This is a genomic window from Polynucleobacter sp. MWH-UH25E (genome assembly GCF_018687095.1).
GTDB lineage: Bacteria > Pseudomonadota > Gammaproteobacteria > Burkholderiales > Burkholderiaceae > Polynucleobacter.
This window is the reverse complement of sequence record NZ_CP061286.1, coordinates 1,917,906-1,971,864: the sequence shown is the minus strand read 5'-3', so window position 1 is coordinate 1,971,864 and position 53,959 is coordinate 1,917,906. Positions and strand designations below refer to the sequence as shown.

The 53,959-nt window shown below is 44.4% G+C and carries 48 protein-coding genes, 2 tRNA genes and 1 pseudogene (1 of these 51 running past the window's edge); 36 read left to right on the top strand and 15 right to left on the bottom strand.

Going from position 1 to position 53,959, the window contains the following annotated elements; translation table 11 throughout:
- The first annotated feature begins 185 nt into the window (after positions 1 to 185).
- From rpmH to mnmC, 7 genes and pseudogenes are all read left to right on the top strand, one after another.
- Positions 186 to 320, top strand: coding sequence for a 50S ribosomal protein L34 (rpmH, locus tag ICV39_RS10030; RefSeq protein WP_082784010.1), 135 nt, complete (start codon positions 186 to 188; stop codon positions 318 to 320).
- A gap of 7 nt (positions 321 to 327) precedes the next feature.
- Complete coding sequence (gene rnpA, locus ICV39_RS10025) at positions 328 to 645, top strand: ribonuclease P protein component (protein ID WP_215389926.1); 318 nt, start codon at positions 328 to 330, stop codon at positions 643 to 645.
- Positions 646 to 882 (top strand): membrane protein insertion efficiency factor YidD, encoded by a 237-nt coding sequence (gene yidD, locus ICV39_RS10020; RefSeq protein ID WP_215389925.1) that lies wholly within the window; start codon positions 646 to 648, stop codon positions 880 to 882.
- Between the two features lie 28 nt (positions 883 to 910).
- Entirely contained in the window at positions 911 to 2,581 is a 1,671-nt protein-coding gene (gene yidC / locus ICV39_RS10015) for a membrane protein insertase YidC (RefSeq protein WP_215389924.1), read from the top strand.
- A gap of 31 nt (positions 2,582 to 2,612) precedes the next feature.
- On the top strand, positions 2,613 to 3,977 hold the full coding sequence (gene mnmE, locus ICV39_RS10010) for a tRNA uridine-5-carboxymethylaminomethyl(34) synthesis GTPase MnmE (protein WP_215389923.1): 1,365 nt from the start codon (positions 2,613 to 2,615) through the stop codon (positions 3,975 to 3,977).
- 101 nt (positions 3,978 to 4,078) lie between these two features.
- A complete protein-coding gene (locus tag ICV39_RS10005) occupies positions 4,079 to 5,944 on the top strand; it encodes a phosphoenolpyruvate carboxykinase (GTP) (RefSeq protein WP_215389922.1) in 1,866 nt (621 codons plus the stop codon).
- A 40-nt stretch (positions 5,945 to 5,984) separates the two neighbouring features.
- Positions 5,985 to 6,986 (top strand): annotated as a pseudogene (mnmC, locus tag ICV39_RS10085) (FAD-dependent 5-carboxymethylaminomethyl-2-thiouridine(34) oxidoreductase MnmC); the annotation flags it as partial.
- Between the two features lie 59 nt (positions 6,987 to 7,045).
- Here the strand turns inward: mnmC and ICV39_RS10000 are convergent.
- Both ICV39_RS10000 and dprA read right to left on the bottom strand, forming a co-directional pair.
- A complete protein-coding gene (locus ICV39_RS10000) occupies positions 7,046 to 9,709 on the bottom strand; it encodes a DNA topoisomerase III (RefSeq protein ID WP_215389921.1) in 2,664 nt (887 codons plus the stop codon).
- A gap of 183 nt (positions 9,710 to 9,892) precedes the next feature.
- On the bottom strand, positions 9,893 to 10,555 hold the full coding sequence (dprA, locus tag ICV39_RS09995) for a DNA-processing protein DprA (protein ID WP_215389920.1): 663 nt from the start codon (positions 10,553 to 10,555) through the stop codon (positions 9,893 to 9,895).
- 96 nt (positions 10,556 to 10,651) lie between these two features.
- On the opposite strand from dprA, the gene def reads away from it, so the two are divergent.
- The 11 genes from def to ICV39_RS09940 all read left to right on the top strand — a co-directional run bounded on the left by def (position 10,652) and on the right by ICV39_RS09940 (position 21,325).
- The gene (gene def / locus ICV39_RS09990; protein WP_215389919.1) at positions 10,652 to 11,167 is read left to right on the top strand and encodes a peptide deformylase; all 516 of its coding nucleotides are present in this window, start codon (positions 10,652 to 10,654) and stop codon (positions 11,165 to 11,167) included.
- Between the two features lie 7 nt (positions 11,168 to 11,174).
- Positions 11,175 to 12,185 carry a methionyl-tRNA formyltransferase gene (fmt, locus tag ICV39_RS09985; RefSeq protein ID WP_215389918.1) on the top strand — a complete coding sequence of 337 codons (1,011 nt, stop codon included), beginning with the start codon at positions 11,175 to 11,177 and terminating at the stop codon, positions 12,183 to 12,185.
- A gap of 11 nt (positions 12,186 to 12,196) precedes the next feature.
- The gene (rsmB, locus tag ICV39_RS09980) at positions 12,197 to 13,501 is read left to right on the top strand and encodes a 16S rRNA (cytosine(967)-C(5))-methyltransferase RsmB (RefSeq protein WP_251372680.1); all 1,305 of its coding nucleotides are present in this window, start codon (positions 12,197 to 12,199) and stop codon (positions 13,499 to 13,501) included.
- On the top strand, positions 13,498 to 14,079 hold the full coding sequence (locus tag ICV39_RS09975) for a DUF4390 domain-containing protein (protein ID WP_251372679.1): 582 nt from the start codon (positions 13,498 to 13,500) through the stop codon (positions 14,077 to 14,079). Before rsmB ends, ICV39_RS09975 begins: the two co-directional genes overlap by 4 nt.
- On the top strand, positions 14,076 to 16,355 hold the full coding sequence (locus ICV39_RS09970; protein WP_215389917.1) for an ATP-binding protein: 2,280 nt from the start codon (positions 14,076 to 14,078) through the stop codon (positions 16,353 to 16,355). The genes ICV39_RS09975 and ICV39_RS09970 overlap by 4 nt, the downstream gene beginning before the upstream one ends.
- Before the next feature lie 2 nt (positions 16,356 to 16,357).
- The gene (locus ICV39_RS09965) at positions 16,358 to 17,041 is read left to right on the top strand and encodes a response regulator (RefSeq protein WP_215389916.1); all 684 of its coding nucleotides are present in this window, start codon (positions 16,358 to 16,360) and stop codon (positions 17,039 to 17,041) included.
- Between the two features lie 110 nt (positions 17,042 to 17,151).
- Positions 17,152 to 19,356: an OsmC domain/YcaO domain-containing protein gene (locus tag ICV39_RS09960; RefSeq protein ID WP_215389915.1), complete on the top strand. Its 2,205-nt coding sequence runs from the start codon at positions 17,152 to 17,154 to the stop codon at positions 19,354 to 19,356.
- Positions 19,357 to 19,412: 56 nt separating this feature from the next.
- Positions 19,413 to 19,488 (top strand) — tRNA-Phe (locus ICV39_RS09955).
- 74 nt (positions 19,489 to 19,562) lie between these two features.
- On the top strand, positions 19,563 to 19,973 hold the full coding sequence (locus tag ICV39_RS09950; protein WP_215389914.1) for an MAPEG family protein: 411 nt from the start codon (positions 19,563 to 19,565) through the stop codon (positions 19,971 to 19,973).
- Entirely contained in the window at positions 19,970 to 20,896 is a 927-nt protein-coding gene (locus ICV39_RS09945; RefSeq protein ID WP_215389913.1) for an alpha/beta fold hydrolase, read from the top strand. The genes ICV39_RS09950 and ICV39_RS09945 overlap by 4 nt, the downstream gene beginning before the upstream one ends.
- 3 nt (positions 20,897 to 20,899) lie before the next feature.
- Entirely contained in the window at positions 20,900 to 21,325 is a 426-nt protein-coding gene (locus ICV39_RS09940) for a thioesterase family protein (protein ID WP_215389912.1), read from the top strand.
- A gap of 36 nt (positions 21,326 to 21,361) precedes the next feature.
- Here ICV39_RS09940 and ICV39_RS09935 read toward each other — a convergent pair whose 3' ends face one another.
- The gene (locus ICV39_RS09935) at positions 21,362 to 21,697 is read right to left on the bottom strand and encodes a hypothetical protein (protein WP_215389911.1); all 336 of its coding nucleotides are present in this window, start codon (positions 21,695 to 21,697) and stop codon (positions 21,362 to 21,364) included.
- 37 nt (positions 21,698 to 21,734) lie between these two features.
- Between ICV39_RS09935 and ICV39_RS09930 the strand changes: the two genes are divergently transcribed.
- Positions 21,735 to 22,346, top strand: coding sequence for a hypothetical protein (locus ICV39_RS09930; protein ID WP_215389910.1), 612 nt, complete (start codon positions 21,735 to 21,737; stop codon positions 22,344 to 22,346).
- A gap of 20 nt (positions 22,347 to 22,366) precedes the next feature.
- On the opposite strand, the gene ICV39_RS09925 is transcribed toward ICV39_RS09930, so the two are convergent.
- A complete protein-coding gene (locus tag ICV39_RS09925) occupies positions 22,367 to 22,858 on the bottom strand; it encodes a Dps family protein (protein WP_215389909.1) in 492 nt (163 codons plus the stop codon).
- Between the two features lie 387 nt (positions 22,859 to 23,245).
- Here ICV39_RS09925 and ICV39_RS09920 point away from each other — a divergent pair, with 387 nt between their 5' ends.
- Together ICV39_RS09920 and ICV39_RS09915 are read left to right on the top strand one after the other, a co-directional pair.
- The gene (locus tag ICV39_RS09920) at positions 23,246 to 24,040 is read left to right on the top strand and encodes a substrate-binding domain-containing protein (RefSeq protein ID WP_215389908.1); all 795 of its coding nucleotides are present in this window, start codon (positions 23,246 to 23,248) and stop codon (positions 24,038 to 24,040) included.
- 24 nt (positions 24,041 to 24,064) lie between these two features.
- Entirely contained in the window at positions 24,065 to 25,033 is a 969-nt protein-coding gene (locus ICV39_RS09915; RefSeq protein ID WP_215390979.1) for a tripartite tricarboxylate transporter substrate binding protein, read from the top strand.
- A gap of 251 nt (positions 25,034 to 25,284) precedes the next feature.
- On the opposite strand, the gene ICV39_RS09910 is transcribed toward ICV39_RS09915, so the two are convergent.
- Positions 25,285 to 26,639, bottom strand: a protein-coding gene (locus tag ICV39_RS09910; protein ID WP_371816540.1) for an IS3 family transposase whose coding sequence is annotated in 2 segments (ribosomal slippage) — positions 25,285 to 26,177 and positions 26,177 to 26,639 — 1,356 coding nt in all. Because the reading frame shifts where the segments join, the coding sequence is not laid out codon by codon here.
- A 139-nt stretch (positions 26,640 to 26,778) separates the two neighbouring features.
- Here ICV39_RS09910 and ICV39_RS09905 point away from each other — a divergent pair.
- Positions 26,779 to 27,960 carry an MFS transporter gene (locus tag ICV39_RS09905; RefSeq protein WP_215389907.1) on the top strand — a complete coding sequence of 394 codons (1,182 nt, stop codon included), beginning with the start codon at positions 26,779 to 26,781 and terminating at the stop codon, positions 27,958 to 27,960.
- 48 nt (positions 27,961 to 28,008) lie between these two features.
- On the opposite strand, the gene ICV39_RS09900 is transcribed toward ICV39_RS09905, so the two are convergent.
- Positions 28,009 to 28,434 (bottom strand): universal stress protein, encoded by a 426-nt coding sequence (locus ICV39_RS09900; RefSeq protein WP_215389906.1) that lies wholly within the window; start codon positions 28,432 to 28,434, stop codon positions 28,009 to 28,011.
- 69 nt (positions 28,435 to 28,503) lie between these two features.
- Positions 28,504 to 28,740, bottom strand: coding sequence for a hypothetical protein (locus ICV39_RS09895; RefSeq protein ID WP_215389905.1), 237 nt, complete (start codon positions 28,738 to 28,740; stop codon positions 28,504 to 28,506).
- 478 nt (positions 28,741 to 29,218) lie between these two features.
- On the opposite strand from ICV39_RS09895, the gene ICV39_RS09890 reads away from it, so the two are divergent.
- From ICV39_RS09890 to ICV39_RS09875, 4 genes are all read left to right on the top strand, one after another.
- A complete protein-coding gene (locus tag ICV39_RS09890; RefSeq protein ID WP_215389904.1) occupies positions 29,219 to 29,629 on the top strand; it encodes a hypothetical protein in 411 nt (136 codons plus the stop codon).
- Positions 29,630 to 29,805: 176 nt separating this feature from the next.
- A complete protein-coding gene (locus ICV39_RS09885; protein ID WP_215389903.1) occupies positions 29,806 to 30,795 on the top strand; it encodes an efflux RND transporter periplasmic adaptor subunit in 990 nt (329 codons plus the stop codon).
- Positions 30,795 to 33,923: an efflux RND transporter permease subunit gene (locus tag ICV39_RS09880; RefSeq protein WP_215389902.1), complete on the top strand. Its 3,129-nt coding sequence runs from the start codon at positions 30,795 to 30,797 to the stop codon at positions 33,921 to 33,923. The genes ICV39_RS09885 and ICV39_RS09880 overlap by 1 nt, the downstream gene beginning before the upstream one ends.
- Positions 33,920 to 35,149 (top strand): TolC family protein, encoded by a 1,230-nt coding sequence (locus ICV39_RS09875; protein ID WP_215389901.1) that lies wholly within the window; start codon positions 33,920 to 33,922, stop codon positions 35,147 to 35,149. Before ICV39_RS09880 ends, ICV39_RS09875 begins: the two co-directional genes overlap by 4 nt.
- Before the next feature lie 244 nt (positions 35,150 to 35,393).
- Here the strand turns inward: ICV39_RS09875 and ICV39_RS09870 are convergent, their stop codons facing one another.
- Genes ICV39_RS09870 through ICV39_RS09860 form a run of 3 tightly spaced genes read right to left on the bottom strand, consistent with a single transcriptional unit; the run spans position 35,394 to position 40,245 of the window.
- Positions 35,394 to 36,776 (bottom strand): TolC family protein, encoded by a 1,383-nt coding sequence (locus ICV39_RS09870; protein WP_215389900.1) that lies wholly within the window; start codon positions 36,774 to 36,776, stop codon positions 35,394 to 35,396.
- Between the two features lie 15 nt (positions 36,777 to 36,791).
- Complete coding sequence (locus ICV39_RS09865) at positions 36,792 to 37,001, bottom strand: DUF2892 domain-containing protein (RefSeq protein ID WP_215389899.1); 210 nt, start codon at positions 36,999 to 37,001, stop codon at positions 36,792 to 36,794.
- Between the two features lie 19 nt (positions 37,002 to 37,020).
- Entirely contained in the window at positions 37,021 to 40,245 is a 3,225-nt protein-coding gene (locus ICV39_RS09860; protein ID WP_215389898.1) for an efflux RND transporter permease subunit, read from the bottom strand.
- Positions 40,246 to 40,339: 94 nt separating this feature from the next.
- Between ICV39_RS09860 and ICV39_RS09855 the strand changes: the two genes are divergently transcribed.
- The 4 genes from ICV39_RS09855 (at position 40,340) to ICV39_RS09840 (ending at position 43,840) form a co-directional block, all read left to right on the top strand.
- Positions 40,340 to 40,648 carry a helix-turn-helix transcriptional regulator gene (locus ICV39_RS09855; protein WP_215389897.1) on the top strand — a complete coding sequence of 103 codons (309 nt, stop codon included), beginning with the start codon at positions 40,340 to 40,342 and terminating at the stop codon, positions 40,646 to 40,648.
- A gap of 2 nt (positions 40,649 to 40,650) precedes the next feature.
- Positions 40,651 to 40,869 carry a DUF2892 domain-containing protein gene (locus ICV39_RS09850; protein ID WP_371816539.1) on the top strand — a complete coding sequence of 73 codons (219 nt, stop codon included), beginning with the start codon at positions 40,651 to 40,653 and terminating at the stop codon, positions 40,867 to 40,869.
- 315 nt (positions 40,870 to 41,184) lie between these two features.
- Positions 41,185 to 42,366 (top strand): integrase core domain-containing protein, encoded by a 1,182-nt coding sequence (locus tag ICV39_RS09845; protein WP_215389895.1) that lies wholly within the window; start codon positions 41,185 to 41,187, stop codon positions 42,364 to 42,366.
- A 403-nt stretch (positions 42,367 to 42,769) separates the two neighbouring features.
- A complete protein-coding gene (locus ICV39_RS09840) occupies positions 42,770 to 43,840 on the top strand; it encodes a hypothetical protein (protein WP_215389894.1) in 1,071 nt (356 codons plus the stop codon).
- A gap of 46 nt (positions 43,841 to 43,886) precedes the next feature.
- Here ICV39_RS09840 and ICV39_RS09835 read toward each other — a convergent pair whose 3' ends face one another.
- Complete coding sequence (locus tag ICV39_RS09835) at positions 43,887 to 44,096, bottom strand: CDGSH iron-sulfur domain-containing protein (RefSeq protein WP_215389893.1); 210 nt, start codon at positions 44,094 to 44,096, stop codon at positions 43,887 to 43,889.
- A 108-nt stretch (positions 44,097 to 44,204) separates the two neighbouring features.
- On the opposite strand from ICV39_RS09835, the gene ICV39_RS09830 reads away from it, so the two are divergent.
- The 3 genes from ICV39_RS09830 to ICV39_RS09820 all read left to right on the top strand — a co-directional run bounded on the left by ICV39_RS09830 (position 44,205) and on the right by ICV39_RS09820 (position 47,766).
- Positions 44,205 to 45,401 carry an MFS transporter gene (locus ICV39_RS09830; protein WP_215389892.1) on the top strand — a complete coding sequence of 399 codons (1,197 nt, stop codon included), beginning with the start codon at positions 44,205 to 44,207 and terminating at the stop codon, positions 45,399 to 45,401.
- A gap of 182 nt (positions 45,402 to 45,583) precedes the next feature.
- Entirely contained in the window at positions 45,584 to 46,828 is a 1,245-nt protein-coding gene (locus tag ICV39_RS09825) for a glycosyltransferase family 2 protein (RefSeq protein WP_251372677.1), read from the top strand.
- Positions 46,825 to 47,766 (top strand): hypothetical protein, encoded by a 942-nt coding sequence (locus tag ICV39_RS09820; protein WP_215389890.1) that lies wholly within the window; start codon positions 46,825 to 46,827, stop codon positions 47,764 to 47,766. Before ICV39_RS09825 ends, ICV39_RS09820 begins: the two co-directional genes overlap by 4 nt.
- A gap of 6 nt (positions 47,767 to 47,772) precedes the next feature.
- On the opposite strand, the gene ICV39_RS09815 is transcribed toward ICV39_RS09820, so the two are convergent.
- Positions 47,773 to 48,603 (bottom strand): GGDEF domain-containing protein, encoded by an 831-nt coding sequence (locus ICV39_RS09815; protein ID WP_215389889.1) that lies wholly within the window; start codon positions 48,601 to 48,603, stop codon positions 47,773 to 47,775.
- Positions 48,604 to 48,695: 92 nt separating this feature from the next.
- On the opposite strand from ICV39_RS09815, the gene ICV39_RS09810 reads away from it, so the two are divergent.
- A complete protein-coding gene (locus ICV39_RS09810) occupies positions 48,696 to 49,871 on the top strand; it encodes an HD domain-containing phosphohydrolase (protein ID WP_215389888.1) in 1,176 nt (391 codons plus the stop codon).
- 205 nt (positions 49,872 to 50,076) lie between these two features.
- Here the strand turns inward: ICV39_RS09810 and ICV39_RS09805 are convergent.
- The 3 genes from ICV39_RS09805 to tsaE all read right to left on the bottom strand — a co-directional run bounded on the left by ICV39_RS09805 (position 50,077) and on the right by tsaE (position 52,143).
- Positions 50,077 to 50,152, bottom strand: a tRNA-Lys gene (locus ICV39_RS09805).
- A gap of 87 nt (positions 50,153 to 50,239) precedes the next feature.
- Positions 50,240 to 51,610 (bottom strand): N-acetylmuramoyl-L-alanine amidase, encoded by a 1,371-nt coding sequence (locus ICV39_RS09800; protein ID WP_215389887.1) that lies wholly within the window; start codon positions 51,608 to 51,610, stop codon positions 50,240 to 50,242.
- A gap of 11 nt (positions 51,611 to 51,621) precedes the next feature.
- A complete protein-coding gene (gene tsaE / locus ICV39_RS09795; RefSeq protein ID WP_215389886.1) occupies positions 51,622 to 52,143 on the bottom strand; it encodes a tRNA (adenosine(37)-N6)-threonylcarbamoyltransferase complex ATPase subunit type 1 TsaE in 522 nt (173 codons plus the stop codon).
- A gap of 43 nt (positions 52,144 to 52,186) precedes the next feature.
- Here tsaE and queG point away from each other — a divergent pair, with 43 nt between their 5' ends.
- Together queG and ICV39_RS09785 are read left to right on the top strand one after the other, a co-directional pair.
- Positions 52,187 to 53,320: a tRNA epoxyqueuosine(34) reductase QueG gene (queG, locus tag ICV39_RS09790; RefSeq protein ID WP_215389885.1), complete on the top strand. Its 1,134-nt coding sequence runs from the start codon at positions 52,187 to 52,189 to the stop codon at positions 53,318 to 53,320.
- A gap of 22 nt (positions 53,321 to 53,342) precedes the next feature.
- A protein-coding gene (locus tag ICV39_RS09785) for an AzlC family ABC transporter permease (RefSeq protein WP_215317468.1) crosses the window boundary here: on the top strand, positions 53,343 to 53,959 show its 5' portion. 133 nt of this gene lie beyond the right edge of the window; the window shows 617 of its 750 coding nt (coding positions 1-617); its start codon is at positions 53,343 to 53,345; its stop codon lies off the right edge, out of view.

The following is a 53,959-nucleotide window of genomic DNA, read 5'->3' as shown; positions in this document are numbered from 1 at the left end:
ATCCACAAGGCAAAAAGTCGTGGAAATCCTGTGGATAAGTTGTGAATAAACAAAAAAATTACTTATAAATTAATGGTTTGGATAAAAAACAGTCAAAAATAGAGAAAAACACCTACATATTTATTGAGATAGATTGACCTTTTGCTCTGCAACAAGGAAAATATTGGGTTTTGCAGGGATCTATCATGAAAAGAACGTATCAACCATCAGTAACCCGTCGTAAACGCACACACGGATTCCGTGTTCGCATGAAAACCAAAAGCGGTCGCGCTGTATTAAACGCACGTCGTGCCAAGGGTCGCAAACGCTTAGCTGTTTAAGTAGCAGTTGAATAGCGCAAGGATTTCTGAATTACTTAAAACGCGCCCCAAAACAAACTTGTATTGGGGTATGTATTCTGCGGGCGCTATAAATGGTGCCGATCCTGATCTAGGAATTGCGGTTGCTAAAAAATTGGCAAAACGCGCAGTAGACAGAAACCGCATTAAAAGAATGATTCGCGATTTGGTTTGGGCTGCACAATCAACAGGCTTAAAAAAAGATGTTGTTGTCAAACTTAAAAAACCAATTGGCCAACATACACGCGGTAGGCTCAGAAAAAAAGAGAGAGATCTCCTTCGGTCACAGGTGGCGGAGCTTATTTAAGTGCGTATCCTAAATAGCGCCGCCACTAAATTAGTGAAGCTTTACCAGCTGGCATTGAGCCCATATTTGGGAATACGCTGTAAATATGAGCCTTCATGCTCCCAATATGCTTGCGACTGCTTTAATCATTACGGATTTATTAAAAGCATCGGGTTGATAGGCTGGAGGGTGTTGCGCTGTAACCCATGGTCACACGGCGGTTATGATCCTGCTGTAAAACATTCATCACACCAGTAAACAAGTAAATATTAGTAAAGCGAACTAAATGGACTTTAAAAAAACAATTCTTTGGGCTGTGTTTTCTCTATCCGGGCTCATGCTTTACAACAACTGGCAAGTACATGAGGGCAAGCCTTCCATGTTTGCGGGGCCTCAACAAGGCGCCCCCTCCACGGCGGGCGAAAAACCTGGCGCACCAAAAGCGGATGCCCCTATTGCAATCTCTGGCGCTGTTGCTCCCCAGGCCCCCACTGCAAAAACGGCCCCTATCGAGAGCGCGCAAATTTTTACGCTTGAAAATGAATTGTTATCTTTGCAAATCAGTTCTGCTGGTGCAAACGTAATCGACGCCAAGCTATTAAAAGAATTAACAGCCGATCAAAAGCCAGTAGAAATTTTTAAGCACACGGCTACGCATACTTATGTAGCTCGTTCAGGTTTGGTGGCGGTGGGTAATATTGATTTACCAAATCACAACAGTGTTTTTAAGCTCGACCGTTCTGGTAAGGATGGCTCAGGCAGACCTTTTTTAGTTTTATCAAGCGAGCGCAATGGCGTTAAGTTAGAAAAAACCTTCATTCTTAATCCAGGAAGCTACGATGTTTATGTTGGGCATCGAGTAACTCAACTATCAGCGAATGCTGTGCCATTGAATTTGTATACAGAGATTGTTCGCGATGGCTCAGAAGAGGCGAAAGTAGGCCCGTTTGGTGGGGCGTTCTCCGCAAGCACCTTTACAGGACCAGCCATTTATACCGATGGTGATAAATTTAAAAAAGTTGCTTTTACTGATTTAGAAAAAAATAAATTTATTCCACCAGCGCAAATTGCGGCGGGCCAACCTGGTTGGATCGCAATGGTTCAACACTACTTTGCAAGCGCATGGATTCCAGATACAAATTTAGTGCGCGACATTTATTCTGGAAAATTGGATAACGGCCTTTATCGAGTGGGCATGCAGAGCCAGCTAGGAACAATTGCTGCTGGCACTACTGTTACAGCAAATGCGCAATTATTTGTTGGTCCACAAGAAGAGCGCATGTTAGAAAAAATTGCTCCCGGCCTTGAATTGTTAAAAGACTATGGTTACTTGACCATATTGGCTAAGCCGATTTTCTGGTTGCTCGAACATATTCACAATATCGTTGGTAACTGGGGGTGGTCAATTATTCTCCTGACCATTTTGATTAAGCTGGTTTTCTTCCCACTCTCAGCCGCGAGCTATAAGTCTATGGCTCGTATGAAAGAAGTACAGCCACGTTTAATGGCCATGAAGGAGCAGTACAAAGGCGAACCACAAAAGCTGAATCAAGCAATGATGGAGATGTATCGCAAGGAAAAGATCAACCCTCTTGGTGGATGTTTGCCGGTGGTAATTCAAATCCCAGTGTTTATTTCACTATATTGGGTGCTGCTGTCTTCCGTTGAAATGCGTGGTGCCCCATGGGTTTTATGGATCCACGACTTATCGGTTCCGGATCCGTACTACATATTGCCGGTGATTATGGCCGTGTCGATGTTTGTTCAGACCAAACTCAATCCAACACCACCTGATCCAGTGCAAGCAAAGGTAATGATGTACATGCCGATTGTTTTTTCGATCATGTTCTTCTTCTTCCCTGCTGGCCTTGTTTTATATTGGGTAGTAAATAATTTATTGTCTATTGCGCAGCAGTGGCAAATCAACAAACTATTTGGCAAAAAACCTGCCAAATAAAATGGCTTAGGTTTGTTAAAGGCAAATAGCAATGGTGACGCGTAAGATTCCCATCATTGCTATTGCTACTGCCCCAGGCAAGGCTGGGGTCGGTGTAATCCGCATCAGCGGACAAAATTTAACAGGGCTTATTCAAGCCTTGTTTCAAAAAAATCTTCAACCAAGACAAGCAACATTACTGGCTTTGCGAGACAAGCTTGGCCAGCTTATTGATCAGGTGCTTGCGATCTATTTTGTTGCCCCCGCTTCCTTTACGGGCGAAGACATTCTTGAGCTGCAGTGTCATGGCGGACCACATTTGCTTGAGTTGGTTATGCAGCGATGTCTTGAGCTTGGGAAAGATATCGGCTTAGAGATTGCTGAGCCCGGCGAGTTTAGTCTGCGGGCTTATCTAAATAATAAGATTGATTTAGCTCAGGCCGAGGCAATAGCAGATTTGATTGATGCTCAAAGCGAGGCTGCTGTTCGAGGCGCGGCAAGATCTTTGCAGGGAAATTTTTCGGATGATGTGAATGCCCTTGTAGAAGAAATCACGCAGTTACGAATTTTGGTTGAGTCCACGCTGGACTTTCCCGAAGAAGAAATTGAGTTTTTAGAAAACGCCCATGCACGCGAGCGTTTGAGTGCTGTAAAAACAAAATTGCAAATACTTCAAAATGGAGCCAAGCAAGGCAAAATTTTGCGGGACGGCATACAACTGGTTTTGGTTGGTGCGCCAAACGTTGGCAAAAGTTCTTTGCTAAATACATTGGCTGGCGAAGAGGTAGCGATCGTGACCGCCATCGCGGGGACTACCCGAGATCGGATTAAGGAAAGCATTCAAATTGAAGGCGTGCCCATGCACGTTATTGATACCGCAGGATTAAGACAGACCTCAGACGAGGTCGAGGCCAAAGGAATAGAACGAACCTGGGAGGCCATTCATTCTGCGGATCTAGTTATTTTCTTAAGCGCCCCTAATGTGGATTCGGAGGATGATGGTCTGAAAAAACGAGTTTTAGGGGCCATTCCGCCAAAGTGCGCAATTTTGGAGGTGGTAAATAAAGCCGACCTTCTGGAGCTTGGTGCGACATCTGCTTTGAACAATGTAATTGCTATTTCAGCTAAAACCGGCCAAGGGGTCGATGCCTTAAAACAGGAAATTCTAAAAAGGGTTGGTTGGGGCGGCACTCAAGAGGGCGTTATTGTCAGCCGCAGGCGTCATCTGGACTGTATTGAAAGGGCATCAGAACATATTGCAAGATCGGAGCAGTTCGCAGCAAATGGCAACAATTCGCTGGAATTGCTTGCAGAAGAGCTCGCTTTAGCCCAAAACCACCTTGGCCAAATCACTGGAAAGCTTCTTCCAGACGACCTTTTGGGCAAGATTTTTAGTCAATTTTGCATAGGCAAATAATCGTCTAATCCCCCTACTCTTATGCGGGCGGTCAATACGGTAAATGTGACCAAAATGTTAAAATCATCGGATTAAAAAATTCAATTTTCATAGGGAAACATATGACTTCAACCGCTAGCAGCCAGATCAATGTGAATGCGCCAGCTTACGTAAAAAACGAGCGTTTAATTAAGTGGGTTGCAGAAGTTGCTGCCCTCACTAAGCCAGATGCAATTCGTTGGTGTGACGGCTCTCAAGCTGAATACGATGAGTTTTGTGAGTTGTTAGTTAGTGCGGGCGTTTTCAAACGCCTAAATCCCGCTAAGCGTAAAAACTCATTTTTGGCCCTATCTGATCCTGAGGATGTGGCGCGCGTTGAAGACCGTACTTTCATTTGCTCGGCTAAAAAAGAAGACGCTGGCCCTACAAATAACTGGGTAGAGCCAAGCGAAATGCGTGCGACATTGCAACCTTTGTTCGATGGTTGCATGCGCGGCAGAACAATGTATGTGGTTCCATTTTCAATGGGTCCAATCGGTTCTCCAATTGCTCACATTGGTGTTGAGCTATCTGACAGCCCATATGTTGCAATCAATATGCGCCTAATGACTCGTATGGGTAAGGCTGTTATCGATCAACTGGGTGCTGATGGCGAATTCGTTCCCTGTATCCATACTGTTGGCAAGCCATTGGCTGCTGGCGAAAAAGATGTTGCTTGGCCAAATAACAAAACCAAATACATCGTTCACTACCCAGAAACTCGTGAGATTTGGTCTTTCGGTTCAGGCTATGGCGGCAATGCATTGTTGGGCAAAAAATGCTTTGCTTTGCGTATCGCATCTAACATGGGCCGCGATCAGGGTTGGTTAGCAGAGCACATGTTGATTTTGGGTGTGACATCGCCTGAAGGCAAGAAATACCACATTGCTGCAGCCTTCCCTTCTGCTTGCGGCAAAACCAATTTCTCTATGATGATTCCACCCAAAGGATTTGATGGTTGGAAAGTAACCACCATTGGCGATGACATTGCATGGATCAAACCTCGTAAAGATCCTGTTACAGGCAAGACACGTTTATTTGCGATTAATCCAGAGTCTGGTTACTTTGGTGTTGCTCCTGGCACAAACCGCCAAACCAACCAAAACTGTATCGATTCTTTAAATCAAGACGTTATCTTTACTAACGTTGGTTTGACTGATGATGGTGATGTTTGGTGGGAGGGTTTGACAGAAACTCCACCTGCGCATTTGATTGATTGGCAGGGCAAAGACTGGACTCCAGCAGATGGCGCAGCGGGTCGCAAAGCTGCCCATCCAAACTCACGTTTCACAGTAGCTGCAACCAATAACCCGGCAGTAGATCCAAAGTGGGATGATCCAGAAGGCGTTCCAATCGATGCATTTTTGTTCGGCGGTCGCCGCTCCAATACCGTGCCTTTGGTAAGCGAAGCGCGTGATTGGGTTGAGGGTGTTTACATGGCCGCTACCTTGGGCTCTGAAACCACCGCGGCTATCACTGGCCAGATCGGTGTTGTTCGTCGCGACCCATTTGCGATGATCGCATTTGCTGGTTACAACATGAGCGATTACTTCCAGCATTGGCTCAACATCGGCAAGAAGTTAGAAGCCGAAGGCGCTGTATTGCCAAAGATCTATTGCGTGAACTGGTTCCGCAAAGATGAGAGTGGCAAATTCGTATGGCCAGGCTTTGGCGAAAACATGCGTGTTCTCTCTTGGATTTTGAATCGTGCGGAGGGCAAGGCCAACGGTAAAGAAACTCCATTTGGTATTACTCCCGAGTACGGCGATATGCATTGGGGTGGCTTAGACTATTCTGCAGAGAAGTTTGCTAAAGCCATCACTGTTGCTGTTGATGAGTGGAAAAATGAGTTGAAGCTCCATACAGACTTGTTCGAGCACCTAGGCGAGCGCTTACCAAAAGAGTTAAAAGAAACTCGTGCCAAGATCGAACAGCGCCTTAATGCTTAATTCATAAAGCAATTAAAACCCGCATTACTAAAATTTGTTGATGACCCAACCCCAACACCATGACATTGTGGTGATTGGGGCTGGCATATGTGGTGCAACAATTGCCAATGAATTGCTTGCGCGCAATCAGTCGGTTTGTGTTGTTGATGTTGCCAGCCATCCTGCCAGCGCTTGCTCAAGCCATGCTTACGCAATAGCGCATCCCCATATAGGTAAAGGCTCCCCACGTTTATTGCGTTTAACGCGATTGGCTTTTTTATTGGCTGAATCAAGATGGGGCAAAGAGTGGCGTGCCCACGGAATTTTTCAGCCGACCAAAAAAGAAAAATTATTCAATCGAGCTGAACTTATTCAACATTTGCGTTCATTAGAACTCGGAGAGGAAATTGCCATTCCTCTCGATAGCGAAGAAGCGCAAAAAGTATGTGGAATACCTCAAAGTGGCGTTTGGATTTCCCGGGGTGCATGTCTCAATTTGTCGAAAGCAAGCAATGATCTCCTGCAATCACAACAGGGCCTAACTTGTTTATGGAATACAGAAGTTTCAAAACTTGAACAAGTAGATGGCAAATGGTTTTTGTTGAATTCTCATGATCAAGCCATTGCCTCCTCGGATAAGGTGGTGATTGCCGCGGCAATGGAGAGCAAAAAATTACTCACTAGCATCGGAGTTCGTTTGCCCCTAAAGCCAGTGCGCGGGCAGTTGAGTATTTTCTCAATTCAACCGCATGATCCATGGGTTGAGAAACTGCCTAAGGTGGGATTGTCGGGCGATGGCTATTGCTTGCCCGCAGAGCGCCAGGATGACGGCAGTTACCGATGGATTGTTGGCTCAAGTTTTGATGAGGGCGAAGATAATCTTGCCCCAAGAGAGGCGAGCGATGACTTTAATCGCGAACAAGCAAAAAATTTAGTGAACTTTTTAGAAGGCGATTCCGGCGGTCTTGTAAAGCATGATCATTTTGTTGGTGTGCGATGCGTTGCCGGCGACCGTTTGCCAATCATTGGCGCCCTTCCCCATCGACCAGGAATATTCCTCGCTACCGCGTTGGGATCGCGAGGAATATTGTGGTCTGCTTTGGCAGCCAAGTTAATTGCCGCTCAACTGTTCGAAGATGATTTCGCCTTGCTCGCACGCTTAGGCTTTGCTGCTGATTTAGTAGCAGCGCTCGCCCCCGCACGTTTTTTGGCTGGCGCCTTGGCAGCGCCTGGCGCTTTGGCTTCGAATTCAAAACCAATTTTCCCATCTGCACCTAAAGCTAGATAAGCCTTAAAGCCACGACCAGTGCGATTGGATTTGAAGTTGCTTAATAGATCCGTTTTGCCTTCTTTTAAAAGCTTCTGAATTTGTTCAGCGGATACTTCTTGTTGAAGAACAACTTTGCCGGTCTTAAAGTCACAAGATTTGCTTGGGCCGGTATTGTTCTCGCATACATATCGCATGCCGTCTTCATATACCGCGCCCGAGCATTTAGGACAAACTCCCAATGCTTGGCGGCCTGTGAAATCAATCGCTTCGGTTTCATCTTCTTTTGTGTTGCCAAAATCAAACTCTAGCTTATAGCCAGCATTTGGGTAGTCAGCATCATCCTCGGGGATTTCAGAGAGTTTAATAATTGCAGCAAACGGACGACCCATTTTGCTGCGGAAGCCCTGAAGTGGCCCGATGGTTTTTTCACGCAACAGCTCTTCCACCTCGGGGTATTCAAATGCGCGACCACCAGGCGTTTTGCTAATCGTGAAACCACATTTTTCGCAAGCAAAGCGACGATAGTTTTCTTTTACCGGCCCCTTGCAGTGTGGGCATGGGGTAGTCAACGTAGCGTAGTCGCCCGGAATAGTGTCGCTGTCATATTCTTTCGCTCGTTTCACAATACGCTGGGTCATTTGCGCGATCTCTTGCATGAAGGTATCGCGATTCATCTTGCCGTGTTCAATAAGGGAGAGTTTGTTTTCCCAGCTACCGGTCAAGTCTGGACGTGTAAGTTCCTCAACATCGAGTCCGCGTAACAGCGTCATTAACTGGAATGCTTTCGCGGTTGGAATTAGCTCGCGAACTTCCCGCACAATGTATTTTTCTGCCAGCAGTCCTTCGATAATGGCGGCGCGAGTTGCTGGCGTACCTAAGCCCTTCTCAGCCATGGCCTCGCGCATTTCATCATCATCAACCCATTTGCCTGCGCTTTCCATGGCTGAAAGCAGGGTTGCTTCCGTATAGCGTGCTGGCGGCTTGGTTTTGAGAGGAACGGCAAGTACAGATTCTGTTTGAACAGATTCGCCTTCTTGAACTGGGACAAGCTCATCATCAGCTTGATTGGATTTGCCGTAAACAGTCAACCAACCTGGATTAACAAGAACGCGCCCTTCCGTTTTGAAGTGGTGACCGGCGGCTTCTGTTATGCGGGTCGTTACCTTAAATTCGGCGGCGGGGTAGAAAACCGCTAAGAAGCGACGCACTACTAAGTCATACAGTTTTGCTTCAGGCTCACTTAGGCTTTTTGGGGTTTCCAAGGTTGGAATAATTGCGAAGTGATCAGAGATCTTGGAGTTATCGAAGATGCGCTTATTTGGTTTGATCCAGCCATAACCCGCTTTTGTTTTTGGATCCTTAGGATCTCCTTGCAAGATCTGCTTTGCAAATGGCTGATATTCGTGAGAATGATCCGCTAAGTTTTCAATGGTTTGCTTAACGGTATCTAAATAATCCTCAGGAAGTGCCTTTGCATCAGTACGCGGGTATGTCAGAACTTTGTGACGTTCATACAGCGCCTGTGCCAATCCCAGAGTATTTTTTGCTGAGAAACCAAAGCGCGCATTTGCTTCGCGTTGCAAGCTAGTTAAGTCAAATAGTTGTGGGGCAAGTTGAGTTGTGGGTTTTGATTCCTCGGTAACACTTGCTTTTTTTCCACGACAAGCAGTCACAATGCTTTGCGCCGCAGCCTCGCTCCAAAGACGATTCTCGCGTGCATCTGGTTCAGCAGCATCTTTTTTAAATTTAGGATCAAACCAGCGACCCTCATAGACGCCCGCAGCAGCAATAAATTCGGCTTTAACTTCCCAATAATCTTTTGATACGAACTTACGAATTAACTCTTCGCGCTCGACCACAATGGAGAGCGTAGGTGTTTGAACGCGTCCAACAGTAGTTAAAAAGAAGCCACCACTTTTGCTGTTGAAAGCAGTCATAGCACGCGTGCCGTTGATGCCTACAAGCCAATCAGCCTCAGAGCGGCAGCGTGCTGCATCTGCTAAGGGTTGCATTTCTTCATCGGTGCGCAAGCTTGCAAATCCTTCACGTATTGCAGCTGGCGTCATTGATTGCAACCAAAGTCGCTTTACAGTTTGCGATGCTTTTGCATGCTGTGCGATCAATCTGAAAATGAGTTCGCCTTCACGTCCCGCGTCGCATGCATTAATGAGCGAGGTGACATCTTTGCGCTTGATGAGTTTTTGTAAAACTTTTAAGCGTGATTCGGTTTTAGCAATTGGCCGAAGATCAAAATAGGGCGGCACCACAGGCAGGTTGGCAAATGACCATTTGCCACGCTTAACGTCATATTCTTCCGGTGCGGCAATTTCCAATAGGTGGCCAACAGCTGAAGAAATTAGAAAATCATCGCTTTCAAAATAGTCTTCATGTTTTGTAAACCCGCCCAGAGCTTTGGCAATGTCATTGGCAACCGAAGGTTTTTCGGCAATGATAAGTGCCTTAGGGTGTTCTACCGAAGAGGTCTTGGAGCTGCTTTTGGAAGGTGCTTTTGCCACGCGTTTGCCTAAATTTGAGCTGAAATAGATGTTTTTGCTGGGTATTAAGGAGTGCCAATTTAACCTGAATTTGGCTTGAACCCCTTTAAACCCCCTTTTTTATTATTAACCGATAAATCCAGAAAAGTCCAAAAAGCCCTCGTTTTGAGCTTGCGGCTCAGAGAAAACCCCATTTTTATGGGTTTAAATGCGGCTTTTATGGAAAACCAGCTCTTCTAGCACCTCATTAGGCTTACAAACCAGCTTGGCGCCTTGTTGGATTAGCTGGTGGCAGCCTGCATAAAGCGGGTCGTGCGCGGAGCCGGGAAGTGCAAAAACCTCCCTTCCAAGGTCTGCGGCGATTCGGGCGGTTATCAATGAGCCGGAATTTTCAGCCGCTTCAATCACCACTACCCCCAATGCTAGGGCCGCAATAATTCGATTTCGTCTAGGAAAGTGAAAGGCTTTGGGGCCGGTGCTTGGGCTCAGCTCAGAAATTAATAAGCCTTGTTGACTAATTTCGGCTGCCAGTCCCAAATGCTCTTTAGGGTAAACAATATCTAATCCGGTTCCACACACCGCCGCCGTGAAGTACATGGAAGGCCCGCTTAGCGTGGCTCGATGAGCTGCACCGTCAATACCTCTTGCTAGCCCCGAAATGATTAGAAACCCAGCTTGAGCTAGTTGGTTCGCGAATATGGTGGCATTCCTAAGACCGCGTGCGCTAGCTTGACGAGAACCAATGATGGCGATCATGGGCATTTTCAATAAGCCTAGATTGCCTGTTATATATAGCGGATTGGGAGGGTCAAACAAATCATTTAGGCGTGGTGGATAGTTTTTATCTTTTCGGAACAGTGTGTGCATGCGGGTTTTGGTTTCGAGATTCGGATTAATCATTTTGAAGACTGGGGAAATGAAAGCAATTGGGACAGATGGATTGCTCTGTTGGATAATTCCTACATGGCCTTATTAAATGTCCTTAGCTATCCTGATCCGCGCTTGCACAAGGTTGCCAAACCTGTGGCAACGGTAGATGCGCGCATTAAAAAAATAGTCGCTGATATGGCCGAAACGATGTACGAAGCTCCAGGTGTCGGTTTAGCGGCAACCCAGGTTGATATTCATGAGCGCATTGTTGTTATCGATGTTTCTGACAACCAAAATGAATTGATGGTGTTTATTAATCCCGAAATTGTTTGGGCAAGCCCTGAGAAAAAAACTTGGCGTGAAGGTTGCCTCTCGGTGCCAGAGTTTTATGATGAAGTAGAGCGTCCAGCACAGGTGAAAGTGAAGGCTCTGGATATCGACGGAAAAGAGTTTGAGGTTGATGCGGATGGATTGTTGGCGGTTTGTTTGCAACACGAACTAGATCATTTACAAGGCAAGGTATTTGTTGAATACCTATCTTTGTTGAAGCGCAATCGTATTTCACAAAAGATGAAAAAGCGCAGCAAAGAATTACTTGGTCAGCGCTAACAAACGAATGAAAATCGTTTTTGCTGGCACCCCCGATTTTGCGGCGCAAGCAATGCGTGCGATTGAGGGAGCTGGTCACAATATTGTTTTGGCTTTGACACAGCCTGATCGCCGAGCTGGCAGAGGCATGCATTTACAGGCAAGCCCAGTAAAGCAGTTCGCTTTAGAAAAAAATATTCCTGTTCTGCAACCAGAAACCCTTAGGCGAAACGCTGCAGATCCACAGAAAAAAATTCAGGCTGAGGAAGCATACAAGCAACTTTCTGAAGCTGATTTTGATGCAATGGTTGTGGTTGCATACGGCTTGATTTTGCCGCAAGAGATTTTGGATATCGCTGAGCGCCCTGGAAGATTTGGGAGCTTTAATATTCATGCTTCGCTTTTGCCGCGGTGGCGAGGCGCTGCACCTATTCAGCGTGCGATTGAGTCTGGCGATGCCAAAACAGGTATTTGCATTATGCAAATGGACGCTGGTCTAGATACTGGCGATACCGTAATGGTTGAAGAGCTTGATATTGCTTCGAATGAAACCAGCACCACTTTGCACGATAGGCTGGCAAGATTGGGCGCGAAATTAATTGTTAATACGTTGCATCAGCTTGAAACCGTTGGTAGCTTGCCTCGGAGTCCACAATCAGCACAAGGAATCACTTATGCTGAAAAGATAGTAAAGGATGAAGCAGAGATTGACTGGGGTAATGATGCCCAGAAAATTGATGCCAGAATTCGGGCATTCAACCCTTTTCCTGGGGCCACTAGTTCGATTGGCAACTTAAGCCTAAAGCTGTGGAATTCTCGAATTCCCAGAAATGCGCCGAGCGCAGAACAGGCTGATTTGGGACAAGTGCTTAGCTTTGGAGACGAGAGTGTTTTTGTAAAGTGCGGCACCGGAGTAATTGAAATTTTAGAAATGCAAAAGCCTGGCGGAAAAAGAATTCCAGCGAAATTGTGTTTACAAGGTTTAGGTGAGGCTGGCGAAATGTTGCGCTTTCAAGCTAAAGAAAATTCTGTCAATTAAGATAGCTGCCCTTGGAAGATCAAAAAACTCCACTCAACCTTCCTTTGTCTGAAGCAATTACGATCTCAGCGCAAGCGATTGGCGAGGTCATGAGCGGTAGATCATTAACAGAGGTGTTAGATCAGCTAGATGCGCATGAAAGGCCGATTATTCAGAGCCTTAGCTTTAATGCGCTTCGTAAGTGGGTTCGTTCACAGGAGTTGATCAAGCAATTTATTCCTAAAGCTCCGCCACCCGAGGTTGCCCATTTATTGAGTGTTGCTATCGCCCTTTTTCTACAAGACGGTGCCGATGGCAAAGGTTATGCCAGTCATACAATCGTTGATCAGGCGGTGAGGGCCTGCGGAGAATATGACAAGACGGTGTATGCCAAGGGCTTGGTAAATGCGGTGCTGCGCAAAGTAAGCATTGCAACACAACCTTCAGAATATCCTCCCGATCCTATACTCATGTTCGTTCCCCCTTGGTGGCGAGCAAATCTCAAGCGTAATTATTCCAAGCAGTGGCAATCAATTTTGTTTGCTCAAGCCAAGCGCGCCCCACTCATTTTGCGAGTGAATCAAAAGCAATATTCTCGAGAGCAGTATCAATCCTTATTGGATGATGCTGGCATTGCCTCATCCCCAATTGAATCCCTCGCTGGTTTTGCATTGCCGAGCGCGCTATTGATTCCTAATCCTGTCCCTGTTTCAGATCTGCCAGGTTTTTATGGCGGCGCAGTTTCTGTGCAAGATAGTGGCGCTCAATTGGCGGCAAGTTTGTTAATGCCCAATCCGAGTGACTTGATATTGGATGCATGTTCTGCGCCTGGTGGAAAAACAGCACACTTATTGGAGCTTGCAGATTGTCAAATGCTAGCCCTTGAGATTGATGAAACTCGCATTGGGAAAATTAATGGCAATCTAGATCGACTTCGATTGCGATCTGAAAAAGTAAAGGTACTTCGAGGCGATGCATCTAAATTTTCATGGTGGGATAGCGTCCTTTTCGAGAAAATTTTGCTAGATGCACCATGCTCGGCATCGGGCATAGTTGCCCGACATCCAGACATTCCATTTTTGCGGCGCCAGTCCGATATCGCGGCATTACAAAAGAAGCAACGTGAAATATTGACCCAAGCATGGCAAATGCTAAAGCCCGAAGGTTTGCTTTTGTACGTAACTTGCTCGGTATTTCCTGAAGAAGGAGAGGATCAAGCAGTTTGGTTTGCGCAGCAGCACGCCAATGCGTTACGATTAGATGCTCCAGGACAGCTTTTACCCACCGAGGTAAACGATGGTTTTTACTATGCTTTGTTTAAGAAAAATGGGCGATGAGCCAAAGAATTAAGCAATTCATCCTTTTCGGCTTGATGGCGCTGAGTTTATTTTCAACAGCTGTTAATGCTGAAGGCATCAAAATTAGATCCTTTGAATTAGAAAAGGCTGACAACGATTGGGTATTAAGTGCTGCTTTCCAAATAGAGCTTTCTCCAGGCTTGGAAGATGCGGTGCAAAAAGGCGTGGTCTTGTATTTTCAAACCGATTTTGATTTAGTCCGCTCTCGCTGGTATTGGTTTGATGAGAAAGCCATTGTCACGCAAAGACAAACGCGTCTGTCATATCAGCCCTTAACGCAACAGTACCGAATTGCTTCTGAGGGCTTAACATTTTCGGCTAGAACATTTTCTGAAGCATTACAAGCGGTCGGGAGCATTGGTGGCTGGCGTGTAATTGATGGCAGTCAGATTGACCCAAGTAAATCCTACAGCGCTGGTCTGCGCATGAGTTTGGATTTAAGCAAGCTCCCAAAACCATTTCAAGTAAATGCGCTTAATAACCGAGAATGGAATGTTTCAAGCGAATGGTTGCATTTCCCATTTTCAGCAAGTAGCCCAAGCCCAATTAAGCGATGAGAGAAGCCTTTGCGCCCCGTCAGCCAAGCTTTTTTGATTCAAAGCTATGGCGTAAAAAAATACTACCTGGTGCGATAAGCCTCATTGGCATTTTTGCTCTTTTGTTGTTGGTATTGCTTTCGATTGCTTCATCTAATACCGAGTTCTTTGATCGTTACTTCATATGGCTTTACGCAGCCAACTTAATTATTGGTGCATTTTTAATTCTGGTCATCTTGGTGCTCGGCATTGTGATTGCGGTGCGCTGGCATCGCGGTCATTTTGGAACACGCCTCATCGCGAAACTTGCCATGATTTTTGCTTTGGTAGGCATTGTTCCTGGTTTAATTTTGTACGGGGTATCACTTCAGTTCGTTTCGCGGAGTATTGAGACTTGGTTTGACGTGCAAGTGGAATCGGCTTTGAACTCGGGTTTGGAGTTGGGCCGCGTTACCTTGCGGGTGGCTCAGGAAGAGATTATGGGTGAAGGCAACTTCATTGCTGAACAAATTGCTCAAGTGCCATCGGGTACAAGTTCAGAGCAAGTTGGTGCCATGGTGATGAAGATCCGTAATCAGTTTGGGATCCAAGAAGTTAGCTTGTTTAATATGCAACGCAATTTAATACTGTCCAGCGAGCTAAAGTTGAAAAAGTATTTACCTGCACCGGGCGCCGATATTGTTGCGGAAGCATTTAAAAAGAAGGGCGTTACCTTCTTAGATCAGGTAGAGATGGACGGCGGTCAGCGAGGCTATCGGGTACGGGCAATTATTCCCGTCATTCGCAATAAAGCCCTGCTTAGCAAGGGTGCCGAAGATCGATATTTTTTACAGTTGGTGCGATACATCCCATTGCCCCTGGCAAAAAATATTTATGCTGTTGAGTCTGCTTATAGCGATTACCAGGAGAAATCATTAGGACGCATTGGCCTACGAAAAATGTTCGTGGGCACCCTAACGCTCACACTGTTCTTCGCTCTATTTGTCGCGGTAACTTTGGCATTGCTATTGGGTCGTCAATTGGCTCGACCATTATTAATGCTGCTTAAGGGTACCCAAGCTGTTGCACAGGGTGACCTATCTCCCAAGCCAGAGCTAGATACGGGCGATGAGTTGGGAATGTTAACAAGACAATTTAATGTCATGACTAAGCAATTGGCCGACACTCGCACATCGCTGCAAGAGTCAAAGGCCTTTTTGGAAAAAGTGCTAGGGAGCCTTACGGCCGGCGTTTGTATTTTTGACAGAAATTACAACGTTGTTTCTAGTAATGCGGGTGCGGACCGAATCTTTGCCCAAGACTTAACTTTGCTTGATGGAAAACCGCTGAGCAGTAACCCTGCGCTTGTTGATTTTGAAGAGGCTATCAAGGAAGGTTTCGCTACGATGAAGCTTGCTGTTGCTGAAGGCGCTCCCGAGAATGCGGCAACACCAATTTGGCAAAAGCAAATTCAGCTACATACCAGTAATGAATATAAAAATGAACCAGGTGTAACCTTGTTTGTTCGTGGTACCCAACTAACAGCAGACCTTCGCATGGTGGTGTTTGATGACATCACAGATGTGGTTAGCGCCCAAAGATCGATTGCTTGGAGCGAAGTTGCTAGACGTTTGGCCCACGAGATTAAAAATCCATTGACTCCAATTCAGCTATCAGCTGAGCGATTGCAACATAAATTGGCCGGTAAGCTCAGTTCTGAGCAAGAAGAGATGATCAATCGCAGCACTGAAACCATTATTAGTCAGGTGCAGGCGATGAAAGAAATGGTGAATGATTTCCGTGATTTTGCGAAGACACCAACTCCTCAATTAAAGCCCGTTTCTATCAACACACTTACCTCAGAAATATTGGGCCTTTATGAGGGAAGTCTAATACGTACACATCTTGATTCTCGTTGCCCCGATATCATGGGAGATCCGACTCAGCTCAGACAGGTCATTCATAACTTGCTCCAGAATGCTCAAGACTCGACTTTGGAGGGCACTAGACAGGCAGAGCCGGTTGAAGTTAAAACCGAGTTGGTGTCTTATGGAGAGCAAATCGGAGCTACACAAAATGCAGTTCGCTTAACAATAAGTGATAGTGGTGTTGGATTTCCAGCTAAGATATTGGCAAGAGCATTTGAACCTTACGTTACTACGAAGACCAAGGGCACGGGTTTAGGATTGGCTGTAGTGAAAAAAATTATTGATGATCACGGTGCCAAAATAGAGATTCGGAATCGTATGCAGGGAGAAGAAGTGGTTGGTGCGCAAGTATCCATTTTGTTTATGAACTTAGCAAAAGAGGCTGCCTAAGTATGGCGAGTATTTTGGTTGTTGATGATGAGATGGGAATTCGTGAGCTTCTCAATGAGATTCTCACGGACGAGGGCCACACTGTGTATGCCGCCGAGAGCGCTATACAGGCGCGCACTATTCGCGAGCAGATGCGACCCGATTTAGTCTTGTTAGATATTTGGATGCCAGATACTGACGGCATTACTTTGCTTAAGGAGTGGTCTAAGACCGGTCAACTAACAATGCCTGTGGTGATGATGTCAGGCCACGCAACGATTGATACAGCTGTAGAGGCAACTCGTATTGGCGCACTAAACTTTTTAGAGAAGCCAATCGCCTTACAAAAGCTATTAAAGACGGTTAGTAAGGCGCTAGAGAGCTCGCCAAAACACATTGAGCCAGCAGAAGATAAGACGCTGGCCACTGGAATCCCGGTGAGTACAGCAACAAAACCTTCTGCTGCTGAGCCTGTGTCCGCGCCTCTTGAGGGTGAGTACATTAGCGGAATTGCAAAGACCTATTTTGATTTGCCCCTAAGAGAGGCGCGTGATTTGTTTGAGAAAGCTTACTTTGAGCATCAAATGCAAATCATGGGCGGCAGTATGACCAAGATTTCAGAGTACACGGGCTTAGAAAGAACCCACCTATATCGCAAGTTGAAGGCCCTGGGCATTGATACGTCCCGTAATAAGGGCGAGCAATAAAATCTATCAGTAATTAGCCATAACTTTTTGGCAAATTATTTTTTATTGAGGTGTGCTTGAAACAATCACAAGGCTCAGGTTGATGGCATATCTTATTCGGAATCATTCCCATGGAAATTAAGGTCAACTTTCTCGATAAGCTTCGTCTAGAAGCTAAGTTCGATGACTTCACGGTGATTGCTGACCAGCCTATTCGCTATAAGGGTGACGGCTCAGCACCAGGGCCATTCGATTATTTTTTAGCATCTTCTGCTTTATGCGCCGCGTACTTTGTAAAGCTCTATTGCGATACGCGCAATATTTCTACTGAAAATATTCGCCTCTCACAAAATAATATTGTTGATCCTGACAATCGCTATCAGCAGATCTTCAAAATCCAAGTTGAACTGCCTGAAGATATTTCGGCGGTAGATCGCCAAGGGATTTTGCGCTCCATTGAGCGGTGCACGGTTAAGAAAGTGGTCCAGGCTGGTCCAGAGTTTGTCATTGAAGAGGTAAGGAATTTAGATGCCGATGCCCAGACCTTGTTAAATCTAAAGCCTGCTGCCGACACAAACACTTTTATTCTTGGTAAGGATTTGCCGCTAGAGCAAACCATTGTCAATATGTCTAAAGTGTTGGCTGATCTGGGAATTAAGATTGAGATTGCCTCCTGGCGCAACCTTATCCCAAATGTATGGTCATTGCATATCCGTGACGCACACTCGCCAATGTGTTTTACCAATGGCAAAGGATCGACAAAAGAGAGTGCTCTAGCCTCGGCTTTGGGTGAATATATTGAGAGACTTAGCAATAACCATTTTTATGCTGGCGCATACTGGGGTGAAGATATCGCCAACAATGAATTTGTGCATTACCCAAATGAACGCTGGTTCAAGCCAGCCAGCAAAGATACCCTGCCACCAGAAATTCTGGATGAGTACTGCCTAAACATTTTTGATCCAGACGGTGAGTTGCGTGCTTCACATTTGATTGATACCAATTCTGGAAACATTGAACGGGGTATTTGTTGTTTGCCTTATGTTCGTCAATCAGATGGTAAGACGATTTATTTTCCGACAAACTTAATCGAGAACCTTTACGTAAGTAATGGCATGAGCGCAGGAAATACTTTGGCAGAAGCGCAAGTGCAATGCTTATCAGAAATATTTGAGCGTGCGGTTAAAAGAGAGATCCTGGAGGGTGAAATTGCTTTACCTGATGTGCCGCGAGAAGTGCTTGAAAAGTACCCAAGCATCTTGGCGGGCATTCAAGGGCTAGAGGAGCAAGGATTTCCAGTCTTAGTAAAGGATGCATCACTTGGGGGAGTTTATCCAGTGATGTGCGTTACCTTGATGAATCCTAGAACAGGTGGCGTATTTGCTTCCTTTGGGGCTCACCCAAGCTTAGAGGTTGCCCTAGAGCGAAGCTTAACTGAACTGCTTCAGGGTCGAAGCCTGGAGGGTTTGAATGATTTGCCCCCACCCACCTTTGCAAGTGAGGCAGTAACTGAGCCTAATAACTTTGTTGAGCACTTTATCGATTCAAGCGGAATAGTGTCGTGGCGCTTTTTTAGTGCAAAGGCTGATTATCAGTTTGTTGAATGGAATTTTTCGGGTCGCGGTGAAGATTCCAATGCGCAGGAGGCTGCAACATTATTCGGCATTCTTAAGACCATGGGCAAAGAAGCGTATGTTGCTGTGTACGATCAACTGGGTGCGATCGCTTGCCGAATTCTCGTACCCGGCTATTCGGAGGTCTATCCAGCAGAAGATCTGGTGTGGGACAACACAAATAAAGCATTGCTATTCCGTCACGATATTCTGAATTTACATTCACTAGGCGATACAAAACTCAGTGCATTGTTAGATCGATTAGAGAATAACGAGCTTGATGAGTATGGAGATATTGCAACGCTGATTGGTATTGAGTTTGATGAGAATACGCCTTGGGGCCAGTTAACAGTTTTAGAGTTAAAGCTATTAATTCAGTTGGCACTTAAAAATTTCGATGAAGCGCAAGAATTGGTGGGCGCTTTTCTTCAATACAACGACAACACTGTTGAGCGCAAATTGTTCTATCAGGCTCTCAATGCAGTTTTAGAAATTGTCCTTAATGAAGATCTAGAGCTTGAAGACTATGAGGTAAACCTTCGCAGAATGTTTGGTAGCGAGCGCATGGATGCAGTGCTGGGCTCGGTAAATGGCTCAGTCCGGTTTTATGGGCTGACCCCAACCAGTATCAAACTAGAGGGTCTTGACCGCCACCACCGCTTGCTCGATAGCTACAAGAAATTACATGTAGCCCGCTCAAGGGCGATAACTGCCTCTAGTTAGCGTCACTAGGCATATTTTCTAAGATAAAACCAGTTTCCTTTATAATTTCAAGTCTTGGCCTGGTAGCTCAGTCGGTAGAGCAGAGGATTGAAAATCCTTGTGTCGGTGGTTCGATTCCGCCCCGGGCCACCAAGAAATACTTAAACCACCTTCGGGTGGTTTTTTATTTCCCGATTAGTATTTAGGAATTCTTCCGGGAGATCTAAATGCTACTAGTCACTTCAATCATTGCCTCCGTTTTAACCATCATCTTTATAAAACTCTCTTTTGCGGTCATTGGCCTTCGTAGAAAGAACAAAGTGGGCTTAGGTAGTGGTGGTTATGAAGATCTAGAAAGGGCGATTCGTGCCCAAGGCAATTTTGCTGAATATGTCCCATTCGGAATTATTTTGATTGCTTGTCTGGAGCTCAATGGTGCACCCTGGTGGTTGGTCGCTATTCCTGGAGTTGCACTCATTATTGGCCGCTTGATTCACGCTAAGGGAATTAATGTGCCCCCGCCTGATTTCAGCAAAAGAATACTGGGAATGAAATTTACCTTCAACACACTAATTGCTCTAGTTGTATTGAACTTAGTTTGGTCACTATATCTTCTATTCGTTTTGGAGGGCAAATGAATTATCGCCAGGCGGGTATTCGCATTTTAGTTGCCGCATCATTTGCGCTACTTTCAGCATTGTTTGGGTTTATTGGCTCTGCTCATGCCCAATTCAAGGCCGAGGTTAAATATGCCCAGGTTGGAGAGGTTAGGCTTGCTTACTACACCCGTGGCCAGGGTGACCCGATGATTTTGATTAATGGATATTCCGCAACGATGAGCATGTGGGATCCGGCTTTGATTGACGAGCTATCGAAAAACAATACTTTGATCCTTTTTGATAATCGCGGCATTGGACTATCTAGCGATACTAAAGAAAATAAAACCACTATGGCTCAGATGGCTGATGATGCCGCTGGGCTAGTGAAGGCACTTGGTTATAAAAAAGCCAATGTATTGGGTTGGTCAATGGGGGCTCGTGTTGCACAGCAATTTTTGATTAGACATCCCGACACAGTTATTAAGGGTATTCTTTGCGCGCCAAATCCAGGTGGTAAGCATCAGGTCAAGGCAAGCAAAAAGACAGAGGAAGAGTTAAACAACCCTCATTTATCAGTCATGGAAAATGTTGCCCTTCTATTCCCAAACAATGAGGCTGGAAGGCAAGCTGCTAAAGATGCGCTAGCAAGAGAGCAGGCTGCGAAGCTAGCAGGAGCCATTCCTGACGATTTTGATATCTCTAAAGAGTCTAAGCTTCGCCAAACTCGCGCAAGAACAACGCTTTGGGATGCTGATAATAAAAACTTTGCCGATTTAAAAAATATTAAGGTTCCCGTGCTAGTGGCAGATGGTCAATACGACATTTTGGATGTCCCCAAAAATTCTCAAATCATTGCAAATCAGATCCCGTTTGCTTGGCTGGCCTTTTTTGATGGTGGCCATGCTTTCTTATTTCAGCAACATCAGAAATTCGCTGAAACTCTTAATGCTTTTATGAGGTAAGCCATGAAAGATTCTTTACGATCCGGCATTCAATATGAACATAAATTCAAAATTCCTAAGTCCAAAACAGTCCCGTCTTTGTACCCCGAGGCCGAAGAGTTTGTGGCAATGCCAGAGGTATTTGCCACCGGCTTTCTGGTGGGCTTTTTAGAGTGGGCTTGTATTAAAGCAATCAACCCTCATTTGGATTGGCCGCAAGAGCAATCTTTAGGGACCCATATTAATGTGAGCCATGAGGCGGCGACCCCCGTTGGTTTGGAGGTCACTGCTAAAGTTAAATTAATTGCTGTGGATGGAAAAAAGTTAACGTTTGAAGTGGAGGCTCACGACGGTGTCGACTTAATTTCCAAAGGACTACATGAGCGGTTTGTTATTAATCGTCAAAAGTTTGATGAGCGCATCAAAACAAAGGCAAATAATTTTGTTTAAAGTGCTAGCTTAGTTTATGTTGCTAAGTAAGCCCTATTAGGCGTTTACTGCTTTTTCTAGGGCTTGGCTTAATCCGGCAAAATATTTTGTTGCTTTTTTTGTAAGCTCAATTTGCTTTACTCTGCCATCGTTCGTTGGCTTAAGTTTTAAATAACCATCATCTACTAAGGCGTGGAGCCTTTTGTGGAGGGTTGCTTGAGACCCAAATTGGCTGAGCATCAGAATATCGCCAACCACAATCTTGCCTTTGTTTAGAACTATGTGCTTGCTAATGTGCTCAAGAATATCTTTGCTCAACGAATCCAAAGGCTTGTCATTGGGATTAATAAGCGTATCCGCAAGATGCAAAAAGCGTAAGTAAGAATTTGTCATTTCAGTAGCGTCCCCTGTTTTTAAGTATGATGGGTCTGTGCCCATATCTTCAATAAATCAAATACGACTCCCCATTATCCTCCTAAAAATAGGAGTACCGTTCTGCCTATACTTTTTTACGCTATATCTTGTTAAAGCCTTCCCAGCACTAGAGAATCGCCCCGAGCTTAGTTACTTTATTTACCTCCCTGCAGGTGTTAAGGTACTCTCAGTTTTAATTTTTGGTTGGATGGCTGCGATAGGCGTTGGCCTAGCCGTATTTATTAGGCTTATTATTTTTCAACCAGAACAGCCTTGGTACATATGGTTAACGGTAGCGACGGTTGGGAGTGCCATTTTAGTTCTCGTTATAAATTTAACGCTTAAGGGCCTAGGAATTGCGCGGGACCTTCATAATTTGAAATATCGCGATGTTGTAACGCTGGCTTTACTTGCGAGCGTTGCCCATGGGTTTAGTTATACCTATGTGATTTTCGTAGTTCATAACTATGCCTTTGACAATTTCATGCGCGAAAGCATGATCATTGTTATGGGCGGCTTCTTCGGGAACATGTTAGTGATCGGCTTGCTGACCTATTTTGCCCAGCATAGCCGATGGTTGCGGCAACAAATTCAACGATTGAATAAAGATAGCGCCCAGCAGGAATAAACCTAAGGGCGCCGAGTACCTTACTCCTCTAGCAGGCTTCGCAACATCCAAGCCGTTTTCTCGTGCACATCTTGTCTTTGGGTTAATAAATCAGCAGTTGGCTGATCATTTGCTTTTTCTACCAAGGGAAAAAGCTTGCGCGCAGTCTTTGCTGTTGCCTCTTGTGCCTTTACAAGAAGCCTGACCATTTCCATCGCTTTCGGAGTTCCTTGTACCTCATCAATAGAAGTTAGTTTGGCAAATTCTTTATATGTTCCAGGTGCTGGCTCGCCAAGTGCCCTGATCCGTTCGGCGATAAGATCAAGTGCAGCCCATTGCTCTGTATATTGAGCCATGAACATCGTATGCAGGGTGTTAAACATGGGCCCTTTTACGTTCCAATGGAAGTTATGGGTCATAAGGTAGAGGGAGTAGCTATCGGCTAAAAGCGCCGATAAGCCTTTGGCAATCGCTTTGCGATCCTTTTCGCTGATGCCAATGTCAATTACAGTTTTGTTTGATTTTGTGGCCATGGTTATATCTCCTTTGATCAACGAACACCATAGAATCATTATCGGGAAATTAATTGTTATTGGTCTAACGAATTATTTTGATTTTATTGATCTGAAAATTCGATAATATGATTAGATTCGTTTAGGATGAGATGGTAAAGGTTTTGAGTAACGTCAATTAACGAGGGATTATGAAAAGATTTTCTTTAATGCTGTCTATAGCTATATCTACTTTGTGCTTGAGTGCGTGTCTTGCGAGCACCACATCACCCGTTGGCGTGAATTGCGATTTCAGCCAAGAAAAACCATTGCGAGAAATGCCGTTAGATTGTCAGGGTAGGTAACGAAAATTGCCGGTAAATGGTAAAAGATTAAGCTTGCCTCGATATAAAAATTTAGGAAAAGAAAATGAAGCTCTTGAATTACATTAAGCATGTCTTTTTGATTGTCGCTATTGGCTTGCTTGGCGCTACATCGGTATTTGCTGCCGATATTCAAGTAATTACTTCAGGTGCATTTGCTGAGGCATTGAAAGCTCTAGTGCCTGAATATGAAAAGCAGTCGCCTAATAAGGTAATTATTTCTTATGGTTCATCTATGGGTGCGGCCCCGGATTCAATTCCTTCAAGGCTAGCAAGAGATGAAAAGTTTGATGTCTTAATTTTGGCGTCACCATCTTTAGATGGCTTTATCAAAAGTGGAGCAGTGCAACCAGGCACTCGCGTAGATCTGGTTGCTTCAGTGATTGGTGCTGCTGTTAAAGCGGGCGCTCCCAAGCCTGATATCAGCACCGTTCCAGCCTTAAAGCAAGCCTTGCTCAATGCAAAATCTGTGGCTTATTCAGCTAGTGCAAGCGGAACCTACTTATCCACCGAGCTATTTCCTAAATTGGGGATTGCCGAGCAAATGAGTAAAACAGCGAAAAAGATTTATAGCGAGCGCGTTGGCACTGTAGTAGCAAGAGGTGATGCAGAGCTGGGTTTTCAGCAGGTTAGCGAATTGATTCCCATTCCGGGAATTGATTTCATTGGTGAGATTCCTCCAGAAGTTCAGCAAACCGTTTTGTTCTCCGCGGGCATTACTAGTAATGTTGCAAACCTAAATGCTTCTAGAGATCTGATCGCATTTCTGGCTTCCCCCAAAGCTGCGCCAACTATTCAGAAGGCTGGACTTAAGCCGATGTTGCCCGCATTGCCTTGGTAAATTATTCAATTAAGAAAGAATATGATGACAACTAGAAAACTGATTCAATTTATTTTGTTGGCACTTTTGTTGCCGAGCATTTCCATTGCCCAAGAATTTCCGCCTAAAAAGACGGTAACAATGGTTGTGGGCTTTGCGGCTGGGGGTTCAGCAGATACTGCTGCTCGCGTTATCGCTAAAAAGCTTGGGGAGGATATAGGTCAGGCTGTGGTGGTGGATAACAGGCCAGGTGCTGGCGGTAATATTGCTCACGGCGTAGTTGCGAATGGCCCGACGGACGGTTCAATGATTCTCTTGGGGTCAATTGGCCCTTTAACCATTGCTCCGCACATGATGAAGATTTCATATGATCCCGTTAAAGATCTTGCGCCTTTAACAATGGGTCTCATGTTTCCGAATATCTTAGTGGTGCCTCCATCTTTGGGTGTGAAGAGTTTGAAGGATCTTGTGGCATTGGCAAAGAAAGAGCCGGGCAAATTGACTTTTGCTTCTACAGGTAGTGGATCCGCATCACACTTACAAGGTGAATTATTTGATGCGGTTGCCGGCATCGATATGGTTCATGTGCCTTATAAGGGCGGTAATCCAGCAATGATCGATGTGTTATCGGGAAGGGTTTCTGTATACTACTCATCCCCATCAACTGCGGGCCCATTTATTAAAGAGGGAAAACTGATTCCATTGGCAGTAACTAGTTCAAAGCGTTCTCCTTTTTATCCAAAGGTCCCAACAATTGCTGAGTCTGGATATCCAGGATTTGACTCTACAAATTGGTATGCATTTATGGCTCCAGGAAAAACGCCAACGCCAATTTTGGATGGATGGAATAAGGCTCTTGTAAAGGTCCTGAGTGATAAGTCTGTGATTGCTGCACTTGGCGAGCACAACTTTAGTCCTGCTCCAATGAGCAGAGCGGATTTAGCAAAATTTATGGCTAAGGAATCTGCTACTTGGGCAAAAATTATTAAAGATAAAAATATTACTGAAGAATAACTCTTGATAAAACCACCTCCGGGTGGTTTTATTTTGTCAGGTAACCCGACAAACCAAGTGCCACAAGTGTCCGGAAACAAGACACTTACTAACCAAATCTTCCGATAGTCACCTACGGTTGCCTAACGCATCACATCCTGATCCATAGCGACATATAAGATCTTGGATTGTTACCAATAGTCATCTCATTTACCGTAACCAAAAAGGAAAACCCACCGAGTGAACTGACCCCCAAAAGTTGGACAGTTTAGTTAGGTTACCAGAAGGGATTGAGTACGGTATTGCACCGGACTTAATCCCTTTAGTTTTTGCTTAATACGATCATGGTTGTAGTAGTCGATGTATTCCTTAAGCTCCTTTTTAAAAGATGGGACATCTGCAAACTTCTTTTGATAGAAGAACTCGGTTTTCATAATCCCAAACCAGTTCTCCATTACGGCGTTATCTAAGCAGTTGCCTTTTCTAGACATGCTCTGAGTAATGCCTTTCTCCTTTAAGGCTTGCTGATAAAGCCCCATCTGGTATTGCCAGCCCTGATCTGAGTGCAACACAGGCCTATCTTCTTTTTTGAGTTGTTTAAAAGCCTTTTGGAGCATTTGCATGACCGAACTAATCTGAGGTCGATCGGCAACCTCATAGGAGATGATCTCGCCGTTATACAGATCTAAGACTGGTGAGAGATACACCTTCTCGCCTTTGACATTGAACTGCGTGACATCGGTCACCCATTTTTGATTGGGTTTACTGGTCTCAAAGTTGCGCTCCAGCAAGTTGGGAGCCACCTTACCTACAGAGCCTTTGTAAGACTGGTAGCGCTTCGGTCTGACTAGGGATTTGAGTCCTAGCTGAGTCATGAGCTTTTGCACGGTCTTGTGGTTTAGATATTGCTGCTGGTTGCGCAGTTCTAAGTGCACCCGCCGATAGCCATAGCGCCCTTGATGGGCGCTAAAGATCTGCGTAATTTGCTCTTTAGCAGATTGATAGGGGTCGGATCGATTACTACCGACCTTAACCCAGTAGTAATAAACGCTTTTAGCCATCTTGGCGATGGTCAGTAAATCGAGTAAACGGTAATGTGGCCTTAGCTCAGTGATGACTTGGGCTTGTTCTCTTTTGCTGCTTTGCTCTGAGCTAAGGCTTCTAACTTTTTTAGGTAGGCAGCCTCTGCTTCGGCATACTCTAAACGTCTTCGCAACTCTTCGGGGGTGAGCTCAGAGATGGGCTTTTTAAGCAGTGCTTTGATATTGAACTGGGACATGGACAACCTTCCCTTGGGCTTAGGTTTTAGAGCAGTAATGCCACCTTCATTGTAGAGGCGTTGCCACTGCAAAATGGTGGTCATGCTGCCAATCCTAAAGTGGGCAGCAGTTGGTCTAGCTGATACTTGGTGCTTGGCCATGTACTGCAGAACTTGCAATTTGAACTGCGGACAGTAGTGTTGCCGCTTTGGGGATAGGCCACTGTGCCCATGTGCTTGATAGGCTAGAACCCATTTACGGACATCTGCGTGACTAATCTCAAATAAGTGGCCTACCCGCTTAAGACCACCTGACTTTAAAAACTCCTGAACTACCTTTAGCTTGAACTGCTTGTTGTACTTGCTCATAAAACAAAACCCCCTTGGTTGGACACCCAATCCAGCTAAAAGGGGTCAGTTCAGATATATCCAGGGACTTTTGTATAACTGGCGGGTCTGGCGAGATTTCAACTCGCGTCTAACGGATTAATGCTAAATTGAGCTTGTCATGTTTAAAAGCATTCTCGCCCTTCCTCGAGCCGTGTGGCTCATCGGGCTCATTAGTCTAGTCAATGACTCGGCTAGTGAAATGCTTTACCCCTTAATGCCTTTATATCTTGCCTCGGTATTAATGGCTGGTCCAAAGGCGCTGGGCATTATTGAAGGGATTGCTGAGGCTACTTCCAGTATTTTTAAATTAGTTTCAGGCGTAATCGTAGATCGCACTAAAAAGGCAAAGCCGTGGATTGTGCTGGGTTATTCACTTGCTGGTATTGGTAGACCTCTAATAGCAATCGCCAATTCTTGGTTATGGGTTCTGGCTATTCGCTTTACAGATCGTATGGGTAAAGGCCTTCGTAGTTCGCCTCGAGACGCCTTATTGGCAGAAAGCGTTAATAAAAATCAGAGAGGCATTACCTTTGGGCTCCATCGCTCTATGGATAATGCCGGCGCAGTCATTGGCCCGTTGTTAGCTGCGCTATTTTTATCTTTAGGGGTGCCACTCAGAGATATTTTTCTATGGGCGGTTGTGCCGGCAATCGTCACCATTGTGCTTGCCTTGTGTATTAAAGAGCCCCACAAAGAAGCCGTTCCACAAGCGAGTAAATTTGGTTGGTCTCTTGAGGGTATGCCTAATCAATTTAAAAGATATCTTGTTGTAGCAGGTATCTTTGCTTTGGCTAACTCCTCAGATATGTTCTTGCTATTAAGAGCAAGAGAGGCTGGGGTACCACAAGCAGATATTCCTTTGTTATGGGCAGCCATCTCTCTCATTACGACTTTATTTGGAACGCCTTTATCGGCCTTATCAGATCAGTTTGGCCGAAAGCGTTTTATTTTGATTGCGTGGATTGCTTTTGCTTTCTTTTATATCGCCATGGGCTTGCCTGGGATTTCTATGTTCCAAATATTTGCCTTGTTTGGAATTTATGGATTGTTTAAAGCCGCAACCGAAGGGGTGGAGAAAGCATTGGTAGCCGATATGGCGCCCAAGGGTCTAGCAGGCACAGCTTTTGGTTGGTTCAATCTCGTCACAGGTTTGATGTTGTTCCCAGCCTCGTTTATTTTTGGTTGGATTTATGAAGCCATTACGCCTTTATATGCCTTCCTATTTTCAGGTGGCTGTGCGCTTGTGGCATTTATGTTGATGGCGTTTTGGGTTGACCGTGCTCAGTCAACCGAGTGGTAAAAAAGGGCTCGTCAAGAGCCCTCTTTATTAAAGTAGTAAAGCCAAGGTTTATTTCACTAACAGTACAGGTTGTTTGGCAAGGCTAGATACTCGCTGCGCCACTGACCCAATTAATACGTCTAGTAGAGCGCTACGCCCTTTTGCACCCATTACTATGATGTCAACCTTGTCCTTATTCGCCAAGGTAATAATTTCCTCAGCAATATGCCCACGCTTAATTACCATGCTGTGTTTGACTCTCGCAGCATCTAAGACCTTTTGAGCGGGTTTTAGTTCTTTCTCGCTGATTTCGCGTAAATAGTCATCTACCACGCTCTTGGATACAAACTGCTTGACGTGAGTAAGACCTGTATCATCGTGAACGCTAACTAGGGTCACTGTTATTGGACTTCGAGAGTTTGATGCGAGTTTGGCGACATACTTTGCGGCATTTAAAGATGATTTCGAACCATCGATGGGTAGCAATATTTTCATTTGTTAGCCTTTCTTTGTCTAAGTCTATTGATTAAAACTACGTTTATTTGGTTGACGATATTTATGGATCTAGGGTCTATAAGGCTTAATCACTGTTTCAAGGGCATTGGCATCTCCTTGATCCTTCGCTTCCTCAATACGATTTCGTAAGTCGGTTACTTCCTTACAACTCATATTTCTAAGTTTTGAAGGGTCAACTCCATAGGTGTCTACAAGCCGTCTTCGACGAGCTGCACAAATCTGGAAACGGATGATCCAAAATAATCCAAATAATGCTGGCGACAGAATTAAGAGAAGAATGCTCATATTAAAGACCTAGGATTTAAATCTGCTTTTAATAAGATAAAACACAGCACCATAAAAGCAGCCAATTAAAAAGGTAATAGTAATAAGTCCTACGGCAAGTAAAGGATCAAATGGCTGAACTTGAAATGGTGAATTGAGCATGTGAAGCTTAAAGATGAAATTGAGTAGCGGTTGAGCCAAACCTATACCGACCAGAATTACCCAGAAAAAATGAATGCTCGAAAGGCATATGCCTCCGATTAGGGTTGTTCGAAATAGATTCATGATTTCTCCCCTTTATATGTGCAATCTTATGCCTATTTGAGAAGGGTGTCATGCAATTTTCAAGCTAAAGATATCGCTTTATTAGAGTTAATTTGATTTAAATCAAACAAGCTGTCGTTTAAAATGACAGATCTGTACACGTCAAATATCGCTCGTGCTACTTCAATCTAAATATGTCAACCAATTGAAATATTTCAGATGTAAAATTGAAAAAATGAGCTTTTTTAGGTCTAGGTACCTTCTTGTTCTGATGTTCTTACTAGCTGTAATTTTGCAGCTATTGACTCCTTTTTTACATGCACATACTGGGGCTTCAACTCAGTTTGGATTGCACCTACACGTAGTGAATACTGGTTTTGAGGCAGCAGTTGCTTCAGAAGTGGGTAAGTCATTTGTTACCAGCTCTTCTGAAGAGTCTCCAGAGGTTGGGGTGCCAGCCTCCCGTCAAGCCGATCAGATAGATCTGATTATTTGTGCGTTTTATGTATTGGTTTTGTTTGGTGTTGCTAATCTAAGCCTTAGCAATGTCTTAAGCCCGCTCTTTTCTAGCATTGAGAGATATGCTCACCAACGTTATTCTCAAAATAGTCCACCTATTTCTCTAGCCTCGCCAAACTACCTCTAAATTTTTGCGTGATTTCTTCGCGCTATCTGAGTTTCTATTCAGCATTTTTAGAGGTTGCTATGTATCCATTTCGATTTATTTGCATTTTTTCTGTTGCCATCATTTGTAGCAAGTATATTTTTGCTGCAGAATTTTCACCCAAATCATTGGCTATAAATTCAAGCCAGCAGGCTGTGATGGGGGTAAATTTTGTCCAGGCTATTCCTGTGGATTCAGGTTCTGTACTGGTTAGCGCATCTGTGACTGTGCCGCCAGAAAAGCAAGCGATCCTTTCCGCTCCATATCCAGGCCAGCTTAGCCAAATGGTTGTAGGTGTAGGTGATCAAGTGAAGGTGGGCTCTCCGTTGGCTTACTTCACAAGTCCGCAGATGGGAGATTCTAGGCAAAAATTATTAGAGGCAACATCGGATGCTCGCCTAGCTAAAGAAGCCTTGGTCCGAGATAATGAGCTATTTAAGGAAGGCATTATTCCTCAATCTCGCCTCAACATCACAAAAGCGAAAGCAGAAAATGCAAACGCCATGTTGATGGCAAGACAATCTGAATTAAAGGCCGCAGGTATCAACTTTGATGGCCCCAAAAACAAGGATGCATTTAATTCATACGCCACAGGTGCTCTAAAGTCGCCTATCCAAGGCACAGTTGTCGAAGCTCATAACTTAATCGGGCAGCGAGTCGATACTGGGACATTGCTTTTTAGGATCGCTGATATATCCACTCTTAACTTAGAGATCAATACATCTGGATTTAAATCAATGGGAATTCAGCCTGGTGATGAGATTGTGATTGCCTCGCGTAATGCTAAAGCAAAAGTGACCGGCGTCTCCCGGGCCGTCAGTGCGTCTCAGTCTGCTAGGGTAAGAGCATCGGTAGAAGAGCGCGGCACGTTACAAATGGGTGAGGTGGTTAACGCAACTATTCAAACCAAAATGAAGCCAAAAGGCCAAGACAAAACTTTATGGCAGGTACCTTCTAGGGCGATTACAAGCTGGAAGGGCCAAAGCGCGATCTTTATGCTGACTAATACTGGAGTGATCCTTCAACCGGTATCTGTGATCTCTAGTGATGATGATCTGGCCTCGATTCAGGCGCCGCTGTCTAGTGGAGTCAAAGTAGCAGTCACGGGCATTGCATCGTTAAAAGCCTTAGCGCAAAAGGACGAGTAATGTTTACTAAAGTAATTGACGCTAGTTTGCATTTTCGCAAGCTCGTATTGGCTATGGCAATTGCATTGGTACTTTTTGGTATCAACGCATGGCTGACCCTACCAATTGATGCATTTCCTGACATCTCTCCTACTCAGGTCAAAATCATCCTGAAGATTCCTGGAATGACCCCTGAGGAAGTTGAGCAAAGAGTAGTGCGCCCAATTGAAATCGAGATGCTGAGTATTCCCAAAAAGCGTATTGTCAGATCCGTCTCTAAGTATGGCATCGCGGATATCACAATCGATTTTGACGATGGTACTGATATCTATTGGGCTCGCCAGCAAATTTCTGAACGCCTTAATGCCTTTACTAAAGATCTCCCACCTGGCGCAACAGGAGGATTAGCTCCGATCACCACCCCATTAAGTGAAATCTATATGTTCACTTTAGAGGGTGAGGGTTTTAGTTTGAGAGATAAGCGTACCGTACTGGATTGGACGATTCGTCCCGAGCTGCGAACTATCCCTGGGGTTGCTGAGGTGAATGTTTTAGGTGGCGAGATTTTGACTTATGAAGTTATCCCTGACCCTGCTCGTTTAGCAGCTCGTGGTGTCACGATGGCTGATCTACGCAAAGCAGTTATGACCAACAATAGTAATGATGGAGCTGGTCGTATTGATCAGGGCGAAGAAACTCTGGTTGTCCGAGTCGAAGGCGCAGTAAAAAAACTGGATGATGTAAAAAAAACTCAAATCCCAAAAGCCAGTGGTGGGTCTGTCATGCTTGATGAGGTAGCTACAGTTCATTTTGGATCAGCGACTCGGTATGGGGCTGTTACTAAAGATGGCAAAGGTGAGGCAGTAGAGGGATTAGTTCTTGGGTTGCGTGGAGCAAATGCACGTCTACTAGTAGATTCTATTGAAGAAAAGTTAAAAGAAATATCCCCAAGGCTGCCAAAAGGCATGACGATTAATACTTTCTATAACCGAGGCGAGCTTGTCTCGCGAGCAGCTGGAACCGTTACCAAAGCTCTACTAGAAGCAACAGTATTAGTATGCATTACTTTGTATTTATTTTTAGGTGGTTATCGTGCTGCACTTGTTGTGGCGGCTGTATTGCCTTTATCAATTCTTTCTACTCTCATATTGATGAAGGCTTTTGGTCTGACTGCAAACCTCATGAGTTTAGGGGGCCTTGCTATCGCAATTGGCATGTTAGTTGATGCTGCAGTAGTCGTTGTTGAAAATGTAGAAACGGCATTTGGAGACCCCAATACATCCCATGCTCTCACAAAAACAGACATTATTTCTGTTGCCACTCATGAAGTGGTAAAGCCAGTAGTTGCTGGTGTATTCATCATCGCTGTTGTCTTCTTGCCTCTACTGAGCCTTGAGGGATTAGAGGGAAAATTATTTTCTCCTGTGGCTTTAACTATCGTGATGGCACTGGGTTCATCTTTATTGATTGCATTTACGGTTATTCCTGCTTTGGCCTCTTTTGTTCTAGAGCGTAAGGCTGATGAAGAAACTCGGTTTATGAGAAGAATTTCGGAAAAATATATCGATTGGCGTAATCACATCTGGGGTAACACTAAGTGGCTATATAGGGGGTCTGGTATTGGGCTAGTAGTTATGGTTCTGCTTTATATGATTGTCGGCAAAACCTTTATGCCGACCCTAGATGAAGGCGATATTTTGGTTCAGTTGCAAAAGCTACCATCAATTTCCTTGCAAGAATCACTCATGGTTGACTCGCGAGTGGAGCAGCTATTCTTAAAAGATGTTCCAGAAATCAAATCAATTGTTGCTAGAGCCGGATCAGATGACTTGGGATTGGATCCCATGGGGTTGAATGAAACGGATATGTTTTTGGTTCTTAAGCCTAAGAGCGAGTGGGATGGAAATAAGGACAATATTGCCAATAAATTAAGACAAGCTCTTGAGAACTTTCCAGGGCTTGTTTATGGCTTTACTCAGCCCATTGAGATGCGAGTTTCGGAAATGCTTACGGGCACTCGTGGTGATGTTGCCATCAAAATCTTTGGCGGTGACTTGGCGGAAATTAATAAAGCTGCTCAGGATATTGCAAGTGCGGTCCGAAATGTCAAGGGTGCGGCCGAAGTTATTGCTCCTCGAGCCGAGGGTATGCAATATTTGAGTCTAAAGATTAATCGCACCGTTGCTGGACAAGCCGGATTTTCGATTGAAGACTTACAGCAAAGATTGCGCAACCAAATTGAAGGTGAAAATCTTGGTATTGTCTTAGATGGCGTAATCAGGACCCCACTAGTTTTAAGGGGTAATGACTATATTCGTACTAGTCCCGAAGCGTTTGGCGATCTCTTAATTTCAGCTCCAGATGGAAAGGCCTGGCCCATATCATCGCTAGCGGATATCAAGCAGATAGATGGCCCTATACGTATTGACCATGAGCAGTCCAGCCGGTTTGCCAGTATTCAGGTATCTGTTGATGGTAGGGATTTGGCAGGATTTGTTAAGGATGCGCAAGCTGCAGTGACAGCTCTCAATTTCCCAAAATCTTTAAATATTGTTTGGGGCGGTCAGTTTGAAAATCAACAGAGGGCTGCCGCGAGATTGGCGATTGTTATTCCTATTGCTCTGGGTTTAATTTTTGCAATTTTGATGATTACCTTTGGATCCGCTATCCAGGCCGGAATTATCTTCTTGAATATCCCATTTGCCTTAGTTGGGGGTGTTGTTGCATTGACCATATCAGGGCAATACCTATCTGTACCCGCATCCGTGGGTTTTATTGCATTACTAGGTATCGCTGTACTAAATGGCGTAGTCATGGTGACTCACTTTAATGAGCGTTTGGCAAAAGGCGATTCCATGTCTGATGTAATCCATTTTGGCACTGAGAGGCGATTGCGCCCGGTCTTAATGACTGCCGTAATCACGGCTCTGGGGATGATTCCGCTCTTGTTTGCTACAGGTCCGGGCTCTGAAATTCAGCGTCCATTGGCGATTGTTGTAGTTGGCGGGCTACTAAGCTCTACGTTATTGACGCTACTACTATTGCCCAAGCTCTACGAGCGATTTGGAGCCTTGAGAAATTGGGAGGAATTAAAGCGGGAGATTCATTTTGATCGTGCTGTGGAATTAATGAAAAGGATCAAAAAATGAAAAAGTTGATTCTATTGTTGCCATTACTTGCAATAGCTACCTCTATTCAAGCTGCTAACTTACTGCCAACAGATGACCAGGTAAAAAATGCACTTTATGCGAGTCCTAAAATTGGGGCGGCAGATGCTAGAAAAAGTTCGCTCAATTCAAAAGCAGATGCGATTGCTTCAGGTTCTCAAGAGTTCGTTGTCAGGGGCACTCGTCAAAGTCGAAATGTTACCAATATCCCAGTTGCCACAACCTATCAGGAATACTGGGCTGGTATTGAGAAGCCTATTCGCTTTTGGGGCAAAGGCGGCGTAGACGAAAAAATTTCAGACGCAACAAAAACGTTTGCGGGCATTGAGTTTGCTGACACGATGCACGAAACCAGCAAAGATTTATTAGCAACCTGGTTCAATTATTTAAAGGCATTGCAGTCTCGCATTGTTGCTGAAAAAAATAGTCAGTTAGGAGATCAAATCGGCAGAATCGCTCAAGTTCGATACAAGGTCGGGGATGTTGCAAGATTAGATGCTCAGTTGGCAACAGCTGAGCAAGGTAGGTTGAAGGCATTTCTTGAGCTCGCAAAGGCGCATGAGGGGGCAAGTGGCGAGGCGGTAACCCAGCGATACCCGGGCATTGCATTGATCAAGAACTTTAAATGGGAGGCCATTCCCAATCTGCAGACCAAAAAAGAGATATTGCGACAACAGTATTTAGAAAGAAGTCATGAGTTAAAGCTAGTCAAATCTGATGCAGAGCGTTTTGATCTACAGGCTAAACGAACTAGTTTGGATAGATTGCCGGACCCAACTATCGGAATCTACACTGCAAACGAATTTGGTGGTGCAGAAAGGATTAGTGGTTTGAGTCTATCTTTTCCTATATCCGGAAGTGCTCGCTTCTCAAATGCTTCTGCAGCAGCCTCTGAGGCTGAAGTCGCTCGTCAAAGAGTCCTGGAAACAGAGCAACGAATTAGTGTTGAATTTGAGCGTCTTTGGTCTCAGATGATGAGTCGAAAAGTAGCGGCAGAAACCTTGCTTGATTCAGCAAAGAGTCAAAATGATGCTGCACAAGCTGCTGAAAAAGCATACGTACTGGGCGAAGGAACGATTGCAGATTTGATTGCTGCTAGGAAGGCTGCAAACGAAAACCAGTTATCTGCTGATCTAATGCGCTTGGATGCGCTTGAGTCGTACTATCGAATGCGTCTAGATTTACATGAGATTTGGGATTTTGATTGAACTTGGGGTAAATTGATGAGGCGCAAAAGAAAAAGCCCCTAGAATTGAACTGACCCACAAAAGTTGGACACCCAATCCAACTAAAAGGGGTCAGTTCATTCTCAAGGGGTTTTTGTATAACTGGTGGGTCGGGCGAAATTCGAACTCGCGACCAACGGATTAAAAGAAGTCGTGGGTCTTCAAAACCCCAATAGCATAAGGGTTTGAGCAGCTAAAATATGAGTGTGCGATTGCCTTTGGTGTATTAATTGAGATATGCGTTTACTAGTGAAAGATCTTGTTCAGAGATCTCTCCTATAAGTGCCGCAAGACGTAAGCGATTGAGTAGGTAATTAACTTTCTCCATATAGAGTGCATAGTCATTTGCGATTAAATCACTTTCAGCCCCCAATAACTCCATAGTCGTGCGAGATCCATTGGAATAGCCAACGCGAGTAGACTTCAGTCTGGCTTCGCCTGTTTTTTGAGCAGTTGATAGGGCGTTTAACTTATCTTTTGCAGAATTAAGTGAATACCACACAGATCTTAAAGTTCTTTCCAAATTCTGCTCAGACTTACTGTACTCAGCCTTTGTCTTTTCAATTAATAACAAAGACTCTTCTTGCTTGGCTGTGCGATATCCGCCAGTATATAGAGGAATAGAGAGTTGCAATCCTACAAGATAGTTATTGGTTGCAGTATTGCTAGCAGGGCCAAAATTACCAGAACCACTCAAATTATCTTTTGAGGATTGAGCTACTGCATCAAGCTTAGGTGAGGTAATAGCTCCATACTTTTCAGCCTCTTCTTTCGCAACCTTTTCCTGGATGGAAAGCATTTGAAGTTGAATGTTCTGAGATTTCAATTTCGCTATATAGGTGTCAATGCTAGGAAGAGTAAGTTGACTGGAATTTAAACTAATTTTAAGCTTATCAACATTTACGGGGCCACCAAACAAATCTTGTAAAGCCAATTTTTTAACTGTTAAATTCGTTGTTGCATCTAAGACTCTCACTTTTACACTATCTAATCTTTCATTCGCTTCTTGCATATCAGTTTGGCTAGCATCACCAAGTTTGAAACGCTTTTCAATTTGCTGGCGAGTATTGGTGATTGCAGCCTCTTGTTTTTTGATCAATCTGACGGCTTCTTCAGCGCTAAGCACATCAAAGTACCGTTCTGCCACAAGCAAAATTAAATTTTGATTGGCTATGTAGGCACCGAGATTAGAGGCGTCTGCTGAAAGATTTAGCTGTCTACTTTGAGAAAGGCGTTCGCGGTTATAGATTGATTGAGTAGCGCCAACGGTATACCGGTTCACAAATCCATTGTTGACTGAGGTATTAAAATTTGCCCCATTAAACGTCCCCATTCCAGGCGCATAAAATTGAGCGCCTGTAGTAGTGGTGTTGTAGCTCATGCTGCCAGTTAGGGCTGTCAAGTTAATGCTGGGAAGCCATAGTGATGTTCCCTGATCACGCCTCTTTTCCCCTGCCATTTGCTCATAGCGACTCGCGATGAACTCCGGGTCTCTGTTTTGCGCCTCTCGCCAGACATCTATGAGACTTGTCGCTAATATTGGACTTGACGATATTGCCAGCAGTGCGATTATGGCTACTGATAAAGGTTTTATATGGAAGGGTTTCATTGCGGACCTTTGAATTTATGCACCAGCTTTGAGGCCTAGTTTTCGGACAATGCTTTCCATTAGGCACCATTGAGTCAAACCGCTTTGCAAAATATTGGCGCCAACAAAGGCTGTGAATGCCAAGAACCATTCATTGATAAACCATGGACTCGAAGGTGCTCCAAGTGCCACAGAAATTAAGATGAAAGCTCCCGCTATAACGCGAACTAGTTGCCAGGATGTCATGATGAATTCCTTTAATGAATTAATGGGTTGATTTGAGAATTCTGTCAACTCGATTCGAGTAGGTTGTGTAGTAGAGCAAGGGAATGACGACCAACGTTAAAGCAGTCGAGATCAGAATTCCAAAAATTAGAGAGATGGCAAGGCCATTGAAGATGGGGTCATCTAATATAAAGAAGGCGCCTAACATGGCGGCTAAGCCTGTCAACGCAATCGGCTGCGCCCTGGTGATTGCTGCATCAACTACAGCATCCTTGAATGCAATGCCCTCACGAACCTGCAGATTAATAAAGTCTACTAGTAGTATTGAGTTGCGCACAATGATGCCCGCTAGCGCAATCATACCAATCATGGAGGTCGCCGTGAATTGCGCACCCAATAGGGCATGTCCAGGCATGACCCCAATAATGGTAAGGGGGATTGGTGCCATGATGACGAGCGGCGTAAGGTAGGAGCCAAAGTGCGCTACAACCAAAAGGTAAATCAGTATTAAGCCAACTGCATAGGCAGCGCCCATATCACGGAAGGTTTCATAGGTAACTTGCCATTCGCCATCCCATTTGATGGCGTAATGTTGGTAGGGATCGGTTGGGGCTGCTGTAAAGAATTCTTCCACCTCTTTACCCTGTGGATCCTTAATTTCCTTTGTCAGGGATCTGGCTTTAAATAGTCCATATAGAGGACTATCAATTTTTCCTGCAGCATCTCCAATCACATAATTCACTGGAAGAAGATCCTTGTGATAGATAGTCTGCTCACGATCGGCGTCTACAATCGAAACTAATTGGCTTAGGGGAATGGCCTCTCGCTGTGAGTTTCTGATAGTTAACTTCAGAAGTTCATCTAATGAATCTTGTTTATTCTTAGGGAGTCGGATTTCTGTAGGCGCGGGATATTTCGACTCATCATGTATATAGGCGACGTTCTCTCCGGAGAGTCCGGCGCGTAGGGTGGTGACAATCTGTTGCTGAGAAATGCCCATCAAACTTGCTTTGCGACGATCAATCACCAAAAATTGCTTTGGTGATTTTGCAATGCTACTGTCATCAATGTCGACAACGCCCTCTGTTTTCTCCAGCGCAGATCGAGCTGACTTGCTTACGCTAAGTCGTCCTTCTGTAGTTGGGCCGTATATTTCGGCGACGATTGGTGAAAGTACTGGAGGTCCTGGAGGTACTTCCACTACTTTGACATTCGCAGAATATTTTTTTGCAATCTCTTGCAGCGCAGGTCGAATTCGACTTGCTATGATATGGCTTTGATCTGAGCGGTGATGCTTATCCACTAAGTTGACCTGGATATCGCCTAATGCTGGACTTTGCCTAAAGTAATACTGTCGCACCAAGCCGTTGAAGTTGATTGGCGCTGAGGTGCCAGCATATATCTGGTAGCTACTCACTTCAGGCGATTTTGCAAGTGTGACCCCCATTTCCCTCAAAACATCTGAGGTCTTCTCAATCCTCGTGTTTGGTGGCATATCCAGTATCACTTGAAATTCAGACTTATTATCAAAAGGCAGCATTTTTAGCACCACTAGACCAGTCACTGGCAATGCGATTGAAATTAAAATGGCACCAATCACTCCGCCAGCAAGTAGTTTCCGATTTCTTTTGCCGGATTGATCGCTTAAAAGAGGTTGAAATATTTTTTTGAACTTTGGACCGATCCACTGAGCAAGATTAAAGTGCGCCTTTTCCTTTTGATTGTCTGAATGTTTAGTCAACCAAATTCTGGCCATCCAAGGAGTGATCATGAAGGCAATTGCAAGTGAAAGCAACATGCCCATGCTTGAATTAATAGGGATGGGGCTCATGTAAGGTCCCATGAGGCCGCTGATAAAAGCCATTGGTAATAGGGCGGCAATAACCGTTAGAGTAGCTAATATGGTTGGGCCTCCGACTTCATCTACCGCGCCAGGAATAATTTCTTCGAGGCTTTTATTGGGGAAGAGTAATTGATGTCGGTGAACATTTTCTACCACCACAATGGCATCATCGACTAAGATGCCAATAGAAAATATCAGAGCAAACAAAGAGACGCGATTAATTGTGAATCCCCAGGCCCATGATGCAAACAAAGTCGCGGCCAAGGTAAGTACAACGGCAGACCCAACAATTGCAGCTTCTCTGCGTCCAAGCGCAAAGAAAATGAGTGCGACTACTGATAGGGTTGCAAATATTAATTTCTGAATTAGTTTGGTAGCCTTTTCATTGGCAGTTTCGCCATAGTTACGAGAGACGGCTATCTCAATATCCTTGGGTATTAAGGTGGCTTTAAGGGATTGCACTTGGTTAAGCACTTGATTTGAAACATCAACAGCATTTTCACCAGGCTTTTTAGTCACTGAAATCGTGACGGCAGGGTGATCTACAGAGCCCTTATCGGTAGCATCTGTATGCCAAACTAAGCGGTGATTTTGCATGGGTCCCTCTATAACTGCAGCTACATCCTTGATATATACCGGGTTGCCTTGGCGCACCCCGAGAGCGATGTTCTCAACATCATTTAAGTTTTTCAGGAAAGGGCCAGTTTCAATGGCAACTGCACCTTGTTCAGTAAGAAGATCACCAACAGGCATGCCTAGGTTGGCAGTTTCTAGCGCCATTCTGAGTTCAGGAATAGTGACGCCTTTGATGGCCATTTTCTCTGGACTAACTTCGATGCGGATGGCTTTTTTTGGGCCTCCTATAGTGCTAACTTCGCGAGTTCCCTTAATACGCTTTAAATCTATTTCTATTTTGTTGGCAATCTTCTCTAATTCATAAGAAGTTACTGAGGGATTTTTTGAAAATAGGGTAAGTGACAATATAGGTACATCATCAATTCCCTTTGGCTTAATAATGGCTGGCATAACACCTAGACCTTTGGGTAACCAATCTGAGTTGGCTGCTACCGTGTCATGCAGTCTCACTAATGCCTCTGTTCTGGGTACGCCCACCTTAAACTGAACAGTGATCACGGATAGACCAGTTTGAGACATAGACATGACATGCTCAATACCTGCAATTTGTGATAACACTTGCTCCGCTGGAATCGAGACCATTTCCTCTACATTCTTAGCGCTCGCGCCAGGAAAAGGAATGATGACATTGGCCATCGTTACATTAATTTGAGGCTCTTCTTCACGTGGGGTGACTATGATGGCAAATAAGCCCAGAAGTAAAGCGAGGATAGCTATTAGTGGCGTAATTTGCGCCCCTTGAAAAAATGCTGCTATTCGGCCTGAAATCCCTAACTGATTGTCCATGTCTTTGCGCCTAACTGATTAATTCATATAATTATATTATATAATAATGTAAAATGATCATATGATGAAATTAAATGGGGGCTGTAAGTCTTAAATGGCTATGAGTATGGATCTAGGAAGAATGCAAGAATCAGCTAATGAGGCTTGCAGACTGCTTAAAACGCTAGGAAATAGCGATAGATTACTATTGTTGTGTCAAATTAGTCAGGGTGAAAAGTGTGTGAGCGAACTTGAGGCAGCGCTAGATATTCGTCAGCCCACTTTGTCTCAGCAGCTCACAGTTTTGAGAAATGAAGAGCTAGTTGAAACAAGAAGAGAGGGTAAGCAGATTTACTATTCACTATCTAATTCTGCAGCTTTAGAGGTTATGAGTGTGCTTTATAAAAATTACTGTAGCAAATAACCATGGGAGGTGTTGATATGCAATGCAATGTTGGTGGTGCTGATAGAGTGATTCGGATCGTTATCGGTTTAGTTTTAATCGGATTAACTCTCACTGATAAAATTGGAGATTGGGGTTGGATAGGGGTTCTTCCACTAGTAACGGGCGTATTTAGGTTTTGCCCAGCCTATTCAATCATGGGATGCAAAAGTTGCTCAAAAGACAGCTCTTGCTGTAAGTAAATAAAAGGCCATCTTCGAGTGGTTTTTTGGTTGCCTATAACCTCGTTTGTCGGGTAACCCGACATCTCATATGCCCGAGTGTCGCATTTCGCGACACTTACCAACCAAATCTTCCAATAGTCGTCCACGGTCACCCAGCGTACCCATCCCCACTTAACCCGGTTCATAGGATCGTCAATTGTTGTCAGCAGTCACCACAGTTACACCAACCAAAAAGAAAAGCTACCCGAAGGTGGCCCTGTACGACTCGACACATAGTTAACACTTTATACCGGACACATGCTTTACAGTTTTTGGCATAGGAGGGACCACTCTATGCCGGGCAATGTTAGTACGAAGATGGACGAAAAGCTCAAATTTGTGTCGCGTTACTTAGATGGCGAGAAGATCTCTGCCTTATGCCAGGAGTTCGGAATCTCTAGGGTGACTTGCCATAAGATCATTGATCGCTATAAAGATAGTGGTTTAGAAGCCTTTACCGATCGCAGTAGACGCCCGTTTCGGCAAGCCAACCACTTACCCTTCCAGGTCGAGCAACTCATTGTCAAACTCAAAAAGGAGTTTCCGACTTGGGGCGCTCCTAAACTGCGGGATCGATTGCACACCCATTACCCCGATATTGCCTTGCCAGCTAAAAGTACAGTACACGCGGTACTCGATCGCCATGGCTTAGTGAAAAAGAAACGGGGTCGCCACCATCCCAAACTCACGGGAACCAACTTATCCGATCTCAAAGAGCCTAATGCCCTGTGGTGTGTCGATTACAAAGGCGAATTTATGCTCGGTAACAAGCAGTATTGTTACCCCTTAACGGTGACGGACTATGCCAGTCGCTTTTTGATTTGCTGTGAAGGGCTAGAGAGTACCCGAGAAGCCCAGGCCTTTACCGTCTTTGAGCAACTCTTTAAAGAGTATGGGCTGCCAGGCAGTATCCGCTCAGATAATGGTGTGCCCTTTGCGTGCGCCAATGCACTCTATGGTCTCTCTAGCTTATCGGTGTGGTGGCTGCGCTTAGGGATTGGGATTGAGCGCATTAAGCCAGGCAATCCTCAGCAAAATGGTCGGCATGAACGCATGCACTTAACGCTCAAACAAGCGACGACTAAACCGCCAGCTAAAACGCTGTTGCAACAACAAGATAAGTTTGAAGACTTTATCTATGAGTACAACTATGAGCGTCCTCATCAAGCCCTGGACATGAAAAAACCAGCCGATCTGTATATGCCATCGGCCCGCAAATACGAAGGCTTGCCTGATGTCAGCTATCCCTTCCACGATAAAACCGTCACTGTTACCAACTGCGGACGCATCTGTTTGGATGGCAAGAAGATTCACTTTAGTACGGTGTTCGCTGGTCATGACGTAGGATTGCGGCAAGTCGAGGACGACGTGTGGCTAGTCAGCTTTATGGATTACGATATGGCTTACTTTGATATGGAGTCTTCGCGGGTACAAGCCCTAGAAAACCCATTTGGTCCCAAAGTATTGGGGATGTGATTGGTAGATGTGTAAACCATGTGGTCGGTACTGGACGTAAAGCATGTGTCCGGTACGTACCTACAAATTTGTGGTGGGTCGGGCGAGATTCGAACTCGCGACCAACGGATTAAAAGATGTGAAATTGTAGATAGACAGTAGTCAAGACATTGACCTAAACCTGCCTTGAAAGTGGCGTGACGTTGACGGGTGGTCTTGCGGGTTTGATCGGGTTGGCGATGGAGCAGGGTGGTTTCGACATTATTTTGTCGGGTTACCCGACAAATCTTACTGATTCATAGGCTAATATTTCTATTAAGTTTCATTAACCTAACGTATCTATATTTTGTCCAAAAAAGTCACTGCCGCCGATTTCATCAGACGTGCCCGAGAGGTGCATGGTGATAAGTACGACTATTCAAAGATGGTATATATCGCCGCCATAAAAGATGTCACGATCATTTGCCCAATACATGGGGAATTTCAGCAGAGACCTGCAAATCATCTAAGTGGAAAAGGTTGTCGAGCTTGTGGTGGCAATAAGCCATTAAGCATTATGAACTTTATTATTCGGGCGCAGGTATTGCATCGCGGTCGTTATGACTACGCTTTTGTAGATTTTAAGAGCGTGGAGGATAAGATAAAAATCCTTTGTCCTGAGCATGGATTCTTTAATCAGCGGGTAATGTCTCACTTGAAGGGTTTTAATTGCCCCAGTTGTGGACGTGAATCTACAGCCCAAAAGCTCAGTCATTCATTAGAACGATTCTTGCAAGATGCCAAAAATATGCATGGCGATCGATATGATTACTCGCAAGTTGAGTACACCAATGCTTTAACCAAGGTAAAGATCATCTGTAAAGAGCATGGCCCATTTTTTCAATTACCTGCAGCCCATATTCGTGGGATTAATTGTTCGAAGTGTAGCGATATAGCCAGTGCCGATAAACGCAGACTAACTACAGACGATTTTATTGAAGCAGCTTGGCTGACTCATGGAGATGGATATGACTACTCAAAAGTCAACTACGCATCTGCTCAAGATAAAGTGGAGATCATTTGTTCGGAGCATGGATCCTTTTGGCAATCGCCCATTAATCATTCAAGAGGATCTGGTTGTCCTGGCTGTGCTGTTTCTGGGTTTGATCAAACAAAGCCAGCTACGCTTTATTATCTTGCCGTACTAACTGATAACAATGAGACTCTATATAAGATAGGGATCACCAACCTCTCAGTTCATAAGCGATTTTCCAATGCGGATCTTGAAAGAATCCGAACCCTTAAAACATGGCAGTTTGAGATAGGGGTAGATGCTGCAGAAGAGGAATTGAGGATTCTTCGGGAATTTGAAGATGATCAATATATAGGTCCTGATATCCTGATTGGAGCTGGGAATACTGAGTTATTTGTTAGGGATGTATTGGGTCTGGAAAATGAGGTTGGGCTTAAGTACTTCAAACAATGGTCTCAAGAGTCTTTTGACTTAGATGATTAGTAGGCCAAGTGTCGCGAAACGCGACACTTGAATATCCGTCTTTTAACTACAGCGAGTTATGTGTCCCATCGCAAAATGGGCTGTTTTTGGTTTTGGTGCAGCCGCATACATAGATGGTCTCATCTTTGGTTGCTTTAAATTGACTTGGTGTCTTATCTGTAGTCTTGTGTGAACCATTGCATAGGCCTGTGCCGCTGAGGCCGCAAACACATAACCAATATTCTTGACCGGCTTTCACTTCAATTGCGTAGGGCATTGCTATTCTCCTGGTTAAAAGGCTAATTACATCTTACAGCTTCTTAGTGACAATAGCTGTCATTTGATAAGACAGTTCAGCTCAATAAGATGCTAAATTAAACCCGTCATGTTTAAAAGTATCCTCGCCCTTCCTCGAGCCGTGTGGCTCATCGGGCTCATTAGTCTAGTCAATGACTCGGCTAGTGAAATGCTTTACCCCTTAATGCCTTTATATCTTGCCTCGGTATTAATGGCTGGTCCAAAGGCGCTGGGCATTATTGAAGGGATTGCTGAGGCTACTTCCAGTATTTTTAAATTAGTTTCAGGCGTAATCGTAGATCGCACTAAAAAGGCAAAGCCGTGGATTGTGCTGGGTTATTCACTTGCTGGTATTGGTAGACCTCTAATAGCAATCGCCAATTCTTGGTTATGGGTTCTGGCTATTCGCTTTACAGATCGTATGGGTAAAGGCCTTCGTAGTTCGCCTCGAGACGCCTTATTGGCAGAAAGCGTTAATAAAAATCAGAGAGGCATTACCTTTGGGCTCCATCGCTCTATGGATAATGCCGGCGCAGTCATTGGCCCGTTGTTAGCTGCGCTATTTTTATCTTTAGGGGTGCCACTCAGAGATATTTTTCTATGGGCGGTTGTGCCGGCAATCGTCACCATTGTGCTTGCCTTGTGTATTAAAGAGCCCCACAAAGAAGCCGTTCCACAAGCGAGTAAATTTGGTTGGTCTCTTGAGGGTATGCCTAATCAATTTAAAAGATATCTTGTTGTAGCAGGTATCTTTGCTTTGGCTAACTCCTCAGATATGTTCTTGCTATTAAGAGCAAGAGAGGCTGGGGTACCACAAGCAGATATTCCTTTGTTATGGGCAGCCATCTCTCTCATTACGACTTTATTTGGAACGCCTTTATCGGCCTTATCAGATCAGTTTGGCCGAAAGCGTTTTATTTTGATTGCGTGGATTGCTTTTGCTTTCTTTTATATCGCCATGGGCTTGCCTGGGATTTCTATGTTCCAAATATTTGCCTTGTTTGGAATTTATGGATTGTTTAAAGCCGCAACCGAAGGGGTGGAGAAAGCATTGGTAGCCGATATGGCGCCCAAGGGTCTAGCAGGCACAGCTTTTGGTTGGTTCAATCTCGTCACAGGTTTGATGTTGTTCCCAGCCTCGTTTATTTTTGGTTGGATTTATGAAGCCATTACGCCTTTATATGCCTTCCTATTTTCAGGTGGCTGTGCGCTTGTGGCATTTATGTTGATGGCGTTTTGGGTTGATGGAAAAATGCACTTTAAGCCGAATTTAATCAAGTCTTGATCTAGAAATCGATATGTGTGCTCTATTTGTCCAATGTTTACTGGGCTGATAGTTCTCTGGCAACAGAAATGGGTGTCTTTGATTGGCGTAGAATGAGAAATTAACCCAAATATATTGGCAATCCAATGTACATATCAGTAACACTTAAATTTGCAATTGCCTTAATTTTTTCATTGAGTTGGATGGGGTTATCAATCTGGCTTTCTCTGCCTTGGTATTCCGATCTAGCAACTCAAATAGGCGGAGTATTTGCGTATTTTCTGATTACGATGATCGCAATTGTCCCAGGCTTCATGAATGCATTTGTTTTTATATCTTTACTGCTGGATAAGCGTCCAAAAGTAATTGCTGACCAAAGATATTTGCCAGTAACTATATTAATTGCCGCTTATAACGAAGCTATGTCAATTGAAGCTACTTTGATGAGTTTGATTAAGCAAGAATACCCAGAAAAGATAAAAATAATTGTAATAAGTGATGGCTCAATAGACGGAACCGTTGATAAGGTTCGCAGTATTGCTGCAAATCATTCAAATATTGAACTAATCTATTTACAGCATAACGGCGGTAAGGCCTCCGCACTAAATCATGGTTTGAGTCATTCAACTACTGATGTAGTGATTACGATTGACGCTGATGGATATGTGTTCAAAGATGGAATTCGTAATTTGGTTGGTAGATATTTGTCAGATCCTCCCAATACAAAGGCAGTGGCCGGTGAAATACTGATACGAAATTCTCGTGAAAATTGGATCACAAAGGCGCAAGAATGGGATTATTTCTTGGGTATAGCTAGCGTTAAAAGAATTCAATCTTTATTTCAAGGCACATTGGTCGCGCAGGGGGCTTTTTCTCTCTATGACAGAAAGGTCTTATTAGAGCTTGGCGGTTGGCCGGAGATGGTTGGCGAAGACATTGTATTAACCTGGAAGATGCTTAATCGTGGTTATCGGATTGGTCACGCCGAGGATGCACTTGTATTTACGGATTGCCCTAATACCCTTAAGAAGTTTGTTAAACAGCGACAGCGTTGGTCCAGAGGGTTGATTGAGGCATTTAAGGAAAATCCGTTATTGTTGTTTAGGCCTCGATTAACCACCTTATATGTTTGGTGGAATACGATGTTCCCATTGATGGATATTGCCTATACCTTTGGATTTATTCCGGGGCTGATTTTGGCGTGTTTTGGAATTTATTGGATAGTTGGTCCCATGACCTTGTTCTTGCTGCCAATGGCTGCATCATTAAATTGGCTCATGTACATCAGAGGCAAAAAGATGTTTGAGAGTGAGCATCTTCATATTCGAGCCAATTGGTTTGGATTTGTATTTTATGTATTTGCTTACGGCTTAATACTCCAGCCTGCATGTGTGTATGGGTACTTCTCTGAATTTTTTAATCTTAAAAAATCATGGGGTACGAAATGAGCCGCGCCCTAAAAAGTTGTATATATTTTTTCCTTGGCTTGGCAAGTGGTTCTGTCCTAGCACAACAAAGTACTCCAACGCAGGCGATTTCAATTCCTAACGCATACATAGCATCAGATAGCGAAGGATTTTCGACTTATAAATATCGCGCTGGATATATGCCTTTGTATAGTAATGGTGAAAAATACACTGGTATTAACTATCAACATAATTACTTTACGCAAGGATCTTGGGATTCGTCAGCCGAGGTCTATACATTGCTAACTAAAGCGATTAACCCTAGAAATGGACTGGGTTATAACGCAAACATTAGCTATAACCTTGAAAATGGTCATAAATTAATAGCGACAGATAGCTCATATAGTCTGCAGGCAACCGATACAACAATTATCGAGGCCTTATTAAATCGAGACCGAGTGGAGACCCAAAATTCGCTGAATAATGGGATTTATTACACATTTCCTGCTATCAGCATTGAGCAAAAAATCATTGATCGTCTGTCGGTGGTGCTGATGGGTGGGAATATGTATTTCTCAGATACTAATACCAGGCCAACAGTCAAAGCTAAATTAATCTATGATTTAGTTCCTGAGTATGGGCTTACGGCTCAATTGCGTTACAGGCAGTATCGAGATACGAATACTGCCGTACCAAATAACTATTTCAATCCATCCGAATATAGCGAAACTATGATCGCTTTTGGTTTTAGGAAGCGTTACGAAGGGTGGATGATTAATGGCACAGCTGGGGTTGGCCGTCAAACTGTCAATCAAGACCCAAGTACCACGACTCAGCTCTATGAGTTGGCGGCCACAAGCCCTGTAGCATCAAATGATTATTACTTTAAAACTCGTGCCGGCTATGGAAAATCAGCAGGATTTTTGGGTCCCAATTATTTCTATCGCTATGTGATGGAAGAGTTAGTTATTCCCTTTTAACCTGCACTAAAAGGCAACTTGATTTCTGCCGTTATTTTTTGCCCTATACATTGCCTCATCTGCTTGCTTTATAAGAACTTTGCAAAAATCATTAATAGCAGTAATCGACCCAGTTATTTCAGCAATGCATATGCCAATGCTAATGGTCAGCTGAATTGGCTTAACGCTTGATTGGCTATAGTCAACTTTTCTCTCAACCTGCTCTCTAATACGCTCTGCGATTATCTTGGCTTGCTGCTCGTCAGTATCGGGAAGAATAATAATGAACTCCTCTCCACCCACACGCCCAAAGTGATCATTACTGCGCAATAGACTTCTAATATAAGTAGCCAATGAGTGAAGTACTTCGTCGCCGATATTGTGGCCGTGTTCATCATTGATAAGCTTAAAGTGGTCGATATCTAACTCAAGTACAGCGAAAGGTTTTTTTGTTCTCTGGGATCTCTTAATTTCATTAGATAACTGGTATAAAGTTTCTGTACGACTTAAGCAATTGGTTAGTGGATCAAGTTGAGAGAGGATCGACATTAATTGATTCTCAGTATTTACTTGAGACATTAGTTTGTGAATGCCAATAGTTCCAATTAAAAGCGAGGCTGAGATTGGCAAGGAAAGAATGGCATCTGTCATATTGAAGTGATTAGTTTCTAATATGGAAAAAATAGGGCTAATTCTTCGCCCTAACATTAAAGTTAAACCAAGGCATAGAAAAAGCCAGCCCCACTTGTACCTTGTCGGCGATTTGATTGCTAGCAAAAAGGAAAAGAAAGCTGTTCCTGCTTGCGTTATAAAAGATAGAGAATATAAAAATAGAGCAAATATGCCCATAAAGCCCATGCAATGATTAATTTAATTTAATTTCTCACAGTAGACTCTAGCCGTCAATCAAAATCCCGTAATTGAGTAAATTTATCGGCTAATATTAAAAAATGAATGATCATCAGTTGGTGAAACAAGTTTGGGCCTTAGCGGCTTATTCAAATGCAATTAAAGTTTTGCTCAGGGCAAAGACGCAGCTAGAGCTGGTTCAGGGTGTTTGTGAAGGAATTACGAATCAATTTCCTTACGTAGTGTCTTGGGTAGGATTGATTAAGGAAAATCACACTAAGGATCTACTAGTTGCAGGTGTATCGGGTTCTGCAAGCGCGTACGCTGATGGAATTGTGGTGAGCTGGGATGAGAATATGCCCAGTGGTAGAGGTCCTTTGGGTACCGCAATCCGAACTCAAAAACCGTCCATAGTTAATAATTGTGATGTTGACCCAAATTTTTTGCCGTGGAGAGATCGAGCACAAAAATTTGGAATTAAAAGCTGTGTTGCTGTTCCTTTGCAAGCAGGGGAAAAAGTTATTGGTGGCTTAATAGTCTATGCAAGCATTGCTAATGCATTTTCATTGCCTGAAATCCATTTATTTGAAGGCCTTGCTGATGAAATTGCTTTTGGTATAGAGGGTTTGCAAAATCAAGCAATCATAGAACAAGATAAGTTACGCCAAGAAGAGTCTCAAAAACTTCTGATTAAGTCATTAGAGTCAATGGTTGGTGCAATGTCTACAACTATGGAATTGCGCGACCCATATACTGCAGGACATCAATATCGTGTAGCCATTATTTCAGAGGCTATTGCCAAGGAGTTAGGCTGTACTTCAGATCAAATTCATGGGCTGAAATTAGCCGCCTTGGTTCATGACATCGGAAAAATATCAATTCCTGCTGAAATATTAATGAAGCCAGTTGCACTGACTGATCATGAGCATGCCATCTTAAGAGATCACGTCAATAATGGATATAAGGTGCTTAAGGAAATTCCTTTTGTATGGCCAATCGCTGAGATAGTTAGACAGCATCATGAGAGAATTGATGGCTCTGGTTACCCGTTGGGACTAAAAGGCGATCAAATATTGCTAGAGTCAAAGATACTGGCTGTTGCTGACACGCTAGAATCAATGTCGTCATTTAGACCATATCGCCCTGCATTGGGTATTGATAAAGCAATGGAATTGGTGCTAAGTGAGTCAGGCAATCAATTAGACCCATTACCAGTTCAGGCGGCAAAAAAGTTGTATGACCAAGGGGCTCTTAATATGCTTATTAGTCGCAAGTAGTTTGTCGGGTTACCCGACAAACCATATGCCGTAAGTGTCTCGAAACACGACACTTACCAACCAAATCTTCCAATAGTCGCCTACGGTCATCCAGCGTCTTAGATCCCCACCTATTAACGTCTACAAGATCCCACATTGAGTCCATACAGTAACAACACATTTCATGAAACCAAAAGAAAAAGCCACCCGAAGGTGGCTGTATAACTGGTGGGTCGGGCGAGATTCGAACTCGCGACCAACGGATTAAAAGTCCGCTGCTCTACCGACTGAGCTACCGACCCAGTTAAGCCATAAATTATAGCAAGAAGTTCTTGGCTCTTCCTCGGTTGTGGGATGTCTACCCTTGAGCCCTTGTGTTTACAAGATCGCTATGCGTTGCCCCGTCTGGCGACGGGTGGATTCTTCGCAAAATAGTCCTTAATTCCCTTCAAAATGGCATCGGCAATACGGTCTTGGTAGCCATCATCATTTAATTTGGATTCTTCTTGGGGGTTGCTGATAAATGCGGTCTCTACGAGGATGGATGGAACGTCTGGCGCCTTAAGAACCGCAAAACCCGCTTGCTCAACCTTGCCTTTATGTAAGGGCGCAAATCCACCAATTTGTTTTAAGACAGAATTGCCTACTTGCAATGAATCCTTAATCTGAGCAGTGGTCGACATATCTAATAGTAGGTTAGCTACTTGTCGATCTTGGACTTTAATATTGATGCCGCCAATCAAATCTGAAGCATTTTCTTTATTGGCCATCCAACGCGCCATCGTACTACTAGCCCCCATCTGTGAAAGAGCAAAAACGGATGCGCCTTTTGCGTGAGGCTGAATAAAGGCATCTGCATGTATCGATACAAATAAATCAGCCTCAACTCTTCTGGCTTTTTGTACTCGAGTATGCAAAGGCACAAAGTAATCACCATCTCTGGTTAAGAAAGGGCGCATGTATGATTCATTTTCAATCTTGTCGCGCAAACGCTTGGCAATCGACAAAACGACATGCTTTTCTTTAGATCCTAAGGAGCCAATAGCCCCAGGATCTTCGCCACCATGGCCGGGATCAATCGCAATCGTAATCAAGCGCTTGTATTTGGCAGGAGCAGCAGCTTCCTTGGTCTCTGGAATAGCTTGAGCCACTGGACCAGAGGGGGCCTTGGCAACCTCTTTATCTTTCTTGGTAGCAAATTGCGCAATTAAATCGACTTCTTCATTGGATTTAGCTAAAGCCGTTTCCTTGCGGGCGCTATTTTTCACTAACTCCATTAGTGGGTCGGGTGGAGTGCTTGGGTATAAGTCAAACACCATACGGTAGTTGTATTCACCAACGGGATCTAATGTGAAGAGCTGTGGTTTGATTGGTTCTTTTAAGTCAAATACCAAGCGCACAATACCCGGCTGAAATTGACCAACTCGGATTTGTGAGACATAAGGATCATTCGGCTTTACTTTAGCAACGAGATCTTTGAGGGTTGGGTTGAGTTCCAGGCCTTGAACATCAACCACCAAGCGATCAGGGTTGGTCAGAATCTGCTGGGTAATAGGTAAAGGCGTATCAGACTCAAGCGTAATACGCGTGTAGTCTTCAGAAGGCCAAACACGCACGCCCAAGATCTTGGCGCCCCAAGCGAGATCAAGCTCTCCCAGTAGCAGCACTAGGCCAAGCGCCTTAGCGGTAGTTTTGAGATGGCGTCTTCTCGAAAAGCTAACCTGTGAATTGAGTATCTTGGGAGTATTTGGCTTAGGCATGGATGGATGAATTAGCCAATACTTTTTAAAAGGGTCAGACCTTGTTCTGATAATGCGCTGATCTTGATGGATCGTTCATTCTCATTTGCTCCGGCCTCAAGCGCGATCTCAATATCAAATGGCGGCAAAGTGCCTTCTGCTTTTTCTGGCCACTCAATTAAACAAAATCCAGACACATCAAAAAATTCTGCAAACCCAGCTTCTTGCCATTCCAATGGATCGCGCATGCGATACAGATCAAAGTGATGTGCAGAGTATTGGGTGTTGTCAGCCTGAAGTGGGTAAGGCTCACACAATGTATAGGTGGGGCTCTTTACTTTGCCTGTATAACCAAGACCTTGAATGAGGTATTTTGCAAAGGTAGTTTTGCCTGCCCCTAAATCACCCTCAAGCGCTATATTGAGATGGCTGTCAGGACTCTGTTCTATCTTTTTCTGAATACTGGCGGCAATGCCTTGGGCGAGCTGAGCGGTATCCGCTTCCTGCCTACAATATTGCGTAATGGTGTCCAGTGGTTCTGGTATTTTGGCCATTGTTCTAGTTTATTTCAAATATTCGGCTACATTCTCTATTTATATGCCTTTATCCACTGATCCTTCAAGTCAAGCGTCAGGTCAAGCATCGCTAGAAGATGCTGCCTCGCTGCGTACATGGCTTGGTGTAAAGGCGGTGGAGTTGGGCTTTGATGATCTGCGGATTACCGATACCGTATTAGGTCACGCCAGCCAAAGACTCCAAGAATGGTTGGCACAAGGGCGCCATGGGCACATGGACTACATGCAACGTCATGCGGACTTACGAGCAAATCCTGGGCTACTGGTACCAGGCGCTCTCAGGGTTATCTGCGTGTCCATGAACTACCTTTCGCCTGACATCGATTTCGATGCAGAGTGGCAAGGCATAGAGACCCCAATAAAAGCTTCAGTCTCGATCTATGCTCGAGGTCGCGACTATCACAAGGTATTGCGCAATCGTTTGCAAGAATTTGCCAAAGCGATTGAAGAAAAGATTGGACCGTTTGGCTATCGCGTGTTTACGGATTCAGCGCCATTGATGGAGGTGGAGCTTGCACGCAAAGCAGGGCTCGGTTGGCGCGGCAAGCACACGCTATTACTCAATCGAGAATCGGGCTCTACCTTTTTCTTAGGTGAGATCTTGGTTGATATTCCCTTGCCGGTAGATGAGCCTCAAGTAGCGCATTGTGGAACATGCCAGTCTTGTATTGATATCTGCCCAACACAAGCGATTACTGCGCCTTATCAATTAGATGCACGACGGTGCATTTCGTATTTGACGATTGAAAATCCAGGGGCTATTCCAGTCGAGTTTCGTAAAGCAATGGGTAATCGTGTTTATGGTTGCGATGATTGCCAGCTTATTTGCCCATGGAATAAATTTGCCAAGCGATCGCAACTTCCTGACTTTGTCCAACGTCATGGTCTAGGTCAGGCTACATTGTTGCAGCTATGGTCATGGACTGAAGCGGAATTTAATCAACGCCACGAAGGTAGTGCGATTCGACGCATTGGATATGCTCGCTGGCGTCGTAATCTCGCTGTTGGCTTGGGCAATGCCTTAGCTAGCCCTCAAGTAAGTAATGAAGATAAGCGATCCATACGTCAAGCCTTGCAAAATGCCATGGCTACTGCAGACCCTTTAGTGGCCGAACACATTGAGTGGGCTCTCTCAATTGAAACAAGCAAAGATTGAGCCCAGCTTTTACAATCACACCATGTCTTCCCATGAAACTCCTGTAGTGCAACGCTTCCAAAATCGTCAGGATGCATTTTGGTCGGGTATACGGGATGCAGCTGGTGCCCCAGCCATGGTTCTATTCGCGGGTATGGTGGGCTTTGGTGCGATGGGTAAGACCAACGGCTTTGATGTTTGGTTTACGAGCTTTACTACATTCTTCATGTTTGCCTTGCCAGGTCAAGTCGTGCTTTTAGAAATGGCAATCACTGGTTCTTCAGTATTGGCAATTGCATTGGCAGTGACTTTGACCTCAACACGTTTTGTCACGATGACAGTGACACTCTTTCCGCAGTTTCATCAAAAAGATCGCAATCGTAATTTATATGCCTCAGTGCATTTATTGGCGATGACCGCATGGGCCATCTCCATGAAGGAGTTTCATTCGATTGAGGTGAAACATCGCTTAAGTTATTTCGTGGGCTTAGGTTTGCTTTGCTGGTTGATTTCAATTCCTGGAACGATTCTGGGTTTTTATCTAGCCGGCATGGTTCCGCCCGCGGTGACTTTGGGCTTGGTGTTTATTAACCCATTGTTCTTCTTACTGACATTTACTGAAGTGAAGCCCTGGATTAATCGAATCGCTATTTGTATGGG

What these genes read in the sequence shown, in the direction of transcription:
- rpmH (WP_082784010.1), top strand. Translation starts at nt 186, where the DNA reads ATGAAAAGAACGTATCAACCATCAGTAACCCGTCGTAAACGCACACAC.
- yidC (WP_215389924.1), top strand. Translation starts at nt 911, where the DNA reads ATGGACTTTAAAAAAACAATTCTTTGGGCTGTGTTTTCTCTATCCGGG.
- mnmE (WP_215389923.1), top strand. Translation starts at nt 2,613, where the DNA reads ATGGTGACGCGTAAGATTCCCATCATTGCTATTGCTACTGCCCCAGGC.
- ICV39_RS10005 (WP_215389922.1), top strand. Translation starts at nt 4,079, where the DNA reads ATGACTTCAACCGCTAGCAGCCAGATCAATGTGAATGCGCCAGCTTAC.
- dprA (WP_215389920.1), bottom strand. Translation starts at nt 10,555, where the DNA reads ATGCACACACTGTTCCGAAAAGATAAAAACTATCCACCACGCCTAAAT.
- def (WP_215389919.1), top strand. Translation starts at nt 10,652, where the DNA reads ATGGCCTTATTAAATGTCCTTAGCTATCCTGATCCGCGCTTGCACAAG.
- fmt (WP_215389918.1), top strand. Translation starts at nt 11,175, where the DNA reads ATGAAAATCGTTTTTGCTGGCACCCCCGATTTTGCGGCGCAAGCAATG.
- ICV39_RS09975 (WP_251372679.1), top strand. Translation starts at nt 13,498, where the DNA reads ATGAGCCAAAGAATTAAGCAATTCATCCTTTTCGGCTTGATGGCGCTG.
- ICV39_RS09970 (WP_215389917.1), top strand. Translation starts at nt 14,076, where the DNA reads ATGAGAGAAGCCTTTGCGCCCCGTCAGCCAAGCTTTTTTGATTCAAAG.
- ICV39_RS09965 (WP_215389916.1), top strand. Translation starts at nt 16,358, where the DNA reads ATGGCGAGTATTTTGGTTGTTGATGATGAGATGGGAATTCGTGAGCTT.
- ICV39_RS09960 (WP_215389915.1), top strand. Translation starts at nt 17,152, where the DNA reads ATGGAAATTAAGGTCAACTTTCTCGATAAGCTTCGTCTAGAAGCTAAG.
- ICV39_RS09950 (WP_215389914.1), top strand. Translation starts at nt 19,563, where the DNA reads ATGCTACTAGTCACTTCAATCATTGCCTCCGTTTTAACCATCATCTTT.
- ICV39_RS09945 (WP_215389913.1), top strand. Translation starts at nt 19,970, where the DNA reads ATGAATTATCGCCAGGCGGGTATTCGCATTTTAGTTGCCGCATCATTT.
- ICV39_RS09940 (WP_215389912.1), top strand. Translation starts at nt 20,900, where the DNA reads ATGAAAGATTCTTTACGATCCGGCATTCAATATGAACATAAATTCAAA.
- ICV39_RS09935 (WP_215389911.1), bottom strand. Translation starts at nt 21,697, where the DNA reads ATGACAAATTCTTACTTACGCTTTTTGCATCTTGCGGATACGCTTATT.
- ICV39_RS09925 (WP_215389909.1), bottom strand. Translation starts at nt 22,858, where the DNA reads ATGGCCACAAAATCAAACAAAACTGTAATTGACATTGGCATCAGCGAA.
- ICV39_RS09920 (WP_215389908.1), top strand. Translation starts at nt 23,246, where the DNA reads ATGAAGCTCTTGAATTACATTAAGCATGTCTTTTTGATTGTCGCTATT.
- ICV39_RS09915 (WP_215390979.1), top strand. Translation starts at nt 24,065, where the DNA reads ATGACAACTAGAAAACTGATTCAATTTATTTTGTTGGCACTTTTGTTG.
- ICV39_RS09905 (WP_215389907.1), top strand. Translation starts at nt 26,779, where the DNA reads ATGTTTAAAAGCATTCTCGCCCTTCCTCGAGCCGTGTGGCTCATCGGG.
- ICV39_RS09900 (WP_215389906.1), bottom strand. Translation starts at nt 28,434, where the DNA reads ATGAAAATATTGCTACCCATCGATGGTTCGAAATCATCTTTAAATGCC.
- ICV39_RS09895 (WP_215389905.1), bottom strand. Translation starts at nt 28,740, where the DNA reads ATGAGCATTCTTCTCTTAATTCTGTCGCCAGCATTATTTGGATTATTT.
- ICV39_RS09890 (WP_215389904.1), top strand. Translation starts at nt 29,219, where the DNA reads ATGAGCTTTTTTAGGTCTAGGTACCTTCTTGTTCTGATGTTCTTACTA.
- ICV39_RS09885 (WP_215389903.1), top strand. Translation starts at nt 29,806, where the DNA reads ATGGGGGTAAATTTTGTCCAGGCTATTCCTGTGGATTCAGGTTCTGTA.
- ICV39_RS09880 (WP_215389902.1), top strand. Translation starts at nt 30,795, where the DNA reads ATGTTTACTAAAGTAATTGACGCTAGTTTGCATTTTCGCAAGCTCGTA.
- ICV39_RS09875 (WP_215389901.1), top strand. Translation starts at nt 33,920, where the DNA reads ATGAAAAAGTTGATTCTATTGTTGCCATTACTTGCAATAGCTACCTCT.
- ICV39_RS09870 (WP_215389900.1), bottom strand. Translation starts at nt 36,776, where the DNA reads ATGAAACCCTTCCATATAAAACCTTTATCAGTAGCCATAATCGCACTG.
- ICV39_RS09865 (WP_215389899.1), bottom strand. Translation starts at nt 37,001, where the DNA reads ATGACATCCTGGCAACTAGTTCGCGTTATAGCGGGAGCTTTCATCTTA.
- ICV39_RS09860 (WP_215389898.1), bottom strand. Translation starts at nt 40,245, where the DNA reads ATGGACAATCAGTTAGGGATTTCAGGCCGAATAGCAGCATTTTTTCAA.
- ICV39_RS09855 (WP_215389897.1), top strand. Translation starts at nt 40,340, where the DNA reads ATGGCTATGAGTATGGATCTAGGAAGAATGCAAGAATCAGCTAATGAG.
- ICV39_RS09850 (WP_371816539.1), top strand. Translation starts at nt 40,651, where the DNA reads ATGGGAGGTGTTGATATGCAATGCAATGTTGGTGGTGCTGATAGAGTG.
- ICV39_RS09845 (WP_215389895.1), top strand. Translation starts at nt 41,185, where the DNA reads ATGCCGGGCAATGTTAGTACGAAGATGGACGAAAAGCTCAAATTTGTG.
- ICV39_RS09840 (WP_215389894.1), top strand. Translation starts at nt 42,770, where the DNA reads ATGGTATATATCGCCGCCATAAAAGATGTCACGATCATTTGCCCAATA.
- ICV39_RS09835 (WP_215389893.1), bottom strand. Translation starts at nt 44,096, where the DNA reads ATGCCCTACGCAATTGAAGTGAAAGCCGGTCAAGAATATTGGTTATGT.
- ICV39_RS09830 (WP_215389892.1), top strand. Translation starts at nt 44,205, where the DNA reads ATGTTTAAAAGTATCCTCGCCCTTCCTCGAGCCGTGTGGCTCATCGGG.
- ICV39_RS09825 (WP_251372677.1), top strand. Translation starts at nt 45,584, where the DNA reads ATGGGGTTATCAATCTGGCTTTCTCTGCCTTGGTATTCCGATCTAGCA.
- ICV39_RS09820 (WP_215389890.1), top strand. Translation starts at nt 46,825, where the DNA reads ATGAGCCGCGCCCTAAAAAGTTGTATATATTTTTTCCTTGGCTTGGCA.
- ICV39_RS09815 (WP_215389889.1), bottom strand. Translation starts at nt 48,603, where the DNA reads ATGGGCTTTATGGGCATATTTGCTCTATTTTTATATTCTCTATCTTTT.
- ICV39_RS09810 (WP_215389888.1), top strand. Translation starts at nt 48,696, where the DNA reads ATGAATGATCATCAGTTGGTGAAACAAGTTTGGGCCTTAGCGGCTTAT.
- ICV39_RS09800 (WP_215389887.1), bottom strand. Translation starts at nt 51,610, where the DNA reads ATGCCTAAGCCAAATACTCCCAAGATACTCAATTCACAGGTTAGCTTT.
- tsaE (WP_215389886.1), bottom strand. Translation starts at nt 52,143, where the DNA reads ATGGCCAAAATACCAGAACCACTGGACACCATTACGCAATATTGTAGG.
- queG (WP_215389885.1), top strand. Translation starts at nt 52,187, where the DNA reads ATGCCTTTATCCACTGATCCTTCAAGTCAAGCGTCAGGTCAAGCATCG.